The 55,720-nt window shown below is 70.1% G+C and carries 52 protein-coding genes (1 of these 52 cut by a window edge); 32 read left to right on the forward strand and 20 right to left on the reverse strand.

The window, feature by feature from the left end; all coding sequences use genetic code 11:
• The 3 genes from Q0R13_RS05195 to Q0R13_RS05205 form a co-directional block, all read left to right on the forward strand.
• On the forward strand, nucleotides 1-544 hold a 544-nt coding region (locus tag Q0R13_RS05195; RefSeq protein WP_293900495.1), incomplete at its 5' end, for a zinc finger domain-containing protein.
• Entirely contained in the window at nucleotides 541-1,017 is a 477-nt protein-coding gene (lspA, locus tag Q0R13_RS05200; RefSeq protein ID WP_293900498.1) for a signal peptidase II, read from the forward strand. The genes Q0R13_RS05195 and lspA, both read left to right, overlap by 4 nt.
• 83 nt (nucleotides 1,018-1,100) lie before the next feature.
• Entirely contained in the window at nucleotides 1,101-1,655 is a 555-nt protein-coding gene (locus Q0R13_RS05205; protein ID WP_293900501.1) for a DUF3035 domain-containing protein, read from the forward strand.
• A 207-nt stretch (nucleotides 1,656-1,862) separates the two neighbouring features.
• Here Q0R13_RS05205 and Q0R13_RS05210 read toward each other — a convergent pair whose 3' ends face one another.
• Both Q0R13_RS05210 and Q0R13_RS05215 read right to left on the reverse strand, forming a co-directional pair.
• Nucleotides 1,863-4,040, reverse strand: a complete 2,178-nt coding sequence (locus Q0R13_RS05210) for a xanthine dehydrogenase family protein molybdopterin-binding subunit (protein ID WP_293900504.1) — start codon at nucleotides 4,038-4,040, stop codon at nucleotides 1,863-1,865.
• A gap of 5 nt (nucleotides 4,041-4,045) precedes the next feature.
• Nucleotides 4,046-4,522 carry a (2Fe-2S)-binding protein gene (locus Q0R13_RS05215; protein ID WP_293900507.1) on the reverse strand — a complete coding sequence of 159 codons (477 nt, stop codon included), beginning with the start codon at nucleotides 4,520-4,522 and terminating at the stop codon, nucleotides 4,046-4,048.
• A gap of 128 nt (nucleotides 4,523-4,650) precedes the next feature.
• On the opposite strand from Q0R13_RS05215, the gene Q0R13_RS05220 reads away from it, so the two are divergent.
• The 3 genes from Q0R13_RS05220 to Q0R13_RS05230 all read left to right on the forward strand — a co-directional run bounded on the left by Q0R13_RS05220 (nucleotide 4,651) and on the right by Q0R13_RS05230 (nucleotide 7,288).
• Nucleotides 4,651-5,001, forward strand: coding sequence for a c-type cytochrome (locus Q0R13_RS05220; protein ID WP_293900510.1), 351 nt, complete (start codon nucleotides 4,651-4,653; stop codon nucleotides 4,999-5,001).
• Between the two features lie 8 nt (nucleotides 5,002-5,009).
• The gene (locus Q0R13_RS05225; RefSeq protein ID WP_293900513.1) at nucleotides 5,010-5,894 is read left to right on the forward strand and encodes a bifunctional precorrin-2 dehydrogenase/sirohydrochlorin ferrochelatase; all 885 of its coding nucleotides are present in this window, start codon (nucleotides 5,010-5,012) and stop codon (nucleotides 5,892-5,894) included.
• An 86-nt stretch (nucleotides 5,895-5,980) separates the two neighbouring features.
• Complete coding sequence (locus Q0R13_RS05230; protein WP_293900516.1) at nucleotides 5,981-7,288, forward strand: dipeptidase; 1,308 nt, start codon at nucleotides 5,981-5,983, stop codon at nucleotides 7,286-7,288.
• A 176-nt stretch (nucleotides 7,289-7,464) separates the two neighbouring features.
• Here Q0R13_RS05230 and Q0R13_RS05235 read toward each other — a convergent pair whose 3' ends face one another.
• The 5 genes from Q0R13_RS05235 to Q0R13_RS05255 all read right to left on the reverse strand — a co-directional run bounded on the left by Q0R13_RS05235 (nucleotide 7,465) and on the right by Q0R13_RS05255 (nucleotide 13,971).
• Complete coding sequence (locus Q0R13_RS05235; RefSeq protein ID WP_293900519.1) at nucleotides 7,465-8,922, reverse strand: coniferyl aldehyde dehydrogenase; 1,458 nt, start codon at nucleotides 8,920-8,922, stop codon at nucleotides 7,465-7,467.
• A gap of 25 nt (nucleotides 8,923-8,947) precedes the next feature.
• Nucleotides 8,948-10,606 carry an MFS transporter gene (locus tag Q0R13_RS05240; protein WP_293900522.1) on the reverse strand — a complete coding sequence of 553 codons (1,659 nt, stop codon included), beginning with the start codon at nucleotides 10,604-10,606 and terminating at the stop codon, nucleotides 8,948-8,950.
• Between the two features lie 34 nt (nucleotides 10,607-10,640).
• On the reverse strand, nucleotides 10,641-11,567 hold the full coding sequence (locus Q0R13_RS05245) for a cytochrome c (protein WP_293900525.1): 927 nt from the start codon (nucleotides 11,565-11,567) through the stop codon (nucleotides 10,641-10,643).
• A gap of 53 nt (nucleotides 11,568-11,620) precedes the next feature.
• Nucleotides 11,621-12,079, reverse strand: coding sequence for a cytochrome c (locus Q0R13_RS05250; protein WP_293900528.1), 459 nt, complete (start codon nucleotides 12,077-12,079; stop codon nucleotides 11,621-11,623).
• An 89-nt stretch (nucleotides 12,080-12,168) separates the two neighbouring features.
• Nucleotides 12,169-13,971 (reverse strand): DUF885 family protein, encoded by a 1,803-nt coding sequence (locus Q0R13_RS05255; RefSeq protein WP_293900530.1) that lies wholly within the window; start codon nucleotides 13,969-13,971, stop codon nucleotides 12,169-12,171.
• A gap of 295 nt (nucleotides 13,972-14,266) precedes the next feature.
• Here Q0R13_RS05255 and Q0R13_RS05260 point away from each other — a divergent pair, with 295 nt between their 5' ends.
• Nucleotides 14,267-14,392: a hypothetical protein gene (locus Q0R13_RS05260; RefSeq protein WP_293900532.1), complete on the forward strand. Its 126-nt coding sequence runs from the start codon at nucleotides 14,267-14,269 to the stop codon at nucleotides 14,390-14,392.
• A gap of 218 nt (nucleotides 14,393-14,610) precedes the next feature.
• Here the strand turns inward: Q0R13_RS05260 and Q0R13_RS05265 are convergent, their stop codons facing one another.
• From Q0R13_RS05265 to Q0R13_RS05280, 4 genes are all read right to left on the reverse strand, one after another.
• Nucleotides 14,611-16,026 carry a M20/M25/M40 family metallo-hydrolase gene (locus Q0R13_RS05265; RefSeq protein ID WP_293900534.1) on the reverse strand — a complete coding sequence of 472 codons (1,416 nt, stop codon included), beginning with the start codon at nucleotides 16,024-16,026 and terminating at the stop codon, nucleotides 14,611-14,613.
• Nucleotides 16,027-16,093: 67 nt separating this feature from the next.
• Nucleotides 16,094-18,475, reverse strand: coding sequence for a PAS domain S-box protein (locus Q0R13_RS05270; protein ID WP_293900537.1), 2,382 nt, complete (start codon nucleotides 18,473-18,475; stop codon nucleotides 16,094-16,096).
• Nucleotides 18,476-18,565: 90 nt separating this feature from the next.
• Nucleotides 18,566-19,756: an acyl-CoA dehydrogenase gene (locus Q0R13_RS05275; RefSeq protein WP_293900540.1), complete on the reverse strand. Its 1,191-nt coding sequence runs from the start codon at nucleotides 19,754-19,756 to the stop codon at nucleotides 18,566-18,568.
• 41 nt (nucleotides 19,757-19,797) lie between these two features.
• Entirely contained in the window at nucleotides 19,798-20,607 is an 810-nt protein-coding gene (locus tag Q0R13_RS05280; RefSeq protein ID WP_293900543.1) for an enoyl-CoA hydratase/isomerase family protein, read from the reverse strand.
• Between the two features lie 235 nt (nucleotides 20,608-20,842).
• On the opposite strand from Q0R13_RS05280, the gene Q0R13_RS05285 reads away from it, so the two are divergent.
• The 5 genes from Q0R13_RS05285 to Q0R13_RS05305 all read left to right on the forward strand — a co-directional run bounded on the left by Q0R13_RS05285 (nucleotide 20,843) and on the right by Q0R13_RS05305 (nucleotide 27,168).
• Nucleotides 20,843-21,250, forward strand: coding sequence for a GntR family transcriptional regulator (locus Q0R13_RS05285; RefSeq protein WP_293900546.1), 408 nt, complete (start codon nucleotides 20,843-20,845; stop codon nucleotides 21,248-21,250).
• A gap of 4 nt (nucleotides 21,251-21,254) precedes the next feature.
• Nucleotides 21,255-22,130, forward strand: a complete 876-nt coding sequence (locus Q0R13_RS05290; RefSeq protein WP_293900549.1) for an ABC transporter ATP-binding protein — start codon at nucleotides 21,255-21,257, stop codon at nucleotides 22,128-22,130.
• A complete protein-coding gene (locus Q0R13_RS05295; RefSeq protein ID WP_293900552.1) occupies nucleotides 22,127-23,032 on the forward strand; it encodes a hypothetical protein in 906 nt (301 codons plus the stop codon). Before Q0R13_RS05290 ends, Q0R13_RS05295 begins: the two co-directional genes overlap by 4 nt.
• Nucleotides 23,033-23,153: 121 nt before the next feature.
• Nucleotides 23,154-24,518, forward strand: coding sequence for a hypothetical protein (locus Q0R13_RS05300; protein WP_293900555.1), 1,365 nt, complete (start codon nucleotides 23,154-23,156; stop codon nucleotides 24,516-24,518).
• Nucleotide 24,519: 1 nt separating this feature from the next.
• Nucleotides 24,520-27,168, forward strand: coding sequence for a non-ribosomal peptide synthetase (locus Q0R13_RS05305; protein ID WP_293900558.1), 2,649 nt, complete (start codon nucleotides 24,520-24,522; stop codon nucleotides 27,166-27,168).
• On the opposite strand, the gene Q0R13_RS05310 is transcribed toward Q0R13_RS05305, so the two are convergent.
• The 3 genes from Q0R13_RS05310 to Q0R13_RS05320 all read right to left on the reverse strand — a co-directional run bounded on the left by Q0R13_RS05310 (nucleotide 27,156) and on the right by Q0R13_RS05320 (nucleotide 30,191).
• Nucleotides 27,156-27,869, reverse strand: coding sequence for a DUF899 family protein (locus Q0R13_RS05310; protein WP_293900560.1), 714 nt, complete (start codon nucleotides 27,867-27,869; stop codon nucleotides 27,156-27,158). The two genes, Q0R13_RS05305 and Q0R13_RS05310, sit on opposite strands and share 13 nt — an antisense overlap.
• Nucleotides 27,870-27,998: 129 nt before the next feature.
• A complete protein-coding gene (locus Q0R13_RS05315; protein ID WP_293900562.1) occupies nucleotides 27,999-28,781 on the reverse strand; it encodes a response regulator in 783 nt (260 codons plus the stop codon).
• Between the two features lie 123 nt (nucleotides 28,782-28,904).
• Nucleotides 28,905-30,191, reverse strand: coding sequence for an adenylosuccinate synthase (locus Q0R13_RS05320; protein ID WP_293900565.1), 1,287 nt, complete (start codon nucleotides 30,189-30,191; stop codon nucleotides 28,905-28,907).
• A gap of 143 nt (nucleotides 30,192-30,334) precedes the next feature.
• On the opposite strand from Q0R13_RS05320, the gene Q0R13_RS05325 reads away from it, so the two are divergent.
• Nucleotides 30,335-30,754 carry a VOC family protein gene (locus Q0R13_RS05325; protein WP_293900568.1) on the forward strand — a complete coding sequence of 140 codons (420 nt, stop codon included), beginning with the start codon at nucleotides 30,335-30,337 and terminating at the stop codon, nucleotides 30,752-30,754.
• A complete protein-coding gene (locus Q0R13_RS05330) occupies nucleotides 30,751-31,731 on the forward strand; it encodes a threonine/serine dehydratase (RefSeq protein WP_293900571.1) in 981 nt (326 codons plus the stop codon). Before Q0R13_RS05325 ends, Q0R13_RS05330 begins: the two co-directional genes overlap by 4 nt.
• 127 nt (nucleotides 31,732-31,858) lie before the next feature.
• Here the strand turns inward: Q0R13_RS05330 and Q0R13_RS05335 are convergent, their stop codons facing one another.
• From Q0R13_RS05335 to Q0R13_RS05345, 3 genes are read right to left on the reverse strand one after another with little or no spacing between them, the layout of a single operon-like run.
• Entirely contained in the window at nucleotides 31,859-34,987 is a 3,129-nt protein-coding gene (locus Q0R13_RS05335; RefSeq protein WP_293900573.1) for an efflux RND transporter permease subunit, read from the reverse strand.
• A complete protein-coding gene (locus tag Q0R13_RS05340; RefSeq protein ID WP_293900576.1) occupies nucleotides 34,984-36,084 on the reverse strand; it encodes an efflux RND transporter periplasmic adaptor subunit in 1,101 nt (366 codons plus the stop codon). Before Q0R13_RS05340 ends, Q0R13_RS05335 begins: the two co-directional genes overlap by 4 nt.
• 11 nt (nucleotides 36,085-36,095) lie before the next feature.
• Nucleotides 36,096-37,526 carry an efflux transporter outer membrane subunit gene (locus Q0R13_RS05345; protein ID WP_293900579.1) on the reverse strand — a complete coding sequence of 477 codons (1,431 nt, stop codon included), beginning with the start codon at nucleotides 37,524-37,526 and terminating at the stop codon, nucleotides 36,096-36,098.
• 185 nt (nucleotides 37,527-37,711) lie between these two features.
• Between Q0R13_RS05345 and Q0R13_RS05350 the strand changes: the two genes are divergently transcribed.
• From Q0R13_RS05350 to yihA, 13 genes are all read left to right on the forward strand, one after another.
• On the forward strand, nucleotides 37,712-38,482 hold the full coding sequence (locus Q0R13_RS05350; RefSeq protein WP_293900581.1) for a TetR/AcrR family transcriptional regulator: 771 nt from the start codon (nucleotides 37,712-37,714) through the stop codon (nucleotides 38,480-38,482).
• Between the two features lie 59 nt (nucleotides 38,483-38,541).
• On the forward strand, nucleotides 38,542-40,197 hold the full coding sequence (locus Q0R13_RS05355) for a M28 family peptidase (protein WP_293900584.1): 1,656 nt from the start codon (nucleotides 38,542-38,544) through the stop codon (nucleotides 40,195-40,197).
• 153 nt (nucleotides 40,198-40,350) lie between these two features.
• Nucleotides 40,351-41,118 (forward strand): IS1595 family transposase, encoded by a 768-nt coding sequence (locus Q0R13_RS05360; protein ID WP_293900587.1) that lies wholly within the window; start codon nucleotides 40,351-40,353, stop codon nucleotides 41,116-41,118.
• A 311-nt stretch (nucleotides 41,119-41,429) separates the two neighbouring features.
• The gene (locus tag Q0R13_RS05365; RefSeq protein ID WP_293900590.1) at nucleotides 41,430-42,254 is read left to right on the forward strand and encodes a DUF72 domain-containing protein; all 825 of its coding nucleotides are present in this window, start codon (nucleotides 41,430-41,432) and stop codon (nucleotides 42,252-42,254) included.
• 58 nt (nucleotides 42,255-42,312) lie between these two features.
• Nucleotides 42,313-43,242: an SDR family oxidoreductase gene (locus Q0R13_RS05370; protein WP_293900593.1), complete on the forward strand. Its 930-nt coding sequence runs from the start codon at nucleotides 42,313-42,315 to the stop codon at nucleotides 43,240-43,242.
• Between the two features lie 81 nt (nucleotides 43,243-43,323).
• On the forward strand, nucleotides 43,324-43,953 hold the full coding sequence (locus tag Q0R13_RS05375) for a TetR/AcrR family transcriptional regulator (protein ID WP_293900596.1): 630 nt from the start codon (nucleotides 43,324-43,326) through the stop codon (nucleotides 43,951-43,953).
• Nucleotides 43,953-44,933, forward strand: coding sequence for an NADPH:quinone oxidoreductase family protein (locus Q0R13_RS05380; RefSeq protein ID WP_293900599.1), 981 nt, complete (start codon nucleotides 43,953-43,955; stop codon nucleotides 44,931-44,933). The genes Q0R13_RS05375 and Q0R13_RS05380 overlap by 1 nt, the downstream gene beginning before the upstream one ends.
• Before the next feature lie 143 nt (nucleotides 44,934-45,076).
• Nucleotides 45,077-45,829 carry a type I methionyl aminopeptidase gene (map, locus tag Q0R13_RS05385; protein WP_293900602.1) on the forward strand — a complete coding sequence of 251 codons (753 nt, stop codon included), beginning with the start codon at nucleotides 45,077-45,079 and terminating at the stop codon, nucleotides 45,827-45,829.
• 178 nt (nucleotides 45,830-46,007) lie between these two features.
• Complete coding sequence (locus tag Q0R13_RS05390; protein WP_293900605.1) at nucleotides 46,008-46,820, forward strand: choice-of-anchor K domain-containing protein; 813 nt, start codon at nucleotides 46,008-46,010, stop codon at nucleotides 46,818-46,820.
• A gap of 78 nt (nucleotides 46,821-46,898) precedes the next feature.
• Nucleotides 46,899-47,033, forward strand: coding sequence for a 50S ribosomal protein L34 (rpmH, locus tag Q0R13_RS05395; RefSeq protein ID WP_111457208.1), 135 nt, complete (start codon nucleotides 46,899-46,901; stop codon nucleotides 47,031-47,033).
• A 24-nt stretch (nucleotides 47,034-47,057) separates the two neighbouring features.
• Nucleotides 47,058-47,441 (forward strand): ribonuclease P protein component, encoded by a 384-nt coding sequence (rnpA, locus tag Q0R13_RS05400; protein WP_293900608.1) that lies wholly within the window; start codon nucleotides 47,058-47,060, stop codon nucleotides 47,439-47,441.
• Between the two features lie 57 nt (nucleotides 47,442-47,498).
• A complete protein-coding gene (gene yidC, locus Q0R13_RS05405) occupies nucleotides 47,499-49,277 on the forward strand; it encodes a membrane protein insertase YidC (RefSeq protein ID WP_293900611.1) in 1,779 nt (592 codons plus the stop codon).
• A gap of 65 nt (nucleotides 49,278-49,342) precedes the next feature.
• Entirely contained in the window at nucleotides 49,343-49,939 is a 597-nt protein-coding gene (gene yihA / locus Q0R13_RS05410) for a ribosome biogenesis GTP-binding protein YihA/YsxC (RefSeq protein ID WP_293900711.1), read from the forward strand.
• A gap of 7 nt (nucleotides 49,940-49,946) precedes the next feature.
• Here the strand turns inward: yihA and Q0R13_RS05415 are convergent, their stop codons facing one another.
• Nucleotides 49,947-50,243, reverse strand: a complete 297-nt coding sequence (locus Q0R13_RS05415; RefSeq protein ID WP_293900614.1) for a hypothetical protein — start codon at nucleotides 50,241-50,243, stop codon at nucleotides 49,947-49,949.
• 191 nt (nucleotides 50,244-50,434) lie between these two features.
• Here Q0R13_RS05415 and Q0R13_RS05420 point away from each other — a divergent pair, with 191 nt between their 5' ends.
• Together Q0R13_RS05420 and Q0R13_RS05425 are read left to right on the forward strand one after the other, a co-directional pair.
• Nucleotides 50,435-51,577, forward strand: coding sequence for an acyl-CoA dehydrogenase family protein (locus Q0R13_RS05420; protein WP_293900617.1), 1,143 nt, complete (start codon nucleotides 50,435-50,437; stop codon nucleotides 51,575-51,577).
• Nucleotides 51,578-51,656: 79 nt separating this feature from the next.
• Entirely contained in the window at nucleotides 51,657-52,412 is a 756-nt protein-coding gene (locus Q0R13_RS05425; RefSeq protein WP_293900620.1) for a Crp/Fnr family transcriptional regulator, read from the forward strand.
• Nucleotides 52,413-52,496: 84 nt separating this feature from the next.
• Here the strand turns inward: Q0R13_RS05425 and Q0R13_RS05430 are convergent, their stop codons facing one another.
• A complete protein-coding gene (locus tag Q0R13_RS05430) occupies nucleotides 52,497-52,796 on the reverse strand; it encodes a hypothetical protein (RefSeq protein ID WP_293900623.1) in 300 nt (99 codons plus the stop codon).
• A 172-nt stretch (nucleotides 52,797-52,968) separates the two neighbouring features.
• On the opposite strand from Q0R13_RS05430, the gene argB reads away from it, so the two are divergent.
• Genes argB through dapD form a run of 3 tightly spaced genes read left to right on the forward strand, consistent with a single transcriptional unit; the run spans nucleotide 52,969 to nucleotide 55,388 of the window.
• Nucleotides 52,969-53,883 carry an acetylglutamate kinase gene (argB, locus tag Q0R13_RS05435; RefSeq protein WP_293900626.1) on the forward strand — a complete coding sequence of 305 codons (915 nt, stop codon included), beginning with the start codon at nucleotides 52,969-52,971 and terminating at the stop codon, nucleotides 53,881-53,883.
• Nucleotides 53,880-54,557 (forward strand): pyrimidine 5'-nucleotidase, encoded by a 678-nt coding sequence (locus Q0R13_RS05440; protein WP_293900629.1) that lies wholly within the window; start codon nucleotides 53,880-53,882, stop codon nucleotides 54,555-54,557. Before argB ends, Q0R13_RS05440 begins: the two co-directional genes overlap by 4 nt.
• On the forward strand, nucleotides 54,558-55,388 hold the full coding sequence (gene dapD, locus Q0R13_RS05445) for a 2,3,4,5-tetrahydropyridine-2,6-dicarboxylate N-succinyltransferase (protein ID WP_293900632.1): 831 nt from the start codon (nucleotides 54,558-54,560) through the stop codon (nucleotides 55,386-55,388). It abuts the gene before it with no gap.
• A 117-nt stretch (nucleotides 55,389-55,505) separates the two neighbouring features.
• Here the strand turns inward: dapD and Q0R13_RS05450 are convergent, their stop codons facing one another.
• Nucleotides 55,506-55,720 carry the 3' portion of a cytochrome c gene (locus Q0R13_RS05450; RefSeq protein ID WP_293900633.1) on the reverse strand. The gene runs 235 nt beyond the window's last position, so the window shows 215 of its 450 coding nt (coding positions 236-450); the start codon falls outside the window, past its right edge — the gene reads right to left on this strand; its stop codon occupies nucleotides 55,506-55,508.

The following is a 55,720-nucleotide window of genomic DNA, read 5'->3' on the forward strand; positions in this document are numbered from 1 at the left end:
GCGCACCGTGATGCAGGCGGTGTTCGAGCGCCTGACCGCCTGGCTGGCCCCGCTGATCCCCTTCACCATGGAGGAGGCCTGGACCACCCGCTATCCGGACGCCCACTCCAACTGCATGCGGGTGATCCCCGATACTCCCGCTGGGTGGTTCGATGGTGAGGCAAACGCGCTTTGGCAGGATGTTCTTACCGTCTTGCCGGTGGTTACGGGTGCCTTGGAACTAGCGAGACGCGACAAGCTCATCGGCTCGTCGCTTGAAGCGGCGCCGACCGTTTGGATCGCAGATCCACAGCTTCGCGAGGCCATCGCACGTGTTGGAGCCGCTGAGACCTTCCGAACGAGCGATGCGACTGTGGACCTCAGCGAACCGCCTGAGCATGCGTTCAAACTGCAGACAGTGCCGCCTGTGGGGGTGGCGGTAAGCAAGGCGGACGGAGAGAAGTGTCACCGTTGCTGGCGGGTCCTCCCTGAAGTGAAGGCGCCGAAGTTCCTCTGCGAACGCTGCGACGACGCCGTCGCGGCGTGGGACGCGGCGCGGGCATGATCAGGGTGACCCGCCAGGGCTGGAGCGCCTATGGCCTGGCGGCCCTGGTGGTCGGGCTGGACCAGTTGACCAAGTACTGGATCCTCTCGGTGCTGAGGCTGCCGGAGTACGGCACTCACCCGGTCGCCGGACCGCTGCAGTTCACCCGCATCTGGAACCAGGGCGTCAGCTTCGGCCTGCTGCAGGCCGGCCAGGATCTGGTGCGCTGGGGCCTGGTGGTGTTCTCCCTCGGCATCGCCGGCCTGCTGGCCGCCTGGGCGCGGACCCAGGGCCGGGCGCTGCCGGCGCTGGGGTTGGGGCTGATCATCGGCGGGGCCCTGGGCAATGCCATCGACCGGGCGCGGTTCGGCGCGGTGGTCGACTTCATCGACGTGCAGCGGCTGGGGTTCTTCCCCTGGATCTTCAACGTGGCCGACAGCGCCATCACCTTCGGGGTCATCCTGCTGCTGCTGGACAGCCTGCGGCGAGAATGACCGGCCTGACGCGTTGGCGCGGGGCCTCGTTTGAGGTATTCACCTGCGTTCACGGCCGGGGGGCCGAAGGAGCTGCCTGCTACATGAGCTTCAACCGAGTGATCGTGGCGACCGCAATGGTCGCGGCCGCGGGCCTCGCCGGCTGCCAGTCGACGTCGAAGGCGCTGGGGATGTCCAAGGTGACCCCGGACGAGTTCCGCGTCGTGACCAAGGCGCCGCTGGTGGTGCCGCCCGACTATTCGCTGCGCCCGCCGGCCCCCGGCGAGCCGCGGCCCCAGGAGCTGCAGCCCGAAAGCGCGGCCCGCAACGCCCTGCTGGGCCAGCGCGAGGCCGAGCAGCGCTCCGACGGCGAGAAGATGCTGGTGGCCAAAGCCGGCGCCGAAAAGGCCGACCCGCTGGTCCGCTATGTGGTCGACGACGAGTTCGGCGATGTGGCCCACAAGGAAGCCAGCTTCGCCGACAAGGTGATGTTCTGGAAGAAGGACGACGCGTCGACGGCCGCCACCTCCGCCCTGGACGGCTCCAGCTCGCCGATCGACGCGGCCGCCGAGAAGGAACGCATCGCCAAGCTCACCGGCGGCAAGTCGGTGATCATCTCGCGGCAGGGCAGGTCGAAGATCAAGCTGCCGGGGCTGTAGGGCGCGTTTCCCTCCCCATCAAGGCCCCATCGGGGGAGGGGGACCCTGCGCAGCAGGGTGGAGGGGGCTTGCAGGAGAGGTCTCGGCGGCGGCGTTGCCCCTCCACCACCCTTCGGGCGGTCCCCCTCCGCCTACGGGTGAGGAGAAGGCGTCGTTGAACCCCGCGACTCACTTCCGTGCATCGCGTCGCCGTGAGGAGGGATGAACTCAGCTTTTCACGAACGGCTGCCTCAGGGTCGGTTGGCCGGTGATCGCCAGGATCGCATTGGCCACCGCCGGGCCGATCACCGGGGTGCCGGGTTCGCCGACCCCGCTGGGCGGGTTGGTCGAGGGGACGATGTAGGTCTCCACCGTCGGGGCCTCGGAGTTGCGCAGCACGCGGTAGGTGTCGAAATTGTGCTGGTCCGCCGCCCCGCCGGTGAGGGTGATCGCCCCGAACAGCGCCGCCGACAGGCCGTAGCAGGTGCCGCCCTCCATCTGGGCGGCGATCTGGTTGGGCGAGATGGCCATCCCGCAGTCCACGGCGGTGACCACGCGGCCCACCTTGGGGACGCCGTTCACCAGCTTCACCTCGGCGACCTGGGCCACCACGGTGCCGAAGCTCTCGTGCACGGCCACGCCACGGGTCCAGCCGTCGGTGGCGGGCGCCCCCCAACCGGCCTTCTCGGCGGCGAGGTTCAGCACGCCCAGGTGCCGGCCCGCCCCGGCCTTCGTGTAGAGCACGCGGCGATACTCGACGGGGTCCCTGCCGGCCCGCCTGGCCAGCTGGTCGATGGTATGCTCCATCACATAGGCGGTGTGGGTCGCGCCCACCGAGCGCCACCACAGCACCGGGATCGGCGATGTGGCCAGCAGCAGCTGGGCGTCGACGTTCGGGGTGGCCTTCAGATAGGGCGAGCCCTTGGCCCCCTCCACCGCCGTGTCGTCGAACTTGGGCACGCCGGTGGGCGAGCCGGCCATGATCGACTGGGCGACCACGCGGTGGCGCCACGTGGCCGGATAGCCGTCCGCGTCGACGCTGACCTGCACGGTGTGGTGCACCATCGGCCGATAGTATCCGGCCCGCATGTCGTCCTCGCGGGTCCAGATCAGTTTCACCGGCCGGCCGCCGCCGACCTGCTTGGCGATGTGCACGCACTCGGCGACATAGTCCGACTGAAAGTTGGCGCGCCGGCCGAACGAGCCGCCGGCGAACAGCGTCTCGATCTCCACCGACCCCGGCAGGGCCAAGGCGATCTTGGCGGTGTTGAGCTGGTCCAGGCTGGGGATCTGCGAGCCGAACTCCAGCCGGGGCGGGCCCTTGCCCACCCGGGCCACGCAGTTCATCGGCTCCATGGCCGCGTGCGCCAGGAACGGGAAGTCGTAGGCGATGGTCAGGTCGCCGGTCGCGGCGGGGGCCGCCGTGCCCTTGCCGTCGAAGCCGGCCCACTTGGCCTTGTCGGGCGCAGGCAGCTTGCCGCTGGCCAGGTCGCGGTACTGCTGGGCGATCTGGGCCGAGCTGCGGGTCTCGGCCTTGCTGTCGTCCCAGGTGACCTTCAGCGCGTCGCGGCCCTTCTTGGCCGCATAGGTGGTGGACGCCAGCACGGCGACGCCGGTGGGGATCTGGTGGACAGCGACCACGCCCGGGACCTTGCGCGCGGCGCTGTCGTCGAACGACGCCACCTTGCCGCCGAACTTCGGCGAATGGGCCACCATGGCGACCAACAGGTCCGGCGCCTGGACGTCCTGGGTGTAGCGCGCGGTCCCGTTCGACTTGGCCTGCGAGTCCTTGCGACGCACCCGGTCTGTACCCACCAGGGTGAAGGTCTTGGGGTCTTTCAGTTTCGGCGTCTCGGGCGGGGCGACCTTGGCGGCCTCGGCGACCAGCGGGCCGAACACGCTGGACTTACCCGAGGCGTGGCTGAGCACGCCGTTGGCGATGGCGATCTCGCCGGCCGGCACATTCCAGGCCTTGGCCGCCGCGGTCACGAACATCGCCCGCGCCGCCGCGCCGGCCGTGCGCAGCTGGGTCCAGGAGTTGTTGATCGCCGACGATCCGCCTGTGCCCTGGGTCCCGCCGACCAGGGAGTTGCCATAGAGCCTGGCGTTGGCCGGGGCCTGCTCGACCTTGAGTGTGGTCCAGTCGGCGTCCAGTTCCTCGGCGACGATGGCCGCCAGGCCGGCATGGCTGCCCTGGCCGAACTCGATGTGCTTGGACACGACGGTGACCGCGCCGTCGGGCGAGAACTTCAGGAACGGTCCGAAGGCGCCGGCCTCGACCTTCGATCCGAACGACAGGAAATCGGCCGGGCCGCAGCCGACCAGCAGGGCGCTGCCGGCCAGGGTGGCGCCGACCACCAGGGCCTCGCGGCGGGTGGGGGCCAGCTTTCCGAGGGGCTTGTTCATGGGGCTCAGACCTTCGCCGGGGCGGGGACGGCAGCGGGCGCCGCGGCCGCTTCCTTGATCGCCGCGCGGATCCGCTGGTAGGCGCCGCAGCGGCAGAGGTTGCCGTCCATCGCCCCGGAGATCGCCGCGTCGTCCGGCTTGGGGTTGACCGCCAGCAGCGCCACCGCGCTCATGATCTGGCCCGACTGGCAGTAGCCGCATTGCGGCACGTCGTTCTTCACCCACGCCGCCTGGATCGGATGGGTCCCGCCCAGCCCCTCTATGGTGGTGATCTTCGCCGCCTTGACCAGCGACAGGGGCAGCTGGCAGGACCGCACCGCCTTGCCGTCCGCCAGCACCGTGCAGGCGCCGCACTGGCCGATCCCGCAGCCGTACTTCGGCCCGGTCAGGCCCAGTTCATCGCGCAGCACCCACAACAACGGGGTGTCGGGCGGCGAACTGACGTCGTGGGGTCGTCCATTCACATCCACCGTCGTCGCCATGAGCCTGCTCGTCCGCCTGATTTGACACCAATCCTAACGCTGTTCAGACCTCGCCGTAAATCCAACCTTGGTCGATCGCCCGGTCGCGAGGTAATCCGTACCGCCCTTGCGAGCCCCCAGGAGAGTCCATGCCCCGCACAGCCGCCCTCGCCGCCCTCGCCCTTTGCCTCTGCGCCGCCCCGGCGCTGGCCCAGGACGGCCAGCAGTTGTTCAACCTGCAGTGCAGCTTCTGCCACAACGACGACAGCATGGGGCCGAAGCTGGCCGGCGTCGCCGACCGCAAGATCGGCTCGACCGATTTCGAATACTCCGCCGCCCTGAAGGCCAAGGGCGAGGCGGGCGCGACCTGGACCGACGCCGAACTGGACAGCTTCCTGAAATCCCCCGCCGCCCACACGCCGGGCACGAAGATGACGATGTCGGTGACCGACGACGCCAACCGCGCCGCGATCGTCGCCTATCTCAAGACCCTGAAGTAGGGCCGCCGATGGACGCCTTCCCCGCCTTCTTCCCGCTGGCCGGCCGCTCGGTGGCCGTGGCGGGCGAAGGCGAGCCGGCGGACGCCAAGGCCCGCCTGTTCGCGGGCTCGCCGGCCACGGTCGTGCGGCTGACCGAAGCCCAGGCGCTGGACCCGAAATCCTATGCGGGCATGAGCCTGGCCTTCGTGGCCGGCGCCGACGAGGCCTGGGCGCGCCAGGCCGTCGCGGCCGCCCGCGCCGCCCACGTGCCGGTCAACGCCGTCGACCGCCCGGCGCTGTGCGATTTCACCACCCCGGCGGTGATCGACCGCGGCGAGGTGGTGGCCGCCATCGGCACCGGCGGCGGCTCGCCGATGCTGGCCACCCTGCTGCGCCACGACATCGAGGCCCGGGTGCCGGAGGGGGCCGGCCGCCTGGCCGCCCTGTTCCGGCTGATGCAGGACGAGGTGCGCGCGGCCTTGCCCGAGGCCGCCGCGCGCCGCCGCTTCCTGCGCGCCGCGCTGACCGGTCCCGCCGCCGAGGCCGCCATGGCCGGCGACCTGGAAGGCGCCAAGGAGCGCCTGCGGGCGGCCCTGGGCGACGGCCCGATGCTGGCCGGCGCGGTCCGCTACATCGACGCCCGCGGCCCCGCCGAACTGCTGACCCTGAAGGCCGCCCGGGCGCTGGCCGCCGCCGACGTCCTGGTCTGCGACCCCGACGCCCACCCCGACGTCCTGGCGCTGGCCCGCCGCGACGCCGAGCGTCTGCCCCCGCGCACGCCGGCTGAACTCGTCGCCCTGGCGGCCGACGGCCTGACCGTCGCCCGCCTGATCGCCGACACCGCCTGGCGCACCGAACAGGCGGCCCTGGACGCGGCCGGCGTGACGACCGAAGTGCTGCCGATCGCCGTTTAGGAGAAACCCTGCCGCCACACGGGCTGTCCTTGACACCGCGCCGCGCCCGGCCTCGCATCGCCGCTCGGGCTTCGCGGGGATGGATCATGCGGTTTGTGAGTTTGACGGGGTCGGTGGTGGCCCTGGCCCTGGCGGCGGCCTGTGCCCACGCCCAGGCCACCGACCCGAAGATCGCCGCCCGGGTCGACAAGGTGCTGGCCGGGACGCCGCTGATCGACGGGCACAACGACCTGGCCGAGCAGATCCGCGGCCGTTTCGACGGCCGGCCTGACCGCGTCGACCTGCGCGCCGACACCTCCAAGCTGATGTTCGATGGCGTGGGGATGATGACCGACATCCCGCGCCTGCGCGCCGGCCACGTCGGCGGCCAGTTCTGGTCGGTGTTCATCTCCCCGGCCTTCGATGGGCCGATCGCGGTGCAGATGACCCTGGAGCAGATCGACATCGTCAAGGGCCTGGCCCAGCGCTATCCCGACGTGTTCGAGATGGCCTACAGCGCCGACGACGTGGTGCGCATCCACAAGGCCGGCCGCATCGCCTCGATGATCGGCATCGAGGGCGGCCACCAGATCGACGACAGCCTGGCGGTGCTGCGCCAGATGTACGCCGCTGGCGCCCGCTACATGACCCTGACCCACGCGATCAACACCCGCTGGGCCGACAGCGCCACCGCCAATCCGCAGCACAACGGCCTGACCCCGTTCGGCAAGGCCGTGGTCCGCGAGATGAACCGCACCGGCCTGCTGGTGGACCTCAGCCATGTGTCGGAGGCGACCATGAAGGACGCGCTCAGCGTGACCCAGGCGCCGGTGATCTTCTCCCACTCCGGCGCCCGGGGCGTGGACAACCATGTCCGCAACGTCTCCGACGAGGTGCTGGCCCTGGTGGCGAAGAACCACGGCGTGGTGATGGCCAACTTCGCCACCACCTATGTCTCCGCCGAGTGCAACCGCTGGGACGCCGACCGATCCGCCGAGCAGGCACGCTATAACGCCCCGCCGTTCGGCGGCCTCTACATCGGCCAGCCGGAGAAGGCCAAGGCGGCGCTCGACGCGTGGGTCAAGGCCCACCCGGCCCCGCCGGTGACGCTCAGCATGGTCGCCGACCACATCGAGCACATCGCCAAGGTCTGCGGCATCGACTGCGTCGGCATCGGCTCGGACTTCGACGGCATCGGCGACACGCCGCTCGGCCTGGAGGGCGTCGACAAGTTCCCCGACCTGCTGGCCGAACTGGCCCGCCGCGGCTGGAGCGACCCTGACCTCGCCAAGCTGGCCGGCGGCAATGTGCTGCGCGTCATGCGCGAGGCCGAGGCCGTGGCCAGGCGCCTCCAGGCCACCACCCCGCCATCCTACGCCACCCTGGCCGAACTGGACGGCTCGCCGAAGCCGTGAGCCGACGCTCAAGAAATCCTTCCCCCTTCGGGGGGAGATGGCCCGACGGCGAAGCCGAGGGTCGATGGGGGAAGTGGATGTCAGATTCATCCTGACACTTCCCCCCGTTGTCGTCCGCCTGCGGCTTTGGCGACATTTCCCCCGGAGGGGGAAACAAGCGACCGTCGTCGGACGCCCTACCCCCGCAGCTGGCCGGCGATGAACTTGCGCACGCCTTCGCCGTAGGGCGGGCGGAGCAGCTTGAGGGGGCCCAGGTCGCGCTTCAACTGGTGGTAGACGGCCTTGCGGTGGCTAAACTCGCGGAAGCCGTCGACGCCATGGTAGCTGCCCATGCCGGAGGGGCCGACCCCGCCGAACGGCAGGTCCTCCATGGCGATGTGGAAGATCACGTCGTTGACCGTCACCCCGCCCGAGGTGGTGCGGTCCACCACCCGGCGCTCCTCCTCGGCGTCATTGCCGAAGTAGTAGAGCGCCAGTGGCCGGCCGTGGCCGTTCACATAGGCGACCGCCTCGTCCAGGGTCTTGTAGGTGACCACCGGCAGCAGCGGGCCGAAGATCTCCTCCTGCATCACCTTCATCTCGTCGGTGGGGTTGAGGATCAGGGTCGGCGGGATCTTGCGGTGCTCCTGCTGGCTGAAGTCCTCGCCGGCCGGGTTGATCTCGACGATCTCGGCCCCCTTGGCGCGGGCGTCGTCGACATAGCCCTTGATCCGCTCGAAGTGCCGCTCGGCGATCACCGCCGTGTAGTCGGGGTTGTCCTTGATGGTCGGATACATGGCGGTCACCGCCGCCGTCGCGGCGGTCACGAAGGCGCCGACCTTGTCCGCCGGGGCCAGCACGTAGTCGGGGGCCAGGCAGATCTGGCCGGCGTTCATGGTCTTGCCGGCCATCACGCGGGCCGCGGCGGTCGCATAGTCGGCCGAGCGGCCCAGGATCACCGGGCTCTTGCCGCCCAGCTCCAGGGTGACCGGCACCAGGTTCTCCGCCGCGGCCTTCATCACGTGCCTGGCCACCGCCGTGGCGCCGGTGAAGATCAGGTGGTCGAAGGCCAGGCCCGAGAACGCCTGCCCGACCTCGGGACCGCCGGGGAACACCGCGATCTCGTCCTCGTCGAACGCACTGGCGAACATCTTCGCCATCAGCTCGGAGGTGGCGGGCGTGAATTCGGACGGCTTGATCATCGCCCGGTTGCCCGCAGCCAGGATGCCGGCCAGCGGCGCGAAGGTCAGGTTGATCGGGAAGTTCCAGGGGCTGATCACCCCGACCACGCCCTTGGGCTGGGACAGGACCTGCGCCTTGGCGCCCAGGAAGCCGAGGATCGCCGGGCTGGTGCTGCGCCGCTCGGGCTTCATCCAGGCCTTCACGTGGGCCTTGGCGTGGCGCAGCGGGCCGACCGAGGCGGCCACGTCGCTGATTTCGCTGACCTCCGCCGAGCGGCTGCCGAAGTCGGTGTTGAGCGCGGCCACCAGCTCCAGCCGGTTGCTGATCAGCAGGCGCACGCAGCGCTCCAGCCGGTCCAGCCGCAGGCCCAGGCTGGGGGCGCCGTCGCGGATGTTGGCCGCCTTCTGCCGGGCCAGCACCGCCTCCATCCGCGCCCGGTCGTCCGCGGCCGCGATCGGCTTGGTGATATTCATCGGCAGGTCTCCCGGGGCGCCGGACTCAAGCGTCCAATCGCCGTCCCTTGGTCTCCGGCAGGAAGAGCAGGCAGGTGACGACCGAGATCGCCGTGAACACCACCGGGAACCACAGACCAGAATAGAGGTCGCCGACCGTCGTGACGATGGCGAAGGCGGTGAAGGGCACGAAGCCGCCCACCCAGCCGGTGCCGATGTGATAGGGCAGGCTCAGCGCCGTATAGCGGACCCGGGTCGGGAACAGCTCCACCAGGCAGGCGGCGATCGGGCCATAGAGCGCCGTGGCGGCGGTCACAAACACCAGCAGCACCCCGAACGCGCCCAGCAGGTTCATCCGCTTGGGGTCGGCCTTCACTGGATAACCGCCCTGGCTGAGCGCGGTCTTCAGGCGGGCCTCGACGCTGGCCTTCACCGCCTTGGCCACCGCCGGCGGCAGGCCGGCCGCGCCGGTGGAAGGGATGGTCTGGGCGCCGATCCGCACCAGGGCCGGCTGGCCGGGCGGGCCGGGCTCGTTCCGGTAGGACACCCCGGCGTTGGCCAGGGTCGACTTGGCGATGTCGCAGGCCGAGACGAAGCTGGCCTTGCCGACCGGATCGAACTGCAGCGAGCAGTCGGCGGGGTCGGCGATCACCGTCACCGGCGTGCGCGCCTCCGCCTCCGCCAGCGCCGGGTTCAGCGTCCGCGCCAGCATGTGGAAGCCCGGGAAATAGGCCGCCAGCATCAGGGTCATGCCGAACAGAAGCACCGGCTTGCGCCCGATCTGGTCCGACAGCCAGCCGAACACCACGTAGCCCACGGCGCTGGCGGCGGTCGCCGCCATCATCAGCAGGTTGATGGTCTCCGGCGGCGCCTTCAGGAACCGCTCCATGAAGGTCTGCACGTAGAAGAAGGTGGTGTACCAGACGGCTCCCTGGGCGAACATCACGGCCACCAGGGCGATCAGCACCAGCTTGAGGTTCGGCCAGCGGCCAAACGCTTCCTTGTAGGGCGCCTTGCACTCGTTGCCCTCGGCCTTGAGCTTGGCGAACTCCGGGCTCTCGCTCAGCTTCAGGCGCATCCAGATCGAGACCGCCAGCAGGACGCCGGAGAACAGGAACGGGATCCGCCAGCCCCAGGCCTCGAACGCCTCGTTGCCCAGCGCCGTGCGCGAGACCAGGATCACGATCAGCGCCCCGAACAGGCCGAACGCCGCCGAGGTCTGGATCCAGCTGGTCGCCCGGCCGCGACCGTTGGCCGGCGCGTGCTCGGCCACATAGATCGCCGCGCCGCCATACTCTCCGCCCAGCGCGAACCCCTGGATGATACGCATGGCGATCAGCAGGATCGGCCCGATGGCGCCGGCCTGCTTGAAGGACGGCAGCAGGCCGATCGCCACCGTCGCCCCGCCCATCAGCAGCACCGTGGCCAGGAACGCCCCCTTGCGCCCCGCCCGGTCGCCGATGCGGCCGAACACCAGGGCGCCCAGCGGCCGGAACAGGAAGCCGGTGCCGAACAGCGCCAGGGCCGCGGCCAGGGCAGCGGTCTCCGGGAGTCCCGAGAAAAACGTCTTGGAGATGATGCCGGTCAGGCTGCCGAACACGAAGAAGTCGTACCACTCGAAGGTGGTCCCCGCGGACGAGGCCGCGATGACGGTGCGCAGCGAAGTCGGCGCGACCTCGACGCCCGGCGCGGCGATCTCCGCCATCGAATCCTCCCTGTCAGCCTGATTTGGCCGGACCCTAGCAGGTCTTGTGCTTGCCATTGCCAGGGCGCGGCGGCAGGGCGTGGATATAGGCCGCCAGCCCGGCCGCGTCGGCGTCGCTCAGCTTGCTGGTGCTGGCGATCACCGCGACCATTCCGGTGGGCTCGTTGAAGCACTTGTCGGTCCCGGATTTCAGGAAGTCGGCGATGTCCTGTTCGGACCAGTCGCCGATCCCGTCCTTGTGCGGGGTGATGTTGGTGGCGAACCGGCCGCCGGCCTCGAGGTTGGGCGCGCCCGCGTAGAGCTTGTCCAGCTCCGGTCCGCCCAGCGCGTTGCGCGCCGTGTGGCACTCGGCGCAGTGCGCCGGCCCCTCGGCCAGGTAGGCGCCGCGGTTCCAGGCCGCCGAGCGCTTGGGGTCGACCGCGAACTCATGCGGCTTGAAGTACAGCAGTTTCCAGAAGCCCACCGCGGCGCGGATGTTGAACGGGAACTTCAGCGCGTGAGGCGCGGACGGCGCGGACGCGGCCGGCAGGGTCTTGATGTAGGCGAACAGGTCGCGGGCGTCAGACGTGGTCATCAGGCTGTAGGCCGAATAGGGGAAGGCCGGGTACAGGTGTTCGCCGTGGCGGCCGACGCCGCGCTTCACCGCATTGACGAACTCCGCCTCGCTCCAGCCGCCAATGCCATATTTGTGATCTGAGGAGATGTTGGGGGCCACGAAGGTACCGAACGGCGACGTCAGCTTCAGCCCGCCGCCCAGCTGGGCGCGGTCCGGCTGGCCGGGCGGGGTGTGGCAGGCCGAGCAGTTGCCGGCGGTGAACATCGCCTCGCCATTGGCCAGGTTCGCCACATGCGCCGCGGCGAGCTCCGAGGCCGGCAGCTTGCGCGGCGCGGTCAGGAACCACAGGGCCGCCAGGACCACGACGGCCAGCAAGGCCACGATGACGATGCCGCGCCTGAGCATGCGACCCTATCCCCCGATCCCGAAACCTGGCGGCATCCGACGCGTCGGCGCGCCTACGTCTTCTTCTTGCGATAGAGGTCGTGGCACGACTTGCAGGTGCCGGCGAGCGCCAGGAACGCCGGCTTGAAGGTCTCGGCGCTGGTGGCCTTGCTGGCCGCGGCGGCCAGCGTCCCCATCTCGGCCAGGCGCTTGTCGAAGTCGGCCTTGTTGGTCCAGATCTTCGGGTCGGCCGAGGTTTTCGGGTCCGCCGCCGTGTTGGCCGGATAGAGGCTCTTCAGCTTCTTGGCGCTGCCGGCGATGCCGTTGGTCAGGTCCTTCAGCTTGGCCGCGTCCCAGGGCGCCTGGCCGCTGGCCAGGCCGGACAGGTCCTTCATGGCCGAGCCGACCTGCTTCATGGTCATCTGCCGCTCTTCGACCGGATTGCCGGCGGCCGAGGCCTGGACGGCCGTCACGGCCAGGGCCAGCCCCGCGCCGGCGATCGCGGTCCACACAACAGTTCGAGTAGGCGTCATTGAGAGCTCCGGAATGCGTCACCGTCCTGCCGAGGACGTAGCCTGACGTTGCTCGGCGAACAAGTCGCAGGCCGTCCCGTACGCCAGCCTCACACGATCTGCGTCTTCACCACCCGGTCCAGCACCACCAGGGGCAGCCGGCCCACCCGCAGCACCTCGTGGAAGGACTTGATGTCGAAGCGGGCGCCCAGGCGCATCCGCGCATCCTCGCGCAGCCGCAGCCACGCGTTGTGGCCGACCTTGTAGCTGCAGGCTTGGCCCGGCCAGACGCAGTAGCGGTCGATCTCGCGCTGCATCCCGCCGCGCGGCCGGCCGGTCGCCTCGACCATGTAGTCGGTGGCCCGCTCGCGGCTCCAGCGCTTGGCGTGCATGCCGGTGTCCACCACCAGCCGCACCGCCCGGAACAGCAGCGACTGCAAGAAGCCGATCCGGCCCAGCGGGTCGTCGTCGTAGCAGCCCAGCTCGTCGCCCAGCTGCTCGGCGTAGAGCCCCCAGCCCTCGCCATAGGCCGCGAACCCGACCCCCTGCCGCCGCAGCATCGGGGTCTCCTTGGCGGCCTGGGCGATCGCCCCCTGCCACTGATGGCCCGGGTAGCCCTCGTGATAGGCCAGGGTCGGCAGGGAGAACCGCGGCCACTCCGCCGTGTCCTTCAGGTTGATGTAGAACCGCCCCGGCCGCTTGCCGTCCAGCGACGGGCCCTGGGCATAGCCGTTGGCCGCCCCGTCCTCGATCGACGGCGGCACGCGCACGATCTCCATCGGCGCGGCGGGCAGGGTGGCGAACACCCGCGGCAGCCGCGCCCGCACGTCGGCGATCCGCCCGTTCAGGAAGGCCAGGATCTCGGCCCGCCCGGCGTCGGTGTCGGCGTAGAGCTGGTCCGGCCGCCTGTTCAGCCCCACCAGCCGCTGGGTCACCGTGCCGCCGGTCAGCCCCTGGGCGCGGAGCAGGGCGTCGATCCTGCCGGTCAGGGCCTTGACCTGGTCCAGGCCCTGCCGGTGCACCTCGTCCGGCGTCAGCTCGGTGGTGGTCTGGAAGGCCAGGGCGCAGGCGTAGTAGGCCTCGCCGTCCGGCAGCTTCCAGACCCCGGGCTCGTGGCGGGCGGTCTTTCGAAGCGCCTCCACCGCCGCCCGCTGGCGCTCCACCGCCGGGCGCACGCTGAGGGCCAGCGCCGCGTCGGCGCGGGTCTTCCAGTCGCCGCCGATCCCGACCGCGGCCGCCTTTCTGGCGAAGGCCACGGACAGGCTGTCCGACGCCGCCAGCTTGGCCAGCTGGACGCTGGCCTGCTCCAGCAGGAAGTCCGGCGCGAGCACCCCCATCGCCGCCTCGGCCTTCAGCGAGGTGGTGGAGTCGTCGATGGCCCCGGCCAGCGCCTGCAGGCGCGTCAGATAGGCCTCGCAATCGGCCGCCGTCTCGACCGGATGCTTCGACTCCAGGAAGTCGGGCAGCGCCTGGTAGGGTCCGGAGAGCTGGCTGACCACGTAGGGCGAATAGGGGGCGTACGAGAACCCGGCCGCCGGCCCTTCGCCGAACCGGAACCGCTCGGCGCCGGTCACCGCCTGGTCGAACTGGTAGACCACCACGTCATAGTCGATCTGCGACGCCGCCGAGAGCTGGGCGCGGTCGATGGTCCTCAGGCGCCCCAGCCGGCCCTTGGTCCGCTGGAACATCGCCGTGCGGCCAAAGGTCGAATAGTTGCTGACCTGGCTCCGCTGCCGCGCCCGGGCGCCCACGTCCAGCCCCAGGCTGGTGGCCTGCTCCGGGCTGTCGTCGACGATCTCCTCCCAGAAGGTATCGAGCAGGCCGCGCAGCCGCGCGTCCTCCGACGACTGCGCCGCCGCCGGCCCCGCGAGAACCGCCGCCCCGGCGGCCTGAAGAAAGACTCTGCGATCCATGACGGGCCCCGACTCTGCTGCGGCGAGCCTAGCCAGAAGCATGGTGCGCCGCTCGTCCAAATTCCGCCCTCAAGCGCCGCGCAACTGGCCGCCTCGCGACGCGGATGGGGAACGCCGATGGGAGACCCGCGCGCCTGGCGCCGGACACACACGGCGCTGGCCCTGGTGGCGGTGGCGCACACGGGCCTGTTCCTGCTGCTGTCCCGCACCCTGGCGCCGGCGCCGATCGCAGCCGGGCCGCAACTGGAGGTGCGGCCGGTTTATCTGGTCCAGACCCGGCGGACCCGGCGCGGGGGTGAAGAAACCGCCGCACGGCCTGAAGCTCGGACCCTTGCCCTGCTTCGTCGCCCCGCCGCCCAGCCCTTTCGCCGTCGAGGCCGACATCCAGGACCCCGACAAGGTGGTGAAGCCGAAGGAGTAGGGCGCGGGGCCAGGAGCGTCCTGGATATCGCCGGATATGGCGTCCCTCCTCCTCGATGGAGGAGGGGAAGGGGTGGTGGTGTGGCCGCTGCGAAGCCGCAGCGCCCCGAGGTCGGCGCCGACCTGCGCCTTCGCCCGATCACCTTGCACTCACCACCATCCCTGCCTTTCCTGCATCGAGGAGGAAGGGGCGCGAAATTTCCCAGACCGAGCAGGTTTCTACTTCGCGCCCACGTAGACCTTCACCAGGTCGAACAGATAGTCCCGCCCATCGTACAGCGACGCCACCCGCAGCCGCTCGTTCAGGCCGTGCACGCCGCCGCCGTCGGGGTCGCCGAAGATGCCGGGGACGCCGTAGATCGCCATCTTCACCGGTCCGAAGTAGAGCCCGTCGGTGGCCCCCGACGACATGGCCGGGACCAGCGGCACGCCGGGGAAGTGCTTCGCCGCCGCCGCCTTCATCGGCTCCACCACCTTGGGGTCCAGCGGCGGCGGGATGGCGATCGGCTTGTCGGGATTGAGGGCGGCGATCGCGACCTTCGGGTCGTCCATCACCCGCATGAGCGTCGCCTGGGTCTCCTGCCAGGTCTCGCCCGGGAAGATCCGGCAGTTGACGATGGCGGTGGCGCGCTGCGGCAGGGCGTTGGAGGCATGGCCGGCGTCCAGGCGGGTGGCCACGCAGTTGGTGTGCAGGATGGAATTCACATTGATGTCGGTGGCGGCGACCTTGGCCGCCTCCGCGTCCGCCGGATTCGCCAGCAGCGCCTTCAGCGCGTTGCCCGCCGCGTCGCCCCGCTCGGCCCGCAGCGCGAAGGTGGCCCGCGTGGTCTCGGTCAGCTTCACCGGGAAGGTGTAGCCCTGGATCTTCATCAGGGCCCCGGCCAGGTGGTAGATCGCATTGTCCGGTGAGGGCCGCGACGAGTGGCCGCCGGGGTTGGTCACCACCAGCTGGAAGTTCTGGCTGGCCTTCTCGCCCACCTGGATCGACAGCACGTCGCGCTTGCCGTCCGGGGTCAGCCGCCCGCCGCCGCCCTCGTTGAGGCCGAAGTCCGCGCGGATCAGGTCGGGCCTGTTCTTCGCCAGCCAGTCGGCCCCGTTGAACGCCTCATTGGTCTCCTCGCCGCAGGTCAGCGCCAGTTTCAGGGTGCGCCTGGGCGGGGTCTTGCCGGCTTTCAGACGCATCAGGGTGTCGACCCAGATGGCGTCGATCGACTTCATGTCCGCCGTGCCGCGGGCATAGAAATAGCCGTTCTCCTCGACCAGGGTGAACGGGTCCCGCGTCCAGTCCTCACGCCTGGCCTCGACCACGTCCAGGTGGCCCAGCAGCAGCACCGCGCCGGCCTTGGGGTCCGAGCCCTTCAGGATCGCCACCAGCCCGCCCTCCCTGGGGTGGCTGGGCTCGGCGAAATAGGTGAGGTCGCCGTCCGCGAAGCCGGCCGACTTCAGCCGCGCGCCCATCTTCGCCGCCGCCTCGGTGCAGCTGCCGACCGACAGCGTGGTGTTGGTCTCCACCAGCTCTTGATAGATCGCCCGGAACGCCTGCTGGTCCGGCCGCGCCTGGGCCGCCGCCACGCCTGGCGCGAGCCCCAGGGCTGTCGTCGCCAGCCCGATCAGTCCCGCCGCGATCGCCCGCATCTACGCCCCCGTGACTCCAGGCCGGCAATCAAGCACGCCGGCGAGGGGGGCGAAAGCCGGACGGCCCTCAGGCGGCGGCGGTCGCGCCGGCCTGCGCCTCGAGCACCTCATCCCGCCGCGCCACGGCCTGGCTGATTTCCGCCAGCAAGACCCCCGGCGAGATCGGCTTGCCGACCACCCCGTCCATGCCGGCGTCCAGATAGGACTGGCGCTGGTGCGAGAGCACATTGGCGGTGAGGGCCACGATCGGCGTGGCCGCAGCGCCGCCGCCAAGGGCGCGGATGCGGCGCGCGGCCTCCAGGCCGTCGATGCCGGGCATCTGGATGTCCATCAGGATCACGTCGAAGCCGCCCCGCGCCGCAGCCTCCACGCCCAGGTAGCCGTCCGCCGCGGTCTCCACCGCGGCGCCCATGTTCTCCAGCAGCTTGGTGGCGATCAGCCGGTTGGTGGCGTTGTCCTCGACCACCAGCACGCGCACGTCCTGCAGGACCGAGAGGCTGGGCTCGACCGGCTCGGCCTGGGCCTCGGCCGGCTCGGCGCACACCTCCAGCCAGAACGTCGATCCCTGGCCCTCGACTGAGACGAAGCCCACCTGGCCCTGCATCAGCTCGGCCAGCCGCCGGGTGATCGCCAGTCCCAGGCCCGAGCCGCCGAACTTGCGCGTGGTCGAGGCGTCGGCCTGGCTGAACCGCCCGAACAGCCGCGCCTGGGCCGCCTCGGGAATGCCCACGCCGGTGTCCTGCACCTCGAAGCGCAATACACCCCCTCTTCCTTCAGAATTGGCATCAGCGCGCCGGCAGCGGATGACAACATGGCCGCGCTCGGTGAACTTCACCGCATTGCCCACCAGGTTGAACAGCGCCTGGCGCAGCCGCACCGGGTCCGAGCGCACCCAGCCCAGGGCCGGATCGGCGTCGACCACGATCTGCAGGTGCTTGGCGTGGGCCTGCGGCTCCAGCAGCCGCACCACGCCGTTCACCAGGGCGGCCGGGTCCACCGGCTCGCAGGTCAGTTCCAGCCGGCCGGCCTCGATCTTGGAGAAGTCGATGACATCGTTCAGCAGCTCGGCCAGCATCCGCCCGCAGTTCAGCGCCTCGTGCAGCAGGCTGCGGCCGTCCTCGGTCAGCTGCTCGGTCTTGAGCAGGTGCAGGACCCCCATCACCCCGTTCATCGGGGTGCGGATCTCATGGCTCATATTGGCCAGGAAGGCCGCCTTGGCCTCCGCGGCGGCCTCGGCGGCGCGCTGGGCTTCCTTGAGCGCGATCTCCTGGCGCTTGTGGGCGTCGCAGTCCTGGATCAGGCCGACCGCCTTCAGCCAGCGCCCGCCCTTGGAGATCATCAGGTGGTGGAAGATGCGCACCCACCGCTCGGCGCCGTCGGGCCGCACGATGCGGGCCTCGAAATACTCGCCGGAGCTCTTGTCGCCGTGGTGCAGGTCGCGGAAGGCGGCGCGCACGTGGTCCAGGTCGTCGGCGTGGAAGCCGGGGTAGCGCAGCTCGGTGGCCTCCAGGTAGCTGGAGTTCCTCTGGCCCGTGATCCGCTCGAACTCCGGCGAGCACCAGAAGGTCTTGCGGACGTGGTCGATCTCATAGACGCCGGCCTCGGCGGCCTGCATCGCCAGGTTCAGGCGCCGGGCGTTGACCGCCACCTCGCGGCGCGCGGTCTTCATGTGCCGCTCGCCGCGGCGCGCCGCGTCGCGGGCGTTGGCCAGCTCGGTGATGTCCTCCGACATGCCGATCAGGGCGAAGGCTCCGCCGGCCCGCGGCTCGGTCAGCACGGTCACCCGCATGGTGATCCAGCGGCTGCGGCCGCGGACCCGATGCTCCATCTGGAACGGCGCGCCGGTGACCAGCGCCTCCTCCATCGCCGCCGTGGTGGGCGTGCGGTCGCGGGGATGCACCAGCTTGAAAAAGGCGTCCGGATCGCCGTGGGCCGCGGGGTCCAGGCCGACCAGGTCCATCAGCTCATCCGACCACCAGATGCGGTTCTCCAGGGGCTCGAAGGTCCAGGTCCCCAGGCCGGCCTGCGCGCCCAGCATCTTGCGGGTGCGCCGCGCCTCCTCGATCTCCTCGCGGGCGGCGCGTTCGGCGGTGGCGTCGCGCAGGGTGACGATGTGGGCGCCGTCCGCCATCACCTGGCGCCGGCCGGCGAACCAGCGCCAGGTCCCGTCCTTGTCGGCGACGCGCAGCTCGGTCTCGCTGACATTGCCGGGCCGGGCCCGCCGGGCCCGCTCACGCACGCCGCTCACATCGTCGGGATGGTAGAAATCCAGGCAGGATCGGCCGATCAGCCGGGCTTCGCTCAGCCCGGTGATGTCGCACCAGGCCCGGTTGACCAACCGGAACAGGCCGTCGGGACCGGCGACATGCATCAGATCGTGACTGTTCTCGAACAGCCACTCGATCATCTCAGCCTTGGCGGCGGCGCGGTTCGCGCTCTCTCCGGCCATCGATCCCCCCAACACAGGTGACGCTAGGATAGCCGCGCACCTGTGAATTTAGTGTTGGGTGAACCCCTGGGGTGTCTTCGGAGGGCCGGTCTAGAAGGCGCTCTCGCCGGTGATCGCGCGGCCCAGGATCAGGGCGTGGACGTCGTGGGCGCCCTCATAGGTGTTCACCGTCTCCAGGTTCTGCGCATGGCGCATCACGTGGTATTCGCCGGAGATGCCGTTGCCGCCGTGCATGTCGCGCGCGACCCGGGCGATATCCAGCGCCTTGCCGCAGTTGTTGCGCTTCAGCATCGAGATCGCCTCCGGGACCCAGGCGCCCTCGTCGATCAGCCGGCCCAGCGCCAGGGCGCCTTCGAAACCCAGGGCGATCTCGGTGGACATGTCGGCCAGCTTCTTCTGCACAAGCTGGCGCGAGGCCAGGGTGCGGCCGAACAGGCTGCGGCTCGACACATAGTCACGGCTGGCGTGCAGGCAGAACTCGGCCGCCCCCATGGCCCCCCAGGCGATCCCGTAGCGCGCCTTGTTGAGGCACGAGAACGGCCCGCGCAGGCCCTCGACATTGGGCAGGATGGCCTCGTCGGAGACCTGCACGTCGGTCAGCGAGATCTCGCCGGTCACCGAGGCACGCAGGCTGAGCTTGCCCATGATCTTCGGCGTCTCGAAGCCCTGGGTCCCGCGGTCGACCAGGAAGCCGCGGATCTTGCCGTCCAGCTTGGCCCACACCAGGGCCACGTCGCAGACCGGCGAGTTGGTGATCCACATCTTGGCTCCGTTCAGCACGAAGCCGCCGGGGACCTTCTTCGCCACCGTCCGCATCGAGGCCGGGTCCGACCCGCCGTCCGGCTCGGTCAGGCCGAAGCAGCCGATGATCCGGCCCGCCGCCATGCCGGGCAGGTACCTGCGCCGCTGCTCCTCCGAGCCGAACGCGTAGATCGGGTACATCACCAGCGAGGACTGCACGCTCATCGCCGAGCGGTAGCCGCTGTCGATCGCCTCGATCTCGCGGGCGATCAGGCCGTAGGCCACGTGGTTCACCCCGGCGCAGCCGTACTCCTCCGGCAGCGTGGGGCCCAGGAACCCCAGCTCGCCCATCTCGGTCATGATCTCGCGGTCGAACCGCTCCTCGGCATAGGCCGAGACCACGCGGGGCAGCAGCGAACCCCGGGCGTAGTCGCGCGCGGCGTCCCACACCATCCGCTCCTCCTCCGACAGCCGCGAGGAGAGGTCCAGCGGGTCGTCCCAGCGATAGGTCTTCTGGGGCGCGCCTGAGTCGGCCGGCATGGGAGGCTCCTTCAAATCGTCGGGCGCGGGATACCGGGTTTTCAGGTCCCCGTGTAGACGCCTTTGCGCTTCTCGCGGAACGCGGCGATGGATTCCTGGGAGTCGTGGGTGGCCTTGCGCGAGAAGCTGAGGCCCATCGTTTCGTAGCTCAGCGCCTCGGCCAGGCCGACCTCCTGGTTGTGCTGCAGCACCCGCTTGGACATCCGCAACGCCAGGGGCGGCCACTGGGCCATCTCCTCGCCGTAGGCCACCGCGGCGTCCAGCAGGTCATCGGCGCCGACCAGGCGGTTCAACAGGCCCAGCCGCAGCGCCTCGTCCGCGCCGATGGTACGGCTGGTGAAGATCATGTCGGCCGCCGCCGCATAGCCGACGATCCGCGGCAGGAAGAAGCTCAGCCCCGAATCCGGCGATAGGTTCCGCTCGATGAACACGCTCTTGAACCGGGCGTGCTCCGAGCCGATGCGGACGTCGCAGGCCACCGCGGTCGACAGGCCCGCGCCGGCCGCCACCCCGTTGATCGCCCCGATCACCGGCTTGTCGAAACTGGCCCACATCGTCGCCCAGCGGCCGACCCAGCCCATCTCGTCCAGCCGCTCCTCGGCGTTGGCGGGCTCCGGCGCGCGCGCCTGGCCGATGGCTGCGGTGGTCAGGTCCGCCCCGGCGCAGAAGCCGCGCCCGGCCCCGGTGACCACCACCGCGCGCACCGCATCGTCCGCCCGCGCCGCCGCCAGCGCCGCCGGCACGTCGCGCATCATCGCCCGGCTGATGGCGTTCAGCCGGTCCTGGCTGTTGAGGGTCAGCACGCCGACCTGCCCGCGCCGCTGGAAGGTGATGGCCTCGTACTCGCCCATGACGGTCCTCCAAACCTGTTTTCCCCACCCTCGCGCCGCTGACGCCCGAGGGGAAGCGCGGAGGACCCCGCGCGGCCTTCTCCCGCAAGGGGAACAGGAGGGTTCGAACAAACCACTTGCGTCTGCTATGGTGTTATAGTTATGTAAAACACCAGATCGGTACGGGACAGACCTTGGGGCCGCCAATGCAGCGCGACGAGAGCCAGGCGGCGCCAAGGTCCAAAGGAACGATCGTTTGCGACTCGCTCGCGTGGGCTATCCGGACGTGTTCATGGATCCGCAGTGGAACGACAGCCAGCCGATCTATCGCCAGCTGCGCGACCGCGTGGTGGCCATGATCCTGGACGGCGACCTGAACGAGGGCGATCCCCTGCCGTCGGTGCGCAACGTCGCCGCCGAGTACCGGATCAATCCCCTGACCGTGCTCAAGGCCTACCAGCAGCTGGACGACGAGCAGCTGGTGGAGAAGCGGCGCGGCCAGGGTTCGGTGATCGCCGTGGGCGCCCGGAGCCTGCTGCTGCGCGACGAGCGGCAACGGTTCCTGGCCGAGCAGTGGCCCGACATCCACGCCACCATCCAGCGGCTGGGCCTGACGCCGGACGACCTGATGCGGCCGTCCGCCGCCGACCGTGGGGAGGGCTGAGGCCATGGCCTGCATCGAAGCCCGCGGCCTGCGCAAGGCCTATGGCAAGACCCTCGCCCTGGACGGCGTCGACCTCACTGTCGAGGCGGGGCGGATCGTCGGCCTGATCGGTCCCAACGGCGCGGGCAAGAGCACGGCGCTCAGCGCCATGCTGGGGCTGACCGAATTCGAGGGCGAGCTGAAGGTGCTGGGGCGTAATCCCTGGACCGAGCGCGACCGGCTGCTGCGCGACGTCTGCTTCATCGCCGACGTGGCCGTGCTGCCGGGCTGGATCCGGGTCTGGCAGGCCGTGGACTATGTGGCCGGGGTGCACCCGCGTTTCGACCGGGCCAAGGCCGACGGCTTCCTGGCCAGGACCGCCATCAAGCGGACCAGCAAGGTTCGCGAGCTCTCCAAGGGGATGGTCGCCCAGCTGCACCTGGCCCTGGTGATGGCCATCGACGCGAAGCTGCTGGTGCTGGACGAGCCGACGCTGGGGCTGGACCTGCTGTACCGCAAGCAGTTCTACGACACCTTGCTCAACGACTATTTCGACAGCCAGCGCACCATCGTGGTCTCGACTCACCAGGTGGACGAGATCCAGCACATCCTCACCGACGTGGTGTTCCTGAACCACGGCCGGGTGGTGCTCAGCGCCAGCATGGAGGACCTGGAGGCCCGCTATCTGGAGCTGGTCGTGGGTCCGCAGCAGGTCGAGGCCGCCCGGGCGCTGCGGCCGATCTACGAGCGCCGGGCGCTGGCGCGCACCCTGATGCTGTTCGACGGCGTGGCGCGCGACCGGCTCGCGGCCCTGGGCGAGGTGCGCACCCCCGGGGTCGCCGACCTGTTCGTGGCCCTGATGGGCCCGCCCAACGCTGGCGCCGAAGGAGCCGCGGCATGACCACGCCCTCCAACGCCCTGCCGGAACCCACCGCCTTTGGATGGCGCAGACTGCTCTACTGGTCGGTCCGCCGCGAGCTGTGGGAGAACCGCGCGGTCTACCTGGCCCCGATGGCCATCGCCGCCTTCGCGCTGTTCGGTATCGCGCTCAGCACCATCGCCCTGCCGCACGCCCTGCGCGCCATCGCGGCGGGCGACGCCAAGCGGGCGGCGGTGCTGATGGGGCCGTACGCCTTCGTGGCCTTCGCGGTGATGGCGACCGCGTTCTTCGTGGCGGTGTTCTACAGCCTGGCCGCGCTGCACGCCGAGCGGCGCGACCGCAGCATCCTGTTCTGGAAGTCGCTGCCGGTCTCCGACCTTACGACCGTGCTGTCCAAGGCGGCCATCCCGATCCTGGTCATTCCGGCGATCACCGTCGCGGTGACCTTCGCCGCCCAGGTGGCGATCCTGGTCCTGACGACCCTGGTCACCCTGCTGAACGGGCTGGACCCGAACCTGCTGTGGAGCCACCTGCACCTGGGCCTGATGTGGGTGGCGCTGCCCTACGGCCTGCTGGTGGACGCGCTGTGGACGGCGCCCATCTACGCCTGGTTCATCCTGGTCTCGGCCTGGGCCAAGCGCATGCCGATCCTCTGGGCCATGGTTCCGTTCGTCGTGCCGGCGATGGTCGAACGCGGCGCCTTCGGGACCGCACACATCGGGAGCTTCCTGGGTCGGCGCTTGTTCGGCGGCTTCAACCAGGCGTTCAGCCTCGACGGCATGGGCAAGGCCCCCATCGGCAAGCTCGGCGACCTCGATCCGCTCCGAGCGTTCGCCATGCCCGACATCTGGCTCGGGCTGGCGGTCGCCGCGGCCTTTCTGGCCATGGCCGCCTGGCTCCGACGACGACGCGAGCCGATCTGACCCTGCCAGCCTGAACCCCTGAATCCCGGCGCCGCCGTCAACGGAGATTTCTCCGGCTGACCCGTGCTGCCGTCACCCTGGCTCCTGCCTGCCCGCCCAACCTCTCGAGGGAGACCGCGCCATGAACCTCCATGCCAGTCCCGATGCGCCGATTGCGCTCCGCCTCGCCGGCGGCCCCAGGTCGGGCGAGTTCACCACCGTCTACGCCTGCGCGGTGCTCGCGGCGCTGGCGGCGGCCTGCGACCTTCGCATGATCCGCCGCGGCGGGCTGGCCGGCCCGCCCCGGATCGCGCGGCACGTCTGGCGGATGAGCGCGGCGCTGTTCGTGGCCACCGGCTCGTTCTTCCTCGGGCAGCAGAAATTCCTGCCGGAGGCGATCTGCGACGGCGTCGTCCCGATGCTGCCGGTGCTGGCGGTGCTGGCCCTGCTGGCCTTCTGGATGGTCCGGGTGCGGTTCGCCCGGGCGTTCCGGCCGCAGACCGCCGCCGCGGCGCTGGGCGTCGTTCTCGCCACCGGCCTCGCGTTGGGCGGAGGCTCGGCCGACGCCGGCCCCTACCGCGCCCCGCGCACCGCCTTCGGCGCGCCGGACCTGCAGGGCCTCTGGACCAATTCGTCGCTGACCTTTCTGCAGCGCCCGCCGATCTTCAAGGCGCTGATCGCCACCGACGCCGAGGCCGCGATGATGGAGTCCATGTTCAACCGGATGGTCGGCGACCTGGTCAGCACCAAGCCGATCGACCCGAACAACCCGGCGCCCCCGGTGGTCAAGGCGGCGCCGCAGGCCGACTTCCTGGAGATGGACCTACACCTGGCGCGGATCGACGGCCAGCGGCGCTCGTCGTGGATCGTCGACCCTGCGAACGGCCAGATCCCCTTCACCGAGGCAGGCCGCAAGGCGGTGAAGGACGCCGATGAGGAGTCCTTCGACGGGCCCGAGGGTCGGCCGGTCAGCGAGCGCTGCCTGACCGCCATCGGCTCGCCGGAGGGCCCGCCGATGATGAACACCGGCTTCAACGCCAACTACCAGATCGTCCAGACCCGGGACCACGTGGCGATCTCCATCGAGATGAACCACGACGTTCGGATCGTCAGGATGGGCGACCGCACCCACATCCCGGCCGGGGTCAGCGTCTGGATGGGCGACTCGGTCGGCTGGTGGGAGGGCGACACCCTGGTCGTGGAGACCACCAACTTCGACCCCCGCGGGTTCGTCGGCAGCCTGGGCGGCGGCTTCGCCTGGTCGGCCAAGGGCAAGCTGACCGAACGCTTCACGCGGATCGCCAAGGACCGGATCCTGTACGCGTTCCAGGCCGAGGACCCGGTCAACTTCAAGCAGCCGTGGCGCGGCGAGATGCCGATGCGGACGGCGACCGGTCCTATCTACGAATACGCCTGCCACGAAGGCAACTACAGCCTGCCCAACGCCCTGAGCGGGGCGCGGGTGACCGAACGCGCGGCGGCCGCGACGCCGCCGGCGGGGCACTGATATGGCGGCCCGGGCGCAACCGCTGGCCCCGGCGGCGGGGCTGGAGGGCCTGGACTGGCTCGCGGCCGACAGTCGCCCGCTGGACTGGCACGGCCCGACCGGCCGGGCCTTCGCCCGGTTCGCCGAGGACGATCTGGGCCGGCCGATCGTCGGCCAGTTCGAACGCGTGGCGCGGCGCCATCGCGACCGGGTCGCGGTCACAGACGGGGCGACCACGCTCTCCTACGGCGAGCTGTGGGACGGCCTCTCTGGGCTGGCGGAAACCCTGGCCGCGCGGACCGGGCCGGGCGAGCTGATCGGCATCGCGCTTCCGACCTCGCCGCTGTTTCCCCTGGCCATGCTGGCCTGCCTCGCGGCGGGGCGGCCGTTCGTGGCCCTGGACGCCCACGCGCCTGCCGACTGGCTGGGCCAGGTGTTGGCCGACGCGCGGCCGGCCCTGATCCTCGGAGTGGAGGCCGGACTGCCGGGCGTGGCGGTTGGCGCCGCGCAGGTCCTGCGCCTGGCCGGCCTGCCTCAGGCGGCGGGGCCGGGCTGGCGGCCCGCCGCCTTGGGTCCGGACGAGCCCGCCTGCGTGTTGTTCACCTCCGGCAGCACCGGGCGGCCCAAGGGGATCGTCAACAGCCAGCGCAACATGTTGCAACGGGTGGCCCAGTCCACCAACGCGGCGCACATCACTCCGCAGGACCGGTTCCTCACCCTGGCCTCGCCCTGCACGATCGTCGGCGTGCGCGACACCCTGACCGCCCTGCTGGCCGGCGCGACGCTGCGGCTGCTGGACCCCGGGCGGGTCGGGGCGCGGGAGATCCTGGACGTGGTCCGCGACGAGGCCATCACCGTCCTGTTCGCCTTCCCCGCCCTGCTGCGCGCGGTGGTGGGGTCCAGCGCCGAACGGGCGGCTGAAGCCTTGCGGCTGGTGCGGGTGGGCGGCGACACGACGCTATGGAGCGACATCGACCTGATGCGCGCCTGGCTGGCGCCGGAGGCCAGGGTCCAGCTGATCTACGCCGCTACCGAGGCGCCGATGATGCAGTGGTTCGTCGACGGCGCGGGCCCGCGCGACGACCCGCGCATCCCGATCGGCTATCCGCTGCCCGGCAACCGCCTGGCGGTGATCGACGAGGACGGCCGCCCGACGCCGCCCGGCGAGGTGGGCGAACTGGTCGTCGCCAGCCCCTATGTGGCGCTCGGCCTCTGGGTCGACGGACGCTGCGCCGGCGAGGACGTCGAGCGCCACGGGTCAGGGGATCGCGTCTTCCGCACCGGCGACCTGGTGCGGCAGCGACCCGACGGGTTGCTGGCACGGCTGGGGCGCAAGGACCGGCAGGTGAAGATCCGCGGCGCCCGCGTCGACCTCGACGGGGTGGAGGCCACCCTGCGCCAGCACCCTCTGGTGCGCGACGTCGGGGTCCTCGCCCGCACGGGGGGCGGCGGCGGGCCGACCCTGGTCGCCTATGTGAGCGCCGGTGACGGGGCGAACGCCGGCCTGCTGGACGATCTGCGGCGTGTGATGGGCCGGGCGCCGGCGCCGATGCGGCCGGGACGGTTCTACCGGGTCCCCGAGATCCCGCGACTGCCCAGCTCCAAGCTGGATGCCCGCGCGCTGCTGGCGCTGGACGAGGCGACGGTCCGCGCCGAACGCGCCCGGGCCGCCCATGCTGAGCCGGACCCGGGCGATCACATCCAACGCGCGGTCGCCCAGGCCTGGCAGGCGGTATTGCAGGCCCCGGTGGGCGATCCGCAGGACGACTTCTTCGACGTCGGCGGCGATTCCCTAAGCGCCATCGCCCTGATGATCGAACTGGAAGAGGCACTGGGCTTCGAGTTGCCGCTGACCCTGATCCATGAGGCGTCGCGCTTCGTGGACCTCTGCGAGGCGCTGAGACAGCGCCGTCCCGACCGCTACGTTCCCTTGGTCGCCCTCAAGCCCGGCGAGGGCGCGCCGCCGGTGTTCATTGTCCATGGGCTGGGCGGCAGCGTCGCCGGCCTGTTCCAGATCGCCCGGCAGATGGCCTATCCCGGGCCGGTGATCGGCATCCAGGCGCGAGGGCTGGCCGGTCGCGAGCCACCGCAGACATCGGTGGAGGCGATGGCGGCGGACTATCTGGGCGCGGTCAGGGCGCGGCAGCCGCAGGGGCCCTACTACCTGTGCGGCTATTCCTTCGGCGGCCTGGTGGCGTTCGAGATGGCGCGGCGGCTGCAACAGGCCGGGGACGAGGTGGGGCTGGTCGGCCTGTTCGACACCATGACCAGCCCGCTGCGCTGGCCCCCGCGGGTCTGGCTCGCCGTGGCGCGCGGGCGCGCGGTCCGGTTCATCGCCCGGTTGGGGGCAGGCCGGACAGCGGGCGGCCCGCCGCGGCCCTCCGTCCTGGGACAGATCCCGCCCGGCATGCTGAAGGTGGCGGCCAGCGCCCTGGTGGCATCGGCCCGGCACCGGCCCGGCTTCTACCCGGGCGAGCTGACGGTGTTCGTCCCGGAGGGCCGCGACCCCGAGCTGCCGTCGCCGCAGACCATCTGGCGCCGGCAGGCACAGACCCTGTCCATCGTTGGAACCGGCGGCGCGCACATGACCATGCTGGCCGCGCCCCATGCGCAGACCACCGCGGCGTCCCTGACCCGCTGCCTGCTGGCGGCGCAGTCTCAGCGGTCGTAGTCGAGCTTCGGATACCAGTCCGCGCCGCGGCCCTCGGGCGTGGCGTCCAGCACCGCCCACATCGGCCCCAGGTCCGGTGCGCCACGCGAATCCTGGCCGGGGTCGGCGGTCAAGCCGGTCATCTCACCGGACCAGAAGTGGCGGATGGTCCCGTCGCGGCGGGTGAAGACGTTGAAGGACGGGACCTCCGAGCCGTCCGGCAGCAAGCCGAAATAGTCGCGGGAATAGGCGTCGTCGAGGTCGGTCACGAGCCGCAGGTTTTTCCAGCCGCGCTCGCGTTTCCAGGCGCCCAGTTTCTCGATCGGCGAGCGCGCGACGACCACCAGGGACATCCGCTGGTCCAGGTCGGCGGCATTGCCCTCCCAGGCGCCCAGCAGGTTGGTGCACATGGGGCACGGCCGCTCGCGCTGCGGGCCGAACATGTAGCTGTAGATGGCCAGCGTCGGCTTGTCGCCGAACAGGCCCGCGAAGTCGGTTGGGCCGTCCTCGCCCTCGAAGCGGTAGTCGCCGGTGACCGGGCCGCCGGGCGGCAGGGCGCGGCGCTGCTCGGACACCCGCTCGATGTGGCGGCGCAGCTCGATCTCCTCGGCCAGCAGGGCGGTGCGGGCCGCGCGGTACGGCATGCTTTCGTGCGGCATCCGCACCGGATTGTCGCGGGCCAGCTGGTCGGCGGGGGTCAGGGTGTCGAGCTTGGCGTCCATGGGACAGTCCTCCGCATTTCAGGAAGGTAACCGTTGCGGAGTGTGAAGGGTCCAGTCGGGGCCTGGCAAGCGCCCGGCGTCTCACCGACGGCGTAGGGTACGGTTTCCCCAGAGAGCGACGGATCGGCTCTAGGCGGCCGCTGCGGTTCGCCCGGGGTCGGCGTCCTTTGGCAGGAAGGTGAGCAGCGGCGCCGCCCACTTCTCGGCCTCGGCGCGGGTGAACTTGCCGCCCGCGTGCGCCGCCTTGGACAGGTGGCGGTAGAACTCCGACGCCGCCAGGGTCAGCTTGAAGTCGGTGGCGATCGACTGGATGGCGTTGGCCTGGGTGACCATGGCGCGCATGGCCTGTTCCGGGTCGGTCTCCGAGGCGGCCACGGCGGCGCGGACGATCTTCAGCGCCTGGTTGATCTTCTGCTGGTAGGGCGTTTCCGAGCCGTCGGTGCGGCGCTTCAGCGGGCCGGCGTATTCGCCGGAGTTGAACCGGCGGCGGTCGGGGCCGATGTAACCGACCCCCTCCACCCAGTCGCGGTCACGCAGGGTCACCGCTTCCAGCCGGCGGACCAGGTCCTTCATGCTGTAGGGCTTGCGCAGGAACTCGTGCACCCCGGCGTCGCGGGCGGCCAGGATCGCGCCGGCGGTGGCCGCGCTCGTGACCGTGATCACCGGCGCCTGGCGGCAATTCCAGTGGCTGCGGCGCACGGTACGGGTGAAGGCCAGGCCGTCGAGATCGTCATGCCCGAGCTCGACCACGATCAGCTGCGGATCGCAGGTCTCGGCGATCTTCATCGCCCGGTCGGTGGTCGGCGCGACCCAGATGTGGCTGCGCGCGATGTCGCGCATGATCTCGGTCAGCAGGCGCGCGCTGGCCGGCTGCGGATCCGCGATCAGCACCCGCTTCAGCTTGGGCGCCATCTTCTCGAGTGAACGTTTGTCGCCGTCGAACAAGGGTCCGGTCCCGCCAGGTTTCGGCGAGCATTAGAAAGCTGAACCGTAAATATCAGCTTGATGACAGCGTCCGGCGTCGACCCGACCGGCTCAGTCGTGGAACGGGTCGCGCATCAGGATGGTGTCGTCGCGTTGCGGGCTGGTGGAGAGCAGCGCGACGGGGGCGCCGATCAGTTCCTCGATGCGGCGGACGTACTTCACGGCGTTGGCGTTGAGGTCCTTCCAGGAGCGGGCGCCCTGGGTGGTCTCGGACCAGCCGTCCATCTCCTCGTAGACCGGCGTCAGTGCGGCCTGGGCCTTCAGGCCGGCCGGCAGGTAGCCGATCTCCTGGCCGTCCAGGCGGTAGCCGGTGCAGATCTTCAGCGTCGGCAGGCCGTCCAGCACGTCCAGCTTGGTCAGCGCGATGCCGGCGATGCCGTTCAGGGCCACCGACTGGCGGACCAGCGCCGCGTCGAACCAGCCGCAGCGACGGCTCCGGCCGGTGACCGTCCCGAACTCGCGGCCTACCGTGCCCAGGTGCTCGCCGACCGCGTCGAAGAGTTCGGTGGGGAACGGGCCGCCGCCGACCCGGGTGGTGTAGGCCTTGACGATCCCCAGCACATAGCCCGGCCCCTTCGGCCCCAGGCCCGAGCCCGCCGCGGCCTGGCCGGCGACGGTGTTGGAGGAGGTCACATAGGGATAGGTGCCGTGGTCCACGTCCAGCAGGGCGCCCTGGGCGCCCTCGAACAGCACCCGCTTGCCCGACTTGACAATCTCGTTGAGCCGCAGCCAGGCCGGCTGCGCATAGGGCAGCACCTTAGGCGCCATGGCTTCCAGCTCGGCCAGCAAGGCGGCGGCGTCCACCGGCGGCAGGCCCAGGCCCGCCCGCAGCGGGGCATGGTGGGCCAGCAGCCGGTCGATCTTGGCCTCCAGCGCCTCGCGGTCGGCCAGGTCGGCGACGCGGATCGCGCGGCGGCCGACCTTGTCCTCATAGGCCGGGCCGATGCCGCGGCCGGTGGTGCCGATCTTGTTCGTGGCCGCGGCCTCGCGCGCCTGGTCCAGGTCGCCGTGCAGGGGCAGGATCAGGCAGGCGTTGTCGGCCACCACCAGCAGGTCGGGGGTGATCGCCACGCCCTGGCCGCGCAGGGTCTCGATCTCCTTCATCAGGTGCCAGGGGTCGACGACCACGCCGTTGCCGATGATCGACAACTTGCCCTGGACCACGCCGGAGGGCAGCAGGCTGAGCTTGTAGACCTGGTTGCCGACCACCAGGGTGTGGCCGGCGTTGTGCCCCCCCTGGAAGCGCACCACCACGTCGGCGCGGTTGCTCAGCCAGTCGACGAGCTTGCCCTTGCCCTCGTCGCCCCACTGGGCGCCGATCACGGTGACATTGGCCATCTGGGTACGATCTCCCGACCTGCCCGGAGAATCCCCCGCGCCCTTCGACAGGTGCTCGGCGTGGGGGTGGAGATCAATTTGCGGCGCTGGTCTAGACGAAGTGGCCCTCGCCCTCAAGGGGCGTGCGCGCTATCAGCGAAATCATGGACCTTCCCCGTTTCCACCTGGCGTTTCCGGTGCGCAACCTGACCGAGGCGCGCGCCTTCTACGGCGACCTGCTGGGCTGCCCGGAGGGGCGCTCGAGCGACGAATGGGTCGACTTCAACTTCCACGGCCACCAGATCGTCGCCCACCTGTCGCCCGACGAGGCCGGGCACAGGGCGACCAACGCCGTGGACGGCGATGACGTCCCGGTCCGCCACTTCGGCCTGCTGATGCAGCTGGCGGAGTGGGAGGCCCTGGCCCAGCGGTTGACCGCCGCCGGGACCCGGTTCGTGATCGAGCCGCACATCCGCTTCAAGGGCGAGCCGGGCGAGCAGGCGACGATGTTCCTCCTGGACCTCTCCGGCAACGCGCTGGAGTTCAAGGCCTTCGCCGACGACGCCATGGTGTTCGCGAAATGAGCGTCACCCTGGCCGACATCGAGGCCGCCGCCGGCCGGTTGCTGGGCCATGCGGTGGAGACGCCGCTGCTGGAGAGCGCGGTCCTCAACGAACGGGTCGGCCTGCGGGTGCTGATCAAGCCCGAGACCCTGCAGCGCGTAGGCGCGTTCAAGTTCCGCGGCGCCTACAACCGGCTGGTCCAGCTCACCGCCGAGCAGCGGGTCGGCGGAGTGGTGGCCTTCTCGTCGGGCAACCACGCCCAGGGCGTCGCCCTGGCGGCGAAGCTGCTCGGCATCCCGGCCCTGATCGTCATGCCGGCCGACGCGCCCAACGTGAAGGCGCAGGCCACGGTCGGCTACGGCGCCGAGGTCCGGTTCTACGACCGGCTGACCGAGAGCCGCGAAAAGATCGCCGCCGCGATCGCCGCCGAGCGCGGGGCGGTCATCGTCCCGGCCTTCGACGACCCGCACATCATCGCTGGCCAGGGCACGGTCGGGCTGGAGCTGGTTCGCCAGGCCCACGCGCTGGGCGTCACCCTGGGCGCGGTGGTCGCCCCGTGCAGCGGCGGCGGCCTGCTCTCCGGCATCGCCACGGCGGTGAAGGCGCTTTCGCCCACCACCGCGATCTACGGCGTCGAGCCGGAGGGCTATGACGACACGCTGAGGTCGCTGCAGGCCGGCCGGCGCACGGCGGTGACGCCGATGAAGCGCACGCTCTGCGACGCGCTCGAGACAGTCTGCCCCGGCGAGCTGACCTTCCCGATCCTGCTGAAGACCGTCGCCGACGTGGCCGTGGTCACCGACGCCGAGGTGGCCGAGGCCATGCGCTACGCCTTCTCGGTCCTGAAGCTGGTGGTCGAGCCCGGCGGCTCGGCCGGCCTGGCCGCCCTGCTGGCCGGCAAGCTGAAGACCGGGGGGGCCACGACCCTGGGCCTGGTGCTATCCGGCGGCAACGTCGACCCCGACCAGTTCGCCCAGGTGATCCGCGGCGAACTCTGAGCGCCGCCCACCATCGCGAGCGGGACGATGGATCCGAGGCACAGGGCCAGGGATGATGGGTGGAAGGTGGGCCTGAGGTACGTGGGCGGCGTCGAGCCCGGCCGGGGAGACAACGCCAGCGCCTAACCTACAGCCGGTCCTCGGGAACCGGCTGGCCGGCCGCCTCGCGCGGGGTGACCAGGCGCGAGAGGCGCGGGGTCAGCCAGGTCTCGAAGTCGTCGACGAAGCGGTAGACCACCGGCACCATGACCAGCGACAGCAAAGTCGAGGTGATCAGGCCGCCGATCACCGCCACGGCCATCGGCTGGCGGAACTCGGCGCCCTTCTCCAGCGCGAAGGCGGTGGGCAGCATGCCGGCGGCCATGGCCACGGTGGTCATGATGATCGGGCGCGCCCGTTCGCGGCAGGCCTCGACGATGGCGTCGTGCTGGGTCATGCCCTCGCGCTCACGCTCGATGGCGTACTCGACCAGCAGGATCGAGTTCTTCGCCGCCAGGCCCATCAGCATCAGGAAGCCGATCAGCGACGGGATCGAGACCGAGAGGTTGAACACCAGCAGGCCGATGAAGGCGCCGCCGAACGACAGCGGCAGGGCGGTCAGGATCACCACCGGCTTGAAGAAGCTGCGGAACAGCAGCACCAGGACCGCGTACATCAGGAAGATCGCGGTGGCGAAGGCGATGATGAAACCGGCGAACAGCTCCGCCATCGCCTGCTGGTTGCCGATCGCCGCCGGCCGCACGCCGGGCGGCAGGTTCTTCATGATCGGCAACCGGTTGATCGCGCGTTGGGCGTCGCCCATCTCCACGCCGTTCAACTCGGCGCGGACGGTCAGCTCCCGCTCGCGATTCAGCCGGTTGATGCGGGCGGGGCCTGCCTGGAAAGCGATGTCGGCGACGCTGTCGAGGGTCGTCGACCCGCCGCCCGTGGTCGGCACCCGCAGCGAGCGGATCCGCTGGACGTCGGCGCGGGCCGACTCCGGCAGTCGCACGCGGATCGGGATCCGCCGCTCGCCCTCGTTGTATTTGGCGACGTTGGCGTCGATGTCGCCCAGGGTCGCGACGCGGACGATGGTGGCGATGGCGTCGGGCGAGACGCCCAGGCGCGCGGCCGCCTCGGTCTTCGGACGGATGACGATCTCCGGCCCGACCGGCGGAGTCGACGGGCGCGGGTCGACCAATTGCGGCAGCCGGCGCATCTGCCGCTCCAGCTCCAGCGCGGCGCGGTCGAGGTTCTGCGGATTGTCGCCGGTCAGGATCTGCTGATAGCCGGCGCCGCCCTGGAAATTGAGGAAGGTAAGCCGCGCGTCCGGGATGGCGCGCAGGCCGGGACGCAGGCGCTGGCGGATCTGGTCGCCCTTCTCATGGCGGTTCGGGTCCAGCAGGATCGTGGCCGTACCGCTGCGCAGGTCGCCGCCGCCGGCGGCCCCGCTGCCGGGCCCGAAGCCGCCGGAGGCGGTCGACCCGATCTGCACGAACACGCCCCGGATATCCCGTTCGCCGTGGAACAGCGTGTTGATGCGCTGGGCGATGGCCTCCATGTCGCCCGAGGTCGCGCCGGGCGGTCCCTGGATGTCCACGTAGACGAGGTCCGGGTCGCCGGCGGGCTGGAACCCCTGCGGCAGGAAGAACACCAGGCTGCCGGTGGAGAAGAACAGCACCGCGCCGCCGATCGCGCAGATGATCCGGTGCGCCAGCGCCCACTCCAGGGCGTTGCGATAGAAGCCCTTGAACGGCTTGCGCTCCTGCTTGTGCACGCCCGCCTTCAGCAGGTAGGCGGCCATCAGCGGCGTCACCAGCCGCGCCACCAGCAGCGAGAACAGCACCGCCACCGAGACGGTCAGGCCGAACTCCTTGAAGAACTGGCCGGGGATCCCCGGCATGAAGCTGACCGGCAGGAACACCACGACGATGGCCATGGTGGTCGCCACCACCGCCAAGCCGATCGCATCCGCGCCCTGGATCGCCGCCTCGTAGGGGCGCAGGCCGCGCTGGACGCGTTTCTCGATGTTCTCGATCTCGACGATGGCGTCGTCGACCAGGATGCCGACCACCAGGGTCAGGGCCAGCAGCGTCACCACGTTCAGCGAGAAGCCGGCCAGCTTCATCACCAGGAAGGTGGGGATCAGCGAGATGGGCATGGCCACGGCGGTGATCGCCGTGGCGCGCCAGTCGCGCAGGAAGAAGAACACCACCAGCGCCGCCAGGAACATGCCTTCCGCCAGCACATGCTCGGTGGCCTGGAAGCTGGCGCGGGTATCGTCGACCGTCGAGGAGATCTTGGCGAACTTGATCCCCGGATGGGCCTTCTCCATCTGGGCCAGCTTCAGCTTGACCCCGTCCTCGGTGACGACGTCGGAGGCTTCCTTGGTCTTGGAGACCTGGAAACCCACGACCGGGCGGCCGTTGAGCTCGGCGAAGCCGCGCACCTCCGACGCCCCGTCGCCGATATCGGCGACGTCGGACAGCTTCACGAATCCCCCGGTCCCGGTGGGGATGTTGAGGTCCCGCAGCGCGGCGATCGAGGTGGCGTTGCCCAGCACCCGCAGGTTCTGCTCGCGGCCACCCACGATCGCCCGGCCGCCGGGGGCGTCGACCTGGAAACCGCGCAGCGCATTGTTGACCTGGCTGGCGGTCAGGCCCCGCGCCGCCAGGCGGTCGGGGTCGACGATGACGTTGATCTCACGCGAGACCCCGCCCACCCGGGTGATCTGGGCGACGCCCTTGGCGGCCTGCAGTTCGCGCGCGACCGTGTCGTCGACGAACCAGGAGAGCTGGTCGTCGGTCATGTTGGCGTTGGCGACCGCGTAGGTCAGGATCGGGGCGACCTCGTCCACCTCGACCTGCTGCACGGTGGGTTCGTCGATGTCGCGCGGCAGGATCTGGCGCGCCTGGGCGATCTTGGAGCGGACCTCGTCGGTCTTCTTCTGGATGTTCTCGCCGATCTCGAACTGCATCGAGGTGGTGGAGACCCCCTGGGTCACCACGGACTGCAGGTTCTTGACCCCGGTGACCCCGGCCAGCGCGTCCTCGACCGGACGGGTGATCTGGGTCTCCATTTCCGCCGGCGCGGCGCCGTTCTGGGTGACCGTGACGGACACCACTGGAAACTCGATGTTGGGGTACTGCTTAATCGGCAGGCCCAGGTAGGCGATCATCCCGGCCATGACCAGGCCGAGGAACAGCACCGCGACGGGGATCGGGTTGCGGATCGCCCAGGCGGAGATCGGGAAGCCCGTGTGGGACGGCTCGCTCATTTGCGCGACGGCGCCTCGGCGGCGACCGTGGCGTCCTGCGGTTTGATCAGGTCGCCGTCCAGCAGCAGCGAGCCGGCATTCTGCACGATGCGCGTGCCGGCCGGCGGGCCCGCGACCAGTTGCACCAGGCCGGAGCCGCGGGGGCCGGCGGTGATCAGCACCCGCTTCACCCGGTTGTCGGGCCCGACCACCATCACGCCCGCGCCGTCGGCATCGTAGCGCACCGCGGTTTCCGGCACGGCCAGGGCCATGGCCGAGGCGTCGTTGAACACCGCGCGGCCGAAGCCGCCGGCGCGGATGTCGGGGCGGACCGGAAGCAGGATGCGCACTTCACCCAGCTTGGTCTGGGCGTTCACCTGCGGGCTGATCAGGCGGACATGGCCGCGGGCGACAGCGCCGGAAGGCAGGGTGACGTCGACGCTCTGACCCACCCGCACGCGGGCCAGGTCGGGCTCGCTGAGGTTGGCCCTGAGCTCGATCTCCCCGTCCCGGGCCAGGCGGAACCACGGCGTGGCGGTCCCGGCGGAGAGGTCGCCGGGCCGGACGTTCTTTTCCAGCACCAGGCCGGACACCGGAGCGGTGACCGCCAGCTTGCTGGCGCGGGTCTTGAAGTCCTTGAACGAGGCGGCCTGGGCGCGGGCCTGGGCGCGTGCGGCCTTGGCCTGCAGGCGGCGCTGGTCGATCTGCTCCTGGGAGAGGACGCCCTGGCCATCGAGGTCCTTCACCCGGTTCGCCTGGTCCTCGGCCTGAAGGGCGTTGGCGTCGGCCTGGGCCGCCAGCGCCTCGGCCTGGGCGACCTGCGCCTGGATCAGGGTGGGGTCGAGCTGCACCAGGGTCTGGCCGGCCTTCACATACTGGCCGACATCGACCAGCACGCGGGACACCCGGTAGCCGTTCACCTCGGGCAGCACCGCGGCCTCCTCGCGCGACACCAGGTCGCCAGAGGCGGCCAGGGAGCCGACGATCGAGCGCGACTCGATGCGGGTCACCCGCACGGCGCGCGCCTGGTCGGCCTCGGTCTGCTTGACCGGCGGCTTGTGGCAGCCGGCGAGCGAGATCGCACAGGCGGCCGGGACGAGGAATCTGGAGAGCTGCATGCGGGTCGGTCTCATTTCGCCGCGTAGGTCTGGGCCGGCCAGCCGCCGCCGATGGCCTTGTAGGCCTGGACGGACCGGCGGAGCGCCTGGACCTGCGCCGCCGTCAGCTGGGCGCGCACGGCGCGCCAGGACTGCTCGGCCTGAAGGGTGGTGGAAAGGTCGTTGAAGCCGCGGTCGTAGCCGATCCGGGCGGCGGCGTAGCCGCGCCGGGCGCGGGCCTCGCCATCGGTCAGGATCACCACCCGCCGCCGGTCGGCGTCCAGATTGACCAGGGCGCTCTCGGCCTCCTGGAAGGCGGTCTGCACGGTCTTCTCATAGGCGGTGACGGCCTGCTCCGTGCGCGCGTCCTGGGCCTTCCACTCGGCCAGCAGGCGCGGGATCGAGAGCAGGGGCTGGGTGATGGAGCCGCCGAGCACCCAGTTCTGGCTGGTGGAGGAGAAGCCGGGCTGCTTGACCTTCTGCCAGCCGATCCCGGGCGTGAAGTTGAACGACGGGAACAGCGCCAGGGCGTCGATGATCTTCTGGTTCTTCTGTGAGCGCAGCGCCGCCTGGGCGCCGCGCACGTCGGGCCGCCGCTGCAGCAGGTCGCTGGGCAGGCTGGGGGGCACGGCCGGCGGCTGGCCCACGTCGGGGGTCGAATTGATGTTGGCCGTGGGTTCGACCACCCGGCCGGCGAGGATCAGGATCGCGCGCTTCTCGACCTGCAGCTGGGCCTGCAGCCCCTCGACCTGGGCATTGGCCTGGGCCAGGTCGCCGGCGATGCGGTCGGCGTCGGAGGTCGCCGCGATGCCCGCCTTGGCCCGCTTGGTCGCCACGTCGTAGAGGTCCTGCTCAATGCGGGCGGTCTCGCGCGCGTCGGCCAGCTGGATGGCGAAGCCCTTGGCCTGGAACCAGGCGTCGGCGGTCTGGGCGGCGATGCTGGCGCGCGTGTTCTCGTAGGCATAGCGCACCCGGGCCACCTCGGCGGTGGCGGCGCGGCCGGCGAAGAAGCCGCGGCCGAACGGATCGACCTCCCAGCTGACATTGAAATTGGCCGCCTGGTTGGTCGACGTGCCGCTGTTGGAGAAGCCCGGGATGCTGACCACCGTGCCGCCCAGCTGATCGGTGTGGGTGCGGCGGCTGGAATAGGTCGGGTCGCCCTGCGGCAGGTACTGGGCGATGGCGCTGATCCGCTGGGCCTTCACCTCGTCCAGGCGCGAGCGCGCCGTGCGGACGTCCGGATTGCGGGCCAGGGCCTGTTCGACCAGGCCGGTCAGCTCCGCGTCGCCATAGGCCGTCCACCAGCTGTCGAGCGCGATGGCCCCGGCCGGCGGCGCGGCGGGCCCCTCGAACGCGACCGGCAGGCGCAGGTCAGGCTTGCGCGCGACGGCGCAACCGCTGAGCGCCAGGGCGGCCACCACCAGGAGGGGTAGCGTCGCGGGTGCAAGATGGGCAGGACGCATGGGTGGTCTCGGCGGTTCGGCGACCGGGTGATTGGACTCAAGTCATCGCGGGCGCAATGGGGCGCCCGCAATCCGCGCATCCTGTGCGTCGTCCCCGCAGAACCTCTTCGGGCCCTTGCAACGCCGCCTTTGCCCGAAACTCCGTATGGTGTAAAGCGTTTTCGTATGTGGCGCGCCAGGGACTGATGGACAGGGAATTCACCGGCAGCGGCGATCCGCGGCGCAGCCTCGAGCTGCTGTGGGGCCGCCAGGAGCCGGGGCGGCGCGGGCCCAAGCAGCGCCTGTCCACGGACGAAGTCGTCCAGGCGGCCATCGCGCTGGCGGACGCCGAGGGCGTGCAGGCGCTCTCCATGCGCAGGGTGGCCCAGGCGGTCGGGGTCTCGCCGATGTCGCTCTACACCTATGTGCCGTCCAAGGCCGAGTTGGTGGACCTGATGTTCGACCGCGCCCTGGTCGAAACGGCCGATCCCGGCGAGGACCTGGCCGGGTGGCGCGCCAAGCTGGCCTTCATCGCCCGCGAGCGCTGGGCGCTGAACGCACGGCATCCCTGGCTACAGGACCTGGCCCTGCACCGCCCGCCGTTGGGCCCCAACGTCCTGCGCAAGGCCGAGGTGATGCTGCGGGCGCTGGACGGCATGGGCCTCGACGATGAGGACATGGGCCTGGCCGCCGAGGCGCTGCAGAACTATATCGGCGGCGCCCTGCTCTCCGCCCGCGACGCCCGCGAGGCCGAACAGCGCAGCGGCCTGACCGACGAGCAGTGGTTCGCGATCGTCACCCCGGCGCTGGAGGCGCACTACGACCCGCTGCACTATCCCTCGGTGAAGCGCATGGGCGAGGCCCGCAGCGGCCGCACCCGCAGCCCCAGCGAGCGCACGGCGCGCTTCGAGTTCGGCCTGGAACGGGTCCTGGACGGCCTCGACGCGTTCATCCGCGCCCGCCACGCCGCGACCTAGCGGCGTCTCCGCACACCGACTAGGGTCGCGCAACTTTCGACCCCGAACCGAGTGTGTTGATGCAAAAGCTTCTCCTGACCGCGGCGATGGCGGCCCTGATGTCCAGCGCGGCCGGGGCCGCCCCGTCTCCGATCGACGCCGGGCGGATCATGGCCGACATCAAGGTGCTGTCCTCCGACGACTTCGAGGGCCGCGGCCCGGCCACCGCGGGCGAGACCAAGACCGTCGCCTACCTGATCCGCCAGATGCAGGCCGCCGGCCTGCAGCCGGCCGGCGATCCCCAGAAGGGCGGCGGCCGCGCCTGGACCCAGGACGTGCCGCTCGCCCGCTTCCGCACCACCGGCCCGGTCGCGGTCAGCGTCACCGCCGGCGGCCAGACCATCGCCTGGACCCAGGGCCGCGAGATCGCCATCCGCGCCGCCCAGACCGGGGTCAAGCGCCTGACCGTCAAGGCCGCTTCGATGGTGTTCGCCGGCTATGGCGTCACCGCCCCGGAGCGCCACTGGGACGACTTCAAGGGCGTGGACCTGAAGGGCAAGGTGGTCCTGGTACTGGTCAACGACCCCGACTTCGAGACGGGGAAGGGCGACTTCGGCGGCAAGGCCATGACCTACTACGGCCGCTGGACCTACAAGTTCGAGGAGGCCGCCCGCCGCGGCGCCGTGGGCTTCCTGGTGATCCACGAGACGGCGCCGGCCTCGTACGGCTGGGCCACGGTTCGGAACTCCAACACCGACGAGATCTTCGACGTCATCCGCAAGACGCCGCTGTCGGCCCACGCGCCGCTGGAGGGCTGGATTCAGCGCGACACCGCCGCGGGCCTTATCAAGGCCGGCGGCTACGACTTCGACACGCTGAAGAAAGCCGCCCAGACGCGGGCCTTCAAGCCGGTGGTGCTGAAAGGTGTGAGCTTCTCCACCGACTACGCCATCGACGCCCAGAAGGTGGTCTCGCACAATGTGGTGGGCGCGATCCCGGGGACGAAATACCCGGACGAGCGGGTGTTCTACACCGCCCACTGGGACCACCTGGGCATCGGCGCGCCGGACGCCAAGGGCGACAAAATCTACAACGGCGCGCTCGACAACGCCTCGGGCACGGCGATGCTGCTGGAGTTGGCGCGGGACTCGGTGAAGGCGCCCAAGCCCCAGCGCACCCTGGTGTTCATGTCGGTGACCGCGGAGGAGAAGGGCCTGCTGGGCTCGACCTACTATGCCTCCGCCCCCCTCTACCCGCTGGCCACCACCGTGGGGGTGATCAACATGGACGGCGTCGGGCCCAACGGCCTGGCCCACGACTTCACCACCTCGGGCAACGCGCCGCTGACCCTGCAGGACGAGCTGATCAAGGTGGGCAAGGCGCACGACCGCTACTACAGCCCCGACCCGCGCCCGGAGGCCGGCAGCTTCTTCCGCTCGGACCACTTCCCCTTCGCCAAGGTCGGCGTGCCGGCCATCAGCTTCGGCGGCGGCCGCGACCTGTTCGAGGGCGGCAAGGCGGCCGGCGACGCCAAGTCCAAGGCCTATACCGCCGACAAGTACCACCAGCCCGCGGACGAATACGATCCGACCTGGGACCCCAAGGGTTTCGTCGCCGACGGCACGCTGCTGTTCGAACTGGGCCAGCACCTGGCCAACGCGCGGGTGTGGCCGGAATGGAAGCCGGGATCGGAGTTCAAGGCCATCCGGGACCGCACGAAGGCGGCGCGGAGGTAGGGTTCCTCGCCCCGCGAAGCCTCCCCTGCGCCCGTTATCCCCAGCCTTGCGCCGGGGTCCATGGTCCAGTTGACGAGTATCGGGGGCGTACGGCAGCTATATACTTTACAGAACACACTGGATTTGAGACCGTCGGCTCGAGGTAAAGCCGCCATGAACCTCACCGACAAAATCTTCCACGACGACGAAGCCGCCCGCATCCACTTGGAGGCGCAACGCTGGTCCAATGGCGCGTATTGCCCTCACTGTGGCGAGGCGGAAGCGGTCACCCTGCTGGGCGGCAAGTCCACCAAGCCCGGCACATACATCTGCAAGTCATGCCGCACGAAGTTCACCGTGACGGTTGGGACGATCTTTGAGCGCTCGCACATCGGTCTGGCGAAGTGGATGCTCGCGTTCCGGCTCATGGCCTCAAGCAAGATGGGCGTCTCGGCTTACCAGCTCCACCGCTCGCTAGGCGTCACCTACAAGACCGCGTGGTTCATGGCGCAGCGCATCCGCGAAGCGATGAACCCGGCCGATCCCGCGCCCATCGGTGGCGCCGGCAAGATCGTGCAAGCCGACGAGACCTACGTCGGCGGCAAGGCGGCCAACAAGCACAAGAACAAGCGCAAGCCCGCCGATATCGAGTCTGAGATGAAACAGAAGGCCGTGACCCTCGTTGAGCGCGGCGGGCGCGCCCGTTCGTTCCACGTCGCCAACGTCACGGCGAACACCCTGCGCACGGCCTTGGTGACGTCGGTGCATCGCGCATCGGACCTGATGACGGACGGCCACACCGGCTACGTCGCCGTTACGGGCCACACCGACCATTTCTTTCACTGTCCCTCGTGCGCGGGTGAGATCAGCGTTCCGCCGACGGACACCGAGCGGGCGAAGGCCTATCGGCCGATCAAGCCTTCGGGCTCTTGGATGGTTTAGGCGCGGTTGCCTTGTGCGGCTTTGGCGGCATCCGCAGCGCGGTCGCGATGCCGCGGTCAAACCGCTCTTGAGCGCCAGGTTCATCCTTGGGGGGAGCGTTGCCACTCATCTTCAAAAATCCTGACGGCGAGACCGTGCTCTCGTTTGTCACCAAGGGGGCGGAACCTTCCCCCGGTGCGCCAGCCTGTCCTGACAAGGGTGATTCGCGATGTCTGTTCCATAAAGTATATAGCAGCCGGGCGGGCGCGGGAACATCTTGAGAACCTGCCATTCAACCGCTACCAGTTCCGGCTCAGCGAACAGGAGCTTCCATGTCCCAACCCGGCAAGATCCGCTGCGGCATCGGCGGGTGGACGTTCGAGCCGTGGCGAGGAGTGTTCTATCCGCCGGGACTGAGCCAGAAGAAGGAGCTGGAGTTCGCCTCGCGCCAGCTCACCGCCATCGAGATCAACGGCACCTACTATTCCAGCTTCAAGCCGGACAGCTGGGCCAAGTGGCGCGACGCGACGCCCGAGGGGTTCAAGTTCGCGGTCAAGGCATCGCGGTTCTGCGTCAACCGCAAAAAGCTGAGCGACGGCGCGCAGTCGGTCGGGTTCTTCCTGAACCAGGGGATGACCGAGCTGGGCGACCGGCTGGGGCCGATCCTGTGGCAGTTCATGGCCACCAAGAAATTCGACTACGACGACTTCGCCAGCTTCTTCGACCTGCTGCCGGACACGCTGGGCGGCCTGCCCCTCAGACACGTCATCGAGGTCCGCAACGGCACCTTCGCCGACCCGAAGTTCATCGGCCTCTGCCGCGAGCGCAACGTGACCATCTGTGTCTCGGAGAACGAGAACTATCCGCTGATCGCCGACATCACCGGCGACCTGGTCTACCTGCGCCTGATCTCCGCCTCCGACGAGATCGAGACCGGCTATGGGCCGGCGGACCTCGACCTGTGGGCCGCGCGCTTCAAGGCCTATGCGGCCGGCGACATCCCCGGCGACTTCACCCCCGTCGACCGCACCGGCCCGGCCGACCGGCCGCGCGACGTGTTCGCCTTCGTCATCCACGAGGGCAAGGTCCGCGCCCCGGCCGCGGCGATGGAATTCATCAAGCGGGTGGACCCATCGTTCGTGGCCGGCGGCGCTTGACCGACCCAGCGTCAGGGCGGCCCACTCTCTCCCAACGACAAGATGCGGGAGGCCTGAGATGACCGAATTCACCATGGACGACCTGATGTTCAAGCCCGGGCTGATGAAGGGGCAGCGGATCCTGATCACCGGGGGCGGCACCGGCCTGGGCAAGGTGATGGCCGAGGCGTGCGTGATGCTGGGCGCCGACGTCTATATCTGGGGCCGGCGCGGCAATGTCATCGAGGCCACCGCCAAGGAACTGACCGACGCCCACAGCGCCAACGGCGGCGGCCGGTGCATCGGCATGGCCTGCGACATCCGGGTGCCCGAGGCGATCCACGAGGCGATGGACCAGGTCTGGGCCGGCGGGGCGCTGACCGGCTTGGTCAACAACGCCGCCGGCAACTTCATCAGCCGCACGGAAGACCTGTCGCCGCGGGCCTTCGACGCCATCGCCAACATCGTGTTCCGCGGCTCGTTCTTCGTCACCCTCGACGCCGGCAAGCGCTGGCTGGCGGAAGGCAGGCACGCCTCGGTGATCTCGATCCTGACCACCTGGGTCTGGCACGGCGGGCCGTTCACGGTGCCCTCGGCCATGTCCAAGGCCGGCCTCAACGTCATGACCCAGTCGCTGGCGGTGGAATGGGGCGGCCGCGGCATCCGCTTCAACGCCATCGCCCCGGGTCCTTTCCCGACGGAGGGCGCCTGGGCGCGGCTGAACCCCGGCAGCACCGAGGCCATCGGCGAAGCGCCGCCGCCCTCCGACCCCACCATCCCGCTGGGCCGCAACGGCGAGATGCGCGAGCTGGCCAACATGGCGGTCTATCTGCTGGACCCGGGCTCGGCCTACATCAACGGTCAGACCATCGCCATCGACGGCGGCGGCCACCTGAAGGGCGGCGGCGGCTTCGCGCGGCTCTCCGAATGGGGCGACGCAGAGTGGGAGCAGGCCCGCAACGCCATCCGCGGCGCCAACGAGAAGGACCGGGCGCAGCGCACGGTGTGAGCCGCGAAGCATAACCGCTTGCCGCGCACGTCAACTCCGCAGAGAATGACACCCGTCACTTTTGTAGGTTCGGGTTGGTCCATGGCTTCGGCTGAAATCGCGTATCTTCCGGTCGGCAAGCGGGAGCAGACCAAGGTCCAGAACCGGCTGGCGATCCTAGACGCCGCGCGCGAGGTGTTCGGCGAGCTGGGCTACGAGCAGGCGACGGTGCGCGACATCATCCGGCGCACCGGGCTCGCGGCCGGCACCTTCTACAACTACTACCGCTCCAAGGAGGAGGTGTTCGCCGCCCTCGCCGACGACGGCGCGCGGCGCTTCGCCCCGATCCTGAAGGCGCTGCGCGGCAAGGGGATCGGTTTCGACGGTTTCGTGCGCGAGGCCATTGTCGCCTATTTCGAGTTCATGGCCGACGAGCACAACACCTGGGCCGCGCGGCGGCCGGAGGGCGAGCCGCAGGTCCACATCCAGGGCGAGACCCCGGAGATGGCCGCGGTCTTCGCCGAGGTGAAAGACGCCATCGAAGACGCCATCGCAGAGGGCCGCGGCCCGGCCGCCGACACCGAATACATGGCCGCCGCCTGCATCGCCATCGCCCGCGAGGTCTGCGACCGCATGCTGGCCCGCCGGCCGATCGACACCGCCACCGCGGCCGAGTTCGCCGTGCAGATGATCCTGAACGGAATCAAAGGCTTGCCGAGGACGACCATCTGATGCGCGCTTTGGTGGTCGAACAGCTGCTGCCCGACTACGCCGGCTGCGTGGTCAAGGAGATAGCGACCCCGGAGCCCGGGCCTGGGGAGGTGCGCATCAAGGTCCGCGCCGCCGCGGTCAACTTCCCCGACCTGATGCAGACCCGCGGCGAACACCAGCACAAGCCGACCGTGCCGTTCGTGGGCGGCCTGGAGCTGGCCGGCGAGGTGGACAAGCTGGGCGCGGGCGTCATCGGGTTCGCGGTCGGCGACGCGGTGGTCAGCGGCGGCCGCGGCGGCTTCGCGGAATACGCCGTTCTTCCCGCAGCGACCCTGCGTCGCAAACCGGCCAACCTCAGCTTCAGCCAGGCGGCCGGCTATCCGGTGGCCTACCTCACCGCCTATGTCGCCTTCAGCCGCAACACCCAGGTGCAGCCCGGCGAATGGGTGCTGGTGCACGGCGCGGCCGGCGGCGTCGGCCTGGCCGCCGTCGATTACGCCAAGCTGCTGGGCGCCAAAGTGATCGCCGCCTCAGCCTCCGACGAGAAGCTGAAGATCATCGCCGACGAGTACGACGTCGACGCCACGGTCAATGTCAGCGGCGGCTTCCGCGAGCGGGTGAAAGAGATCACCGGCGGGCGCGGCGCGGACGTCATCTACGATCCGGTCGGCGGCGACGTCTTCGACGAGTCGATCCGCTGCATCGCGTTCGGCGGGCGGATCCTGTCGATCGGCTTCACGTCCGGCCGCCTGCCGGTGCTGCCGGTCAACATCGCGCTGATCAAGGGCTTCTCGGTCCACGGCGTCCGGGCCGGCGAATACGGCCGCCAGAACCCCGCCAAGGGGGCTGAGAACAACGTGGCGATCTGGAAGCTGGCCGAAGCGGGCAAGGTGAAACCCCGCGTCGATGCCGAGTACCCGCTCAGCGGCTGGCGCGACGCCTTCGAGACGCTGGCCCAACGCAAGGTGGTCGGCAAGACCGTGATCCGGCCGGATTTGTGAGCCTCCAATTCCGCTCATCCCGGCGAAGGCCGGAACCCGGATCGCCAAGCGCCGGCGTGGGCGGGATGGGCGCGGCGTGTCTCGATCCCACATCTAAGCTATCCCATCTGGATCCCGGCCTTCGCCGGGATCAGCGGTGACCCATGACCATCGGCAACGACGACGACCTTGAGAAACTCCGCGCCGCGGGTCGCCTCGTGGCGCGGACGCTGAACGCGATGGGGGCGGCTTTGGAGCCGGGGATCACCACTCGCGAGCTGGACGACCTGGGTCGCCGGCTGCTGGAGCAGGCGGGCGGGCGCGCGGCGCCGGAGCTGACCTACGGCTTCCCGGGCGCCACCTGCATCTCCATCGGCCCGGACGTGGCGCACGGCGTCCCCGACGACCGCCGGGTGCAGGCCGGCGACCTGATCAACATCGACGTCTCGGCCGAGCTGGACGGGTTTTTCGGCGACACCGGGGCCAGCTTCGCCGTGCCGCCGGTCAAGCCCCGCGTGGAGCGCCTGTGCCGTGATGGGCGGCGCGCGCTGTGGAGCGGCATCCGCGCCGTGCGCACCGGCGCCGACCTCAACGCCCCCGGCCGCCAGATCGAGGCCTTTGCGCGCCGCAACGGCTACAGCCTGGTCAAGAACCTTGCCAGCCACGGGGTCGGCGGCGCGCTGCACGAGGCGCCCAAGGAGATCGCCACCTGGGCGGACCCCGCCGATCGCCGCCGCATCACCGAGGGCCTGGTCTTCACCCTGGAGCCGTTCCTCAGCCTGGGCGCCGACTGGGTCGAGGAGGCCTCCGACGACGGCTGGACCCTGCGCCCGCCCGGCGGCGAACCCACCGTCCAGTACGAGCACACCCTGGTCGCGACGCGGCAGGGGGCCCTGGTGATGACCCTGGCGGACTGAGCCGACCGGGGCGAGAGTCGGAGGGTTGGGGGTCGGGGTGGGGGCCACTCGCCCGACGAGGGAAGATCCCGCCGATTCCCTATCCCATATGGGAGATGTTTCCGGCGTCCCGCGCGCCGACACTCAAGGCCTCGAACAGGGGCGGTTCGCCCCGGCCAAATGGGTAAGGGGCATTTCCATGTTCAAGCTGGCTCACGCCGCCGCCATCGGCGCCGCACTGCTCGCGCCGATGGCGCTGGCCACCCCCGCCGCGGCCATCGGATTCTATTCCGGCACGGTCACCGGAGCGTTCAAGAAGCCGGTGACGACCGGTTACCTGATCAACACCGACGGCTCGCCACTGGTCGACAACGTCGGCGGCGATGCGGTCTACAGCGGCGTCGACACCTCGGCCCTGACCTGGGGCTCGGGCGTGGCGGGCGGCTTCGTCCCCGGCAACAGCAGCCTGACCTTCGCCGGCGACACCTTCACCGACAAGCGCTCCTTCGATCCGGAGGCGGGCGCCATCGGCCAGATCTTCAAGATCGGTTCCCTGACCTACTTCAACGGCACCAGCGACATCGGCAGCTCGCTCTATGGCGCGACCCTGCACCTGGACGTCGCCAACGCCACCTATCGCAACAACGATGGCATCGTGCCGATCGGCGTGACCGGCTTCGACCTGGACATGAGCTTCCTGAGCACGGTCAACACCGGGATCTCGCCGGCGCGGGACTCCGACTTCCTGCGTTTCGACGGCTTCGACGTGACCTTCAACGTCATCGAGAACGGCACGGCGGTGATCGACTTCTACGGCCTGATCGTAGGCGACCCGCAATTCAGCCCGGACCACTTCGAGTTCGGCAGCGGCGACGGGTTTCTCGGCCATGGCGTGGGCAGCGGCGCCGGCGGCGTGCCGGAACCGGCGGCCTGGGCCATGATGCTGCTGGGCTTCGGCCTCGCGGGCGCGGCGATGCGCCGGCGGCGCAGCCTGGCGCGCCTGCCGGCGTAAAGCCTGACGCGCGGCGGTTGACAGGGGAACCCCCTTCCACTATCCACCGCCGCTCGATTTTCGACCCGGAGCCTTCTCGTGAAGCGCACTTTCCAACCGTCTCGCCTCGTGCGCGCGCGCCGTCACGGCTTCCGCCTTCGCATGTCCACGAAGAACGGCCAGAAGGTTCTCGCCCGCCGCCGGGCCAAGGGCCGCAAGCGCCTGAGCGCCTAAGCTCGAGCCGGCAAAGGTGTCCGGATGACGGACGCCGCCCCCAGTCCCGACCGTCCCGTCCTCGAACGGTTGACGAAGCGCAGCGAGTTCCTCGCCTGCGCCCAGGCGCCCTCGTGCGCCAAGGGGGCCGTGGTGATTCAGGCCCTCATCCGAAACGACGCCGAGGCCAGGGTCCGGGTGGGCTTCACCGCCACCAAGCGCATCGGCGGGGCCGTGGTCCGCAACCGCGCCAAGCGGCGGATGCGCGAGGCCGCGCGGCTGATCCTGCCCGACCTGGGCCGACCCGGGACCGACTATGTGTTCATCGCCCGGGGAGGCATGACGACGCGCCCCTGGCCCCGTTTGCTTGACGATGTGAAAAGCGCGCTGATAAGGCTCGCCGCCGAACGCGCGGCCTCCCATGTGTAGCGGGCCCTCGCGCCTACCCTCGCTCCCCTTTTCCAGACGGAACCCGCGTCCCCGCTCATGAGAGACGAAAACACCCGCAACACGATCATCTTCTTCGTGTGCGCGGCGATCATGCTCCTGCTCTACCAGGTCTTCGTGGCCGGGCCGCAGTCCAAGGCCCAGCAGGAGGCGGCCGCCCGCCAGGCGCCGGCCGCCGCGACCCTGGCGCGGGGCGCCCAGCCGCTGGTTCCACCGGCGCTGACCCGCCAGGCGGCGGTCGCCGCCTCGCCGCGGGTGCCGATCGCCACCCCGTCGCTGAAGGGCTCGCTGTCGCTGCGCGGGGCGCGGATCGACGACCTCTACCTGACCGGCTATCGCGAGACCCTCGACAAGACCTCGCCGCCGGTGGAACTGCTGCGCCCCGAGGGCGCGCTGAACGCCTGGTTCGCCGACATCGGCTGGACCGGCGCCAACGTGCCCGGCCTGCCGAACGGCCAGACCGTGTGGACCCTGGCCCAGGGCACGGTGCTGGCGCCCGGAAAGCCGGTGATCCTGACCTACGACAACGGCCAGGGCCTGACCTTCACCCGCGTCATCGCGGTGGACGAGAACTACCTGTTCACGATCACCGACACCGTGGCCAACGCCGGCGCGGCGGCGATCACACTCGCCCCCTACGGCTCGGTGCAGCGCCAGGGCCTGCCGGAGGGCCTGGGCAAGAACTCCGTGGTCCACGAGGGCGGCATGGGCTGGTTCGGCAACGACCGCCGCCCGATCAAGTACAAGAAGTGGGAGAAGGACGGCGGCGGCCCGGCGCGGCCCTCGGTCGGCGGCTGGATCGGCATCACCGACCGCTACTGGCTGGCGGCCCTGATCCCCGGCCCGCAGGAGCATTTCGACGGCCGCTATGGCCTGACCCGCACTCAGGGCGTGACCATCTATGACGCCAACTTCGTCGGCCAGCCGCGCACGGTGGGCGCCGGCCAGCAGGTCAGCTCGACCACCCGCCTGTTCGCCGGCGCCAAGCGCGTGCCGCTGCTGAAGGACTACCAGGAGCGCCTGGGCATCGCCCACCTGGACGAGGCCGTGGACTGGGGCATGTTCTGGTTCATCACCCGCCCGGTGTTCACCTTCCTGGGCTTCATCTACGCCCAGGTCGGCAACTTCGGCGTCGCCATCCTGCTGCTCACCGTCGTGGTGCGCGCGGTCTTCTTCCCGATCGCCAACAAGCAGTACGAGTCGATGACCAAGATGAAGAAGGTGCAGCCCGCGATGGAGGAGTTGCGCAAGAAATTCAAGGACGACCCGGCCAAGCAGCAGCAGGAGCTGATGGCCCTCTACCAGCGCGAGAAGGTCAATCCGCTGGCCGGCTGCCTGCCGATCTTCCTGCAGATCCCGGTGTTCTTCTCGCTGTTCAAGGTGCTGCAGATCAGCATCGACATGCGCCATGCCCCGTTCGCCGGCTGGATCCAGGACCTCTCGGCCCGCGACCCGACGACGATCTTCAACCTGTTCGGCCTGATCCCCTGGGACCCGGGCAGCGCGCCGCTGATCGGCACGTTCATGGCCACCAGCCTGCACATCGGCGTGCTGCCGATCCTCTACGGGATCACCACCTGGCTCACCACCTCGATGAGCCCGCCGGCCCCGGACCCGACCCAGCAGAAGATGTTCCAGCTGATGCCGATCCTGTTCACCTTCATCATGGCGCAGTTCGCGATCGGCCTGCTGGTCTACTACACCTGGTCGAACATGCTCACGGCCATGCAGCAGTACATCATCATGCGCCGCTTCAAGGTGGATAACCCCATCGACAAGCTGATCCGCAGGCTGACCGGCAAGGCGCAGGCGGCCTGATGGACGAGACCCCCAAGGGTCCGGAAACCTCGCCCTTCGACGACGAGGCGCTGGAGGCAGGCCGCGTGTTCTTCGCCCATCCCGTGACCTTCCTGATGGGCTGCGTGGCTATCGCCGGCCTGCCCCCCGCCGACCTGCCGGAGGTGGCCTTCGCCGGCCGTTCCAACGTGGGCAAGTCGTCGCTGATCAACGCGGTGACCGGCCGCCACGGCCTGGCGCGCGCCTCGACGGCGCCGGGACGCACGCGGGAGATCAACTTCTTCGTCGCCGACGAGACGTTGCGGCTGGTCGACCTGCCCGGCTACGGCTTCGCCAAGGTCAGCCGCGACACGGCGGCCAAGTTCCAGAACCTGGGCCGCGCCTACCTGCGCGGCCGGCCGAACCTGAAGCGCGCCTACCTGCTGATCGACGCCCGCCATGGCCTCAAGGACGTGGACCAGGAGGCCATGGAGGCCTTCGACCTGGCCGCCGTCTCCTACCAGATCGTGCTGACCAAGGCCGACAAGCTGAAGGGTCGCGACGTCGAACAGATGACCGCCGAGACCTTGCGCAAGATCGCCAAGCGCCCGGCGGCCTTCCCCCGGGTTGTCGCCACCTCAGCGGAAAAGGGCATGGGCATCCCGGAACTCCGCGCCGAGATCATCGCCGCCTGCACGGTCTGAACGGCCTTCAGCCCGCGTTGCGGTCGGCGTGCGGCCTGAGATCGCCGCCGATCATGGGCTGCCAATGCTGGCTGTAGGACGGTGCGATCTTCGCCTCGAAGGCGCGGAGCCGCGCGGCCAGGCCTTCCCGCGCCTTCGCGTCGGGGCCGACGGCGGGCGCCAGTATGTGAGGCCGGTATCCGGCCAGCCGGCCAAGCAGCCGCAGAAACGCCTCGTGCTCCGGCGTGCCCACGGCCGGTTCGCGGTCGTGGAGCCGATCCGCTTCGTCCAGGTCCAGGGCGAAGTCCTGTTCGTTTCGGATCATCGCGCAGCTGATCCCGATCGATGTGGCGTGAGCATGCGGCGGTAACGCCAGCCCATCGACTATCGTTGCGTTCAGGCCTCGGTTTGGCGTGTCCATCCCGCCGAAGGCGACCCGTCCCGGCCGCAGGGCGATGACGCTTCACCTCCGCAACGTCACCCGGCTAACGGAGGGGCAAGCGATAGGGACCTCCCATGATCCACACCGATTCCCGCCCGGTATTCGACGAAGGCCTGAACCTGTTCCGCGACCAGGTGCGCAAGTTCTACGACCGCGCCCTGTGGCCCAACCTGGACCGCTGGGAGGCCGAGGGCGTCGTCGACCGCCAGTTCTGGCTGGCCTGCGGCGAGGCGGGGATCCTGTGTCCGACCGTGGCGCCGGCGTACGGCGGCCTGGGCCTCGACTTCCGTTACAACGCAGTGATCTCCGAGGAGCTGTTCTACGCGGGATCCTCGGCCGGCATCACGCTGCAGTCCGACATCGTCGCCGACTACATCGAGAACTACGGCTCCGAAGAGCAGAAGCGGCACTGGCTGCCGCAGATGGTCTCCGGCGAGGCGATCACCGCCATCGCCATGACCGAGCCGGGCGCCGGGTCCGACCTGCAGGGCGTGCGGACCACCGCCAGGCGCGACGGCAATCACTATGTGGTCAGCGGCTCCAAGACCTACATCACCAACGGACAGAACGCCGACCTGATCATCGTGGTGGCCAAGACCGATCCGGACGCCGGCTCGAAAGGCATCTCGCTGATCCTGGTGGAGGCCACCCGCGAGGGGTTCAAGCGCGGCCGCAACCTGGACAAGATCGGCCAGCATTCCGCCGACACCTCCGAACTGTTCTTCGAGGACGTCCGCGTGCCGCTCACCAACTGCCTGGGTGAGGAAGGCCGCGGCTTCGCCTATCTGATGAACCAGCTGCCGCAGGAGCGCCTCGGCATCGCCGTCCAGGCCCAGGCCGCCGCCCAGCGCGCCTTCGACGAGACGGTCAAGTTCACCAAGGACCGCAAGGCCTTCAAGCAGACCATCTTCGATTTCCAGAACACCCGCTTCACCCTGGGCGGCCTGAAGGCCAAGCTGCAGGCCGGCTGGGCGCACCTGGACTGGTGCATGGCCCGCCACCTGGAGGGCAAGCTGACCGCGGCCGAGGGGTCGGCGGCCAAGCTGTTCCACACCGAGCTGCAATGGGAGGTCTGCGACGCCGGCCTGCAGCTGCACGGCGGCGCCGGCTACATGAACGAGTATCCGATCGCGCGGCTGTGGCGCGACGCCCGCGTCCAGCGGATCTACGGCGGCACGTCGGAGATCATGAAGGAGGTCGTGGCGCGGTCGATCTAGGGCGCCACGTCCGACACCCGATGCAACAAGCGGGGCCGTCAGGCGTTTCTTCAGGCGTCCACGTCCGGGAGCTGCCCGCATGACCCCCACCGCCCTCGCCCCGCAACCGGGGGCGAATACACACGCGGCCGCAAGGCGGGGCAACCGCCTGCTGGCGGCGCTCTCCGCCCGCGATTTCGCGGTGCTGGAGCCTCACCTCGAGCCGGTGGCCCTGCCGCGCGGCAAGGTGCTGTTCGAGCCGGGCGACGACGTGCACACCACCTACTTCCCCTGCCGCCGCACGATGGCCTCGCTGCTGATCGTCACCCGCGACGGGCGCGAGTTAGAGGCCGCCACCATCGGGCGCGAGGGGGCCATCGGCGGGATCGTCAGCGAGGGCCACAAGCCGGCGTTCGGGCGCGCCGTGGTGCAGATCGGCGGCGACGCGCTGTGCATCTCCACCAGCCACCTGGAGGCGGCCAAGACCGGCTCGCCGCGGTTCGGCGACCTGTTTTCCCGCTACGCAGACGCCCTGCTCGCCCAGATGATGCAGTCGGTGGCCTGCAACGCCCTGCATCGGGCGGACGAACGCTGCTGCCGCTGGCTGCTGGCCACCCACGACCGGGCCGGCGACAACATCATCCACCTGACCCAGGAGTCCCTGGCCGAGATGCTGGGCGTGCAACGCACCACCGTCACCGCCGTGACCGGCGAACTGCAGGCGCGCGGCCTGATCCGCACCTACCGCGGGCGGGTGGAGGTGATCGACCGCCCCGGCCTCGAACGCGCCGCCTGCGAGTGCTATCGCGCCGTGGAGGACCACTTCGCGAGATTGCTGCCGGAGGTGGACGTCTAGGACGCGTGTCCAATGCCGCTGATCCCGATGAATGCCGGGATGAGCGGAACGTACTGATTTCGCGCGCTCAATCCGGCCGGGATCCTAAACGTACCGGAGCGCCAGCTGCGAGAGCATCGGGACCAGGACCAGCAGCACCACCAGCCAGGCGAAGCTGTCCTGCTTGCGGCGGAACAGCACCACCGCTGCGATCATCGCCCACAGCAGCAGCGCCGCCTGGACGGCCGCGGCCGCCACCACCGCGGGCGGAATCTGCGCCAGCTTGTGAGCCGCCACGCCCAACTGCACATAGGTGACCACCTGGGACGCGCTGACGTAGAGCGGCCACAGGCAGGCGGCGACCGCGGCATAGAAGACCACGGTCAGGATCGGCGACGTCTTCATGGCCGCCGCACCACCGTGTCGCCGCCCGCCGGCATCGCCACGGCCAGCGCCGCCCCCAGAACCCTGCGCATGAAAACTCCCCGACACCTTCGATGCGGACGCTAGCACGGCGCAGGCTTGGTGACAGGGGCGCCCCCGTCCGCTATCGGGACGCGCGACCTAGGAGCGACGGGTGAGCGACGACACGGAAGGCCAGGGTTGGGCCACGGCCAGGACGCTGGCCGAGGCCCTGCCCTACATCCAGACCTACAGCCGCGAGACCGTGGTGATCAAATACGGCGGCCACGCCATGGGCGAGGAACAGGTCGCCAAGCTGTTCGCCGCCGACGTGGTGCTGCTGCGCATGCTGGGCGTCCAGCCGGTGGTGGTGCACGGCGGCGGGCCGCAGATCTCCGCCTGGCTGGAGAAGGCCGGGGTTAAGTCCACCTTCGTGGATGGCCTGCGGGTCACCGACCAGGCCACCATGGAGGTCGCCGAGATGGTGCTGTCGGGCGCCATCAACAAGGAGATCGCCAGCTGGATCACCCAGGCCGGCGCGGGGGCGAACGTGCGCGGCGTGGGCCTCTCCGGCAAGGACGCCAAGCTGATCACCGTCGAGAAGGTGACGCGCACCCGCCGCGCGCCCAACTCGGTCGAGGAGCAGATCGTCGACCTGGGCTTCGTCGGCGAGCCCAAGACCATCGAGACCCAGCTGATCAAGGACCTGATCCGCGCCGAGACCGACTACATCCCGGTGATCGCGCCGATCGGGGTCGGCGAGGACGGCAAGACTTACAACATCAACGCCGACACGGTGGCCGGCGCCCTGGCCGGCGCGCTGGGCGCCAAGCGCATGCTGCTGCTGACCGACGTGCCCGGGGTGATGGACGCCAACCGCCAGCTGATTCGCCAGATGACCGTGGCCGAGGCGCGCCAGGCCATCGCCGACCGGGTCGCCACCGGCGGCATGATCCCCAAGCTGGAGACCGCCATCGCCGCGGTCGAGGCGGGCGTCGAGGCCGTGGTCATCCTGGACGGCCGCCGCCCGCACGCCATGCTGCTGGAACTGTTCACCGAGCACGGGTCGGGGACCTTGGTGTGCCGGTGAGCCCCGCTCCGGCCAGGGTCGACCTCAGCCACGTCGACACCTGGCTGTTCGACCTGGACGGCACGCTCTATCCGGCCGAATCCGGGTTCCTGGACGCCGTCGTCGACCGCATGACCGACTTCGTGGAGACGGTCACCGGCCTGCCGCGCCCCGCGGCCCTGAAGCTGCAGAAGAGCTACCTGGCCGAGCACGGCCTGACGCTGACCGGACTGATGCGGCACCATGGCGTCGATCCGGCCGAGTTCCACGCCATCTTCCACGACCTGTCGCTGAACGCCCTGGCGCAGGACCCAGAGCTGCTGGCCGCCCTGGCGCGGCTGCCCGGCCGCCGGCTGATCTTCACCAACGCCGACGACCGCCATGCGGTGCGGGTACTGGAGCACCTGGGCCTCAGCCACCTGTTCGACGACGTCTTCCACATCGGCTCGGCCGGCTATTCGCCCAAGCCCAGCGCCGAGGCCTTCGCCCGCATGGACGCCGCCCACGGGATCGCGCCGGCGACCACCGCCTTCTTCGAGGACAGCCAGCGCAACCTGGAGCCGGCCGCCGCCCTGGGCATGACGACCGTGCTAGTCGGCCAGTACGCCGCGCTCTCGACCGCCCCCTTCGTTCACCACCGAACCCACAAGCTCGCGCCGTTCCTGAACGCCGCGCGGCTCAAAGAGGCCGCCTGAATGTCCGACGACCTGAAGTCCGTGATCGAAGCCGCCTGGGAAGCGCGCGACGCGATCACCCACCAAACCACCGGCCAGGTCCGCGACGCCGTGCGCGAGACCATCGAGCAGCTGGACGCCGGCGTCCTGCGGGTGGCGCAACGCGGCGCGGACGGGACCTGGGTGACCAACCAGTGGGCCAAGCAGGCGATCCTGCTGTTCTTCCGCCTGACCCCCAACAGCCTGGTCGAGGGGCCGCCCCCGGGGCCCTACTGGGACAAAGTGCCGTCGAAGTTCACCGGCTGGGACGCCGCGCGGTTCGACGCCGCGGGCTTCCGCGCGGTGCCCGGCTGCGTGGTCCGCAAGGGGGCCTTCATCGCCAGGGGCGCGGTGCTGACGCCGTCGTTCGTCAACATCGGGGCCTATGTGGATGAGGGGACCATGGTCGACACCTGGGCCACGGTCGGCTCCTGCGCCCAGATCGGCAAGAACTGCCACATCTCCGGCGGCGCCGGGATCGGCGGGGTGCTGGAGCCGCTGCAGGCCAACCCGACCATCATCGAGGACAACTGCTTCATCGGCGCCCGCGCCGAGGTGGCCGAGGGCGTCATCGTCCGCGAGGGCAGCGTGCTCTCGATGGGCGTGTTCCTGACCTCCACCACCCCGATCGTCGATCGCCGCACCGGCGAGACGATCACCGGCGAGGTGCCCCCCTATTCCGTGATCATGTCCGGCTCCCGCCCCAACCCCACCGACCCGTCCCTGCCCTCGACCTACTGCGCGGTGATCATGAAGACCGTGGACGAACGGACGCGGTCGAAGACGAGCATCAACGAGCTGCTGCGCGACTGAGCGTCTAGAGCGCGTCAGGCGAAAGTGGATCCCGGTTTCGCCGCCCGACGCGCTCTAATTCAAAGAGTTAGAGCCTTTTTATCTGGTTCAAGTGACTCCACTTGAACCAGAAAGGCGCTAGGGCCAGGGATATTCCGCGATCGCGGCGCCGGTCTTGCGCAGGCGGGCGACCAGGGTCCGGCGGTATTTGACGATGTCACTGACGTCGACCGCGCGCAGGGTCGCGACCTCGCCGGGCGTGAACCGCTGGATCCGGTCCACGGGCGCGGCGGACCAGCGGTCGAGCAGATAGTTCAGGACGATGGTGAGATCGGCGTCGCTCAGGCCCGAGC

The organism is Phenylobacterium sp. (assembly GCF_025351295.1).
Lineage (GTDB): Bacteria > Pseudomonadota > Alphaproteobacteria > Caulobacterales > Caulobacteraceae > Phenylobacterium.

Coding starts and splice junctions, on each gene's coding strand:
- Q0R13_RS05320 (WP_293900565.1), bottom strand. CDS start 30,191: ATGGCCAATGTCACCGTGATCGGCGCCCAGTGGGGCGACGAGGGCAAG.
- Q0R13_RS05350 (WP_293900581.1), top strand. CDS start 37,712: ATGGACAGGGAATTCACCGGCAGCGGCGATCCGCGGCGCAGCCTCGAG.
- Q0R13_RS05230 (WP_293900516.1), top strand. CDS start 5,981: ATGCGGTTTGTGAGTTTGACGGGGTCGGTGGTGGCCCTGGCCCTGGCG.
- Q0R13_RS05305 (WP_293900558.1), top strand. CDS start 24,520: ATGGCGGCCCGGGCGCAACCGCTGGCCCCGGCGGCGGGGCTGGAGGGC.
- Q0R13_RS05240 (WP_293900522.1), bottom strand. CDS start 10,606: ATGGCGGAGATCGCCGCGCCGGGCGTCGAGGTCGCGCCGACTTCGCTG.
- Q0R13_RS05425 (WP_293900620.1), top strand. CDS start 51,657: ATGACCCCCACCGCCCTCGCCCCGCAACCGGGGGCGAATACACACGCG.
- Q0R13_RS05265 (WP_293900534.1), bottom strand. CDS start 16,026: ATGCGGGCGATCGCGGCGGGACTGATCGGGCTGGCGACGACAGCCCTG.
- map (WP_293900602.1), top strand. CDS start 45,077: ATGACCATCGGCAACGACGACGACCTTGAGAAACTCCGCGCCGCGGGT.
- Q0R13_RS05340 (WP_293900576.1), bottom strand. CDS start 36,084: ATGCAGCTCTCCAGATTCCTCGTCCCGGCCGCCTGTGCGATCTCGCTC.
- Q0R13_RS05220 (WP_293900510.1), top strand. CDS start 4,651: ATGCCCCGCACAGCCGCCCTCGCCGCCCTCGCCCTTTGCCTCTGCGCC.
- Q0R13_RS05250 (WP_293900528.1), bottom strand. CDS start 12,079: ATGACGCCTACTCGAACTGTTGTGTGGACCGCGATCGCCGGCGCGGGG.
- Q0R13_RS05290 (WP_293900549.1), top strand. CDS start 21,255: ATGGCCTGCATCGAAGCCCGCGGCCTGCGCAAGGCCTATGGCAAGACC.
- Q0R13_RS05365 (WP_293900590.1), top strand. CDS start 41,430: ATGTCCCAACCCGGCAAGATCCGCTGCGGCATCGGCGGGTGGACGTTC.
- rnpA (WP_293900608.1), top strand. CDS start 47,058: ATGACGGACGCCGCCCCCAGTCCCGACCGTCCCGTCCTCGAACGGTTG.
- Q0R13_RS05330 (WP_293900571.1), top strand. CDS start 30,751: ATGAGCGTCACCCTGGCCGACATCGAGGCCGCCGCCGGCCGGTTGCTG.
- Q0R13_RS05295 (WP_293900552.1), top strand. CDS start 22,127: ATGACCACGCCCTCCAACGCCCTGCCGGAACCCACCGCCTTTGGATGG.
- Q0R13_RS05205 (WP_293900501.1), top strand. CDS start 1,101: ATGAGCTTCAACCGAGTGATCGTGGCGACCGCAATGGTCGCGGCCGCG.
- Q0R13_RS05375 (WP_293900596.1), top strand. CDS start 43,324: ATGGCTTCGGCTGAAATCGCGTATCTTCCGGTCGGCAAGCGGGAGCAG.
- Q0R13_RS05415 (WP_293900614.1), bottom strand. CDS start 50,243: ATGATCCGAAACGAACAGGACTTCGCCCTGGACCTGGACGAAGCGGAT.
- Q0R13_RS05310 (WP_293900560.1), bottom strand. CDS start 27,869: ATGGACGCCAAGCTCGACACCCTGACCCCCGCCGACCAGCTGGCCCGC.
- Q0R13_RS05235 (WP_293900519.1), bottom strand. CDS start 8,922: ATGAATATCACCAAGCCGATCGCGGCCGCGGACGACCGGGCGCGGATG.
- Q0R13_RS05225 (WP_293900513.1), top strand. CDS start 5,010: ATGGACGCCTTCCCCGCCTTCTTCCCGCTGGCCGGCCGCTCGGTGGCC.
- Q0R13_RS05420 (WP_293900617.1), top strand. CDS start 50,435: ATGATCCACACCGATTCCCGCCCGGTATTCGACGAAGGCCTGAACCTG.
- Q0R13_RS05390 (WP_293900605.1), top strand. CDS start 46,008: ATGTTCAAGCTGGCTCACGCCGCCGCCATCGGCGCCGCACTGCTCGCG.
- Q0R13_RS05215 (WP_293900507.1), bottom strand. CDS start 4,522: ATGGCGACGACGGTGGATGTGAATGGACGACCCCACGACGTCAGTTCG.
- Q0R13_RS05380 (WP_293900599.1), top strand. CDS start 43,953: ATGCGCGCTTTGGTGGTCGAACAGCTGCTGCCCGACTACGCCGGCTGC.
- dapD (WP_293900632.1), top strand. CDS start 54,558: ATGTCCGACGACCTGAAGTCCGTGATCGAAGCCGCCTGGGAAGCGCGC.
- Q0R13_RS05335 (WP_293900573.1), bottom strand. CDS start 34,987: ATGAGCGAGCCGTCCCACACGGGCTTCCCGATCTCCGCCTGGGCGATC.
- Q0R13_RS05370 (WP_293900593.1), top strand. CDS start 42,313: ATGACCGAATTCACCATGGACGACCTGATGTTCAAGCCCGGGCTGATG.
- Q0R13_RS05430 (WP_293900623.1), bottom strand. CDS start 52,796: ATGAAGACGTCGCCGATCCTGACCGTGGTCTTCTATGCCGCGGTCGCC.
- Q0R13_RS05210 (WP_293900504.1), bottom strand. CDS start 4,040: ATGAACAAGCCCCTCGGAAAGCTGGCCCCCACCCGCCGCGAGGCCCTG.
- Q0R13_RS05275 (WP_293900540.1), bottom strand. CDS start 19,756: ATGCCGGCCGACTCAGGCGCGCCCCAGAAGACCTATCGCTGGGACGAC.
- Q0R13_RS05245 (WP_293900525.1), bottom strand. CDS start 11,567: ATGCTCAGGCGCGGCATCGTCATCGTGGCCTTGCTGGCCGTCGTGGTC.
- lspA (WP_293900498.1), top strand. CDS start 541: ATGATCAGGGTGACCCGCCAGGGCTGGAGCGCCTATGGCCTGGCGGCC.
- Q0R13_RS05255 (WP_293900530.1), bottom strand. CDS start 13,971: ATGGATCGCAGAGTCTTTCTTCAGGCCGCCGGGGCGGCGGTTCTCGCG.
- Q0R13_RS05355 (WP_293900584.1), top strand. CDS start 38,542: ATGCAAAAGCTTCTCCTGACCGCGGCGATGGCGGCCCTGATGTCCAGC.
- Q0R13_RS05345 (WP_293900579.1), bottom strand. CDS start 37,526: ATGCGTCCTGCCCATCTTGCACCCGCGACGCTACCCCTCCTGGTGGTG.
- Q0R13_RS05315 (WP_293900562.1), bottom strand. CDS start 28,781: ATGGCGCCCAAGCTGAAGCGGGTGCTGATCGCGGATCCGCAGCCGGCC.
- Q0R13_RS05325 (WP_293900568.1), top strand. CDS start 30,335: ATGGACCTTCCCCGTTTCCACCTGGCGTTTCCGGTGCGCAACCTGACC.
- yidC (WP_293900611.1), top strand. CDS start 47,499: ATGAGAGACGAAAACACCCGCAACACGATCATCTTCTTCGTGTGCGCG.
- Q0R13_RS05360 (WP_293900587.1), top strand. CDS start 40,351: ATGAACCTCACCGACAAAATCTTCCACGACGACGAAGCCGCCCGCATC.
- Q0R13_RS05280 (WP_293900543.1), bottom strand. CDS start 20,607: ATGGGCGAGTACGAGGCCATCACCTTCCAGCGGCGCGGGCAGGTCGGC.
- Q0R13_RS05270 (WP_293900537.1), bottom strand. CDS start 18,475: ATGGCCGGAGAGAGCGCGAACCGCGCCGCCGCCAAGGCTGAGATGATC.
- Q0R13_RS05300 (WP_293900555.1), top strand. CDS start 23,154: ATGAACCTCCATGCCAGTCCCGATGCGCCGATTGCGCTCCGCCTCGCC.